This window comes from Aeromonas sp. QDB25, from assembly GCF_027707725.1.
GTDB classification, from domain to species: Bacteria; Pseudomonadota; Gammaproteobacteria; order Enterobacterales; family Aeromonadaceae; genus Aeromonas; species Aeromonas caviae.
The window spans coordinates 1-48183 of sequence record NZ_JAPCIZ010000031.1; the positions used below are offsets into that span (position 1 = coordinate 1).

Annotated in this window: 44 protein-coding genes and 4 tRNA genes; 18 read left to right on the top strand and 30 right to left on the bottom strand. The window is 62.4% G+C overall.

The window, feature by feature from the left end; genetic code table 11:
• Nucleotides 1–193: 193 nt before the first annotated feature.
• Together PG883_RS12350 and PG883_RS12355 are read right to left on the bottom strand one after the other, a co-directional pair.
• Nucleotides 194–571: a VOC family protein gene (locus tag PG883_RS12350; RefSeq protein WP_041212070.1), complete on the bottom strand. Its 378-nt coding sequence runs from the start codon at nt 569–571 to the stop codon at nt 194–196.
• A gap of 66 nt (nt 572–637) precedes the next feature.
• Complete coding sequence (locus PG883_RS12355) at nt 638–1342, bottom strand: helix-turn-helix transcriptional regulator (RefSeq protein ID WP_041212071.1); 705 nt, start codon at nt 1340–1342, stop codon at nt 638–640.
• Nucleotides 1343–1576: 234 nt separating this feature from the next.
• Here PG883_RS12355 and PG883_RS12360 point away from each other — a divergent pair, with 234 nt between their 5' ends.
• On the top strand, nt 1577–1990 hold the full coding sequence (locus tag PG883_RS12360) for an Hsp20 family protein (protein ID WP_010672291.1): 414 nt from the start codon (nt 1577–1579) through the stop codon (nt 1988–1990).
• Between the two features lie 92 nt (nt 1991–2082).
• Nucleotides 2083–2523: an Hsp20 family protein gene (locus tag PG883_RS12365; RefSeq protein ID WP_010672292.1), complete on the top strand. Its 441-nt coding sequence runs from the start codon at nt 2083–2085 to the stop codon at nt 2521–2523.
• A gap of 72 nt (nt 2524–2595) precedes the next feature.
• Here PG883_RS12365 and PG883_RS12370 read toward each other — a convergent pair whose 3' ends face one another.
• The gene (locus tag PG883_RS12370) at nt 2596–3846 is read right to left on the bottom strand and encodes a valine--pyruvate transaminase (protein WP_042864675.1); all 1251 of its coding nucleotides are present in this window, start codon (nt 3844–3846) and stop codon (nt 2596–2598) included.
• A gap of 283 nt (nt 3847–4129) precedes the next feature.
• On the opposite strand from PG883_RS12370, the gene PG883_RS12375 reads away from it, so the two are divergent.
• Nucleotides 4130–4363, top strand: coding sequence for a hypothetical protein (locus PG883_RS12375; protein WP_041214189.1), 234 nt, complete (start codon nt 4130–4132; stop codon nt 4361–4363).
• Here PG883_RS12375 and PG883_RS12380 read toward each other — a convergent pair.
• On the bottom strand, nt 4293–5117 hold the full coding sequence (locus tag PG883_RS12380) for an AraC family transcriptional regulator (RefSeq protein WP_128341606.1): 825 nt from the start codon (nt 5115–5117) through the stop codon (nt 4293–4295). The genes PG883_RS12375 and PG883_RS12380 overlap by 71 nt on opposite strands.
• A gap of 92 nt (nt 5118–5209) precedes the next feature.
• Here PG883_RS12380 and PG883_RS12385 point away from each other — a divergent pair, with 92 nt between their 5' ends.
• A complete protein-coding gene (locus PG883_RS12385; RefSeq protein ID WP_270807240.1) occupies nt 5210–6337 on the top strand; it encodes a multidrug effflux MFS transporter in 1128 nt (375 codons plus the stop codon).
• Nucleotides 6338–6433: 96 nt separating this feature from the next.
• Here PG883_RS12385 and PG883_RS12390 read toward each other — a convergent pair whose 3' ends face one another.
• From PG883_RS12390 to PG883_RS12435, 10 genes are all read right to left on the bottom strand, one after another.
• Complete coding sequence (locus tag PG883_RS12390) at nt 6434–7117, bottom strand: response regulator (protein WP_010672297.1); 684 nt, start codon at nt 7115–7117, stop codon at nt 6434–6436.
• A 38-nt stretch (nt 7118–7155) separates the two neighbouring features.
• Nucleotides 7156–9744, bottom strand: coding sequence for a sensor histidine kinase (locus PG883_RS12395; protein WP_270807241.1), 2589 nt, complete (start codon nt 9742–9744; stop codon nt 7156–7158).
• A 102-nt stretch (nt 9745–9846) separates the two neighbouring features.
• The gene (gene kdpC, locus PG883_RS12400; protein ID WP_270807242.1) at nt 9847–10374 is read right to left on the bottom strand and encodes a K(+)-transporting ATPase subunit C; all 528 of its coding nucleotides are present in this window, start codon (nt 10372–10374) and stop codon (nt 9847–9849) included.
• 60 nt (nt 10375–10434) lie between these two features.
• Nucleotides 10435–12492, bottom strand: coding sequence for a potassium-transporting ATPase subunit KdpB (gene kdpB / locus PG883_RS12405; protein WP_128341614.1), 2058 nt, complete (start codon nt 12490–12492; stop codon nt 10435–10437).
• A gap of 55 nt (nt 12493–12547) precedes the next feature.
• On the bottom strand, nt 12548–14230 hold the full coding sequence (kdpA, locus tag PG883_RS12410; protein ID WP_270807243.1) for a potassium-transporting ATPase subunit KdpA: 1683 nt from the start codon (nt 14228–14230) through the stop codon (nt 12548–12550).
• A 448-nt stretch (nt 14231–14678) separates the two neighbouring features.
• Nucleotides 14679–16028 (bottom strand): glutathione-disulfide reductase, encoded by a 1350-nt coding sequence (gene gorA, locus PG883_RS12415; protein WP_270807244.1) that lies wholly within the window; start codon nt 16026–16028, stop codon nt 14679–14681.
• Nucleotides 16029–16104: 76 nt separating this feature from the next.
• On the bottom strand, nt 16105–18063 hold the full coding sequence (locus PG883_RS12420; protein WP_010672308.1) for an ATP-binding protein: 1959 nt from the start codon (nt 18061–18063) through the stop codon (nt 16105–16107).
• Nucleotides 18064–18183: 120 nt separating this feature from the next.
• Nucleotides 18184–21264, bottom strand: a complete 3081-nt coding sequence (locus PG883_RS12425) for a multidrug efflux RND transporter permease subunit (RefSeq protein WP_270807245.1) — start codon at nt 21262–21264, stop codon at nt 18184–18186.
• A 15-nt stretch (nt 21265–21279) separates the two neighbouring features.
• A complete protein-coding gene (locus tag PG883_RS12430) occupies nt 21280–22386 on the bottom strand; it encodes an efflux RND transporter periplasmic adaptor subunit (protein WP_039040661.1) in 1107 nt (368 codons plus the stop codon).
• Nucleotides 22383–22973, bottom strand: a complete 591-nt coding sequence (locus tag PG883_RS12435) for a TetR/AcrR family transcriptional regulator (protein WP_042864666.1) — start codon at nt 22971–22973, stop codon at nt 22383–22385. The genes PG883_RS12430 and PG883_RS12435 overlap by 4 nt, the downstream gene beginning before the upstream one ends.
• 263 nt (nt 22974–23236) lie before the next feature.
• Between PG883_RS12435 and PG883_RS12440 the strand changes: the two genes are divergently transcribed.
• The 5 genes from PG883_RS12440 (at nt 23237) to PG883_RS12460 (ending at nt 24372) form a co-directional block, all read left to right on the top strand.
• Nucleotides 23237–23313 (top strand) — tRNA-Arg (locus PG883_RS12440).
• Between the two features lie 50 nt (nt 23314–23363).
• Nucleotides 23364–23439: transfer RNA gene (locus PG883_RS12445), tRNA-His, on the top strand.
• 20 nt (nt 23440–23459) lie between these two features.
• A tRNA-Leu gene (locus PG883_RS12450) sits at nt 23460–23545 on the top strand.
• Between the two features lie 60 nt (nt 23546–23605).
• A tRNA-Pro gene (locus PG883_RS12455) sits at nt 23606–23682 on the top strand.
• A 171-nt stretch (nt 23683–23853) separates the two neighbouring features.
• Nucleotides 23854–24372: an RICIN domain-containing protein gene (locus PG883_RS12460; protein ID WP_270807246.1), complete on the top strand. Its 519-nt coding sequence runs from the start codon at nt 23854–23856 to the stop codon at nt 24370–24372.
• Nucleotides 24373–24442: 70 nt separating this feature from the next.
• Here PG883_RS12460 and PG883_RS12465 read toward each other — a convergent pair whose 3' ends face one another.
• The 7 genes from PG883_RS12465 to PG883_RS12495 all read right to left on the bottom strand — a co-directional run bounded on the left by PG883_RS12465 (nt 24443) and on the right by PG883_RS12495 (nt 31822).
• Complete coding sequence (locus PG883_RS12465) at nt 24443–25246, bottom strand: Cof-type HAD-IIB family hydrolase (RefSeq protein ID WP_266142468.1); 804 nt, start codon at nt 25244–25246, stop codon at nt 24443–24445.
• Between the two features lie 103 nt (nt 25247–25349).
• Nucleotides 25350–26390, bottom strand: coding sequence for an alpha/beta fold hydrolase (locus PG883_RS12470; RefSeq protein WP_270807247.1), 1041 nt, complete (start codon nt 26388–26390; stop codon nt 25350–25352).
• On the bottom strand, nt 26380–27123 hold the full coding sequence (trmH, locus tag PG883_RS12475) for a tRNA (guanosine(18)-2'-O)-methyltransferase TrmH (RefSeq protein ID WP_164882621.1): 744 nt from the start codon (nt 27121–27123) through the stop codon (nt 26380–26382). Before trmH ends, PG883_RS12470 begins: the two co-directional genes overlap by 11 nt.
• Before the next feature lie 107 nt (nt 27124–27230).
• Nucleotides 27231–29348 (bottom strand): bifunctional GTP diphosphokinase/guanosine-3',5'-bis pyrophosphate 3'-pyrophosphohydrolase, encoded by a 2118-nt coding sequence (spoT, locus tag PG883_RS12480; RefSeq protein WP_039040667.1) that lies wholly within the window; start codon nt 29346–29348, stop codon nt 27231–27233.
• A gap of 135 nt (nt 29349–29483) precedes the next feature.
• Nucleotides 29484–29759 carry a DNA-directed RNA polymerase subunit omega gene (gene rpoZ / locus PG883_RS12485; RefSeq protein WP_005307060.1) on the bottom strand — a complete coding sequence of 92 codons (276 nt, stop codon included), beginning with the start codon at nt 29757–29759 and terminating at the stop codon, nt 29484–29486.
• A gap of 79 nt (nt 29760–29838) precedes the next feature.
• A complete protein-coding gene (gene gmk, locus PG883_RS12490) occupies nt 29839–30465 on the bottom strand; it encodes a guanylate kinase (RefSeq protein ID WP_270807248.1) in 627 nt (208 codons plus the stop codon).
• Between the two features lie 256 nt (nt 30466–30721).
• A complete protein-coding gene (locus tag PG883_RS12495) occupies nt 30722–31822 on the bottom strand; it encodes a glycosyltransferase family 9 protein (RefSeq protein ID WP_270807249.1) in 1101 nt (366 codons plus the stop codon).
• 138 nt (nt 31823–31960) lie between these two features.
• On the opposite strand from PG883_RS12495, the gene PG883_RS12500 reads away from it, so the two are divergent.
• Entirely contained in the window at nt 31961–32674 is a 714-nt protein-coding gene (locus PG883_RS12500) for a 3-deoxy-D-manno-octulosonic acid kinase (protein WP_010672321.1), read from the top strand.
• Nucleotides 32675–32832: 158 nt separating this feature from the next.
• Nucleotides 32833–33696 carry a GGDEF domain-containing protein gene (locus tag PG883_RS12505; protein ID WP_045522664.1) on the top strand — a complete coding sequence of 288 codons (864 nt, stop codon included), beginning with the start codon at nt 32833–32835 and terminating at the stop codon, nt 33694–33696.
• A gap of 63 nt (nt 33697–33759) precedes the next feature.
• Here the strand turns inward: PG883_RS12505 and PG883_RS12510 are convergent, their stop codons facing one another.
• A complete protein-coding gene (locus PG883_RS12510) occupies nt 33760–34614 on the bottom strand; it encodes a carboxylate/amino acid/amine transporter (protein ID WP_053287971.1) in 855 nt (284 codons plus the stop codon).
• 42 nt (nt 34615–34656) lie between these two features.
• On the opposite strand from PG883_RS12510, the gene PG883_RS12515 reads away from it, so the two are divergent.
• Nucleotides 34657–35127: a DUF6314 family protein gene (locus PG883_RS12515; RefSeq protein WP_270807254.1), complete on the top strand. Its 471-nt coding sequence runs from the start codon at nt 34657–34659 to the stop codon at nt 35125–35127.
• 105 nt (nt 35128–35232) lie between these two features.
• Here the strand turns inward: PG883_RS12515 and PG883_RS12520 are convergent, their stop codons facing one another.
• Nucleotides 35233–35394, bottom strand: coding sequence for a hypothetical protein (locus tag PG883_RS12520; protein WP_010672325.1), 162 nt, complete (start codon nt 35392–35394; stop codon nt 35233–35235).
• Nucleotides 35379–36278, bottom strand: a complete 900-nt coding sequence (locus PG883_RS12525; RefSeq protein ID WP_042882104.1) for a DMT family transporter — start codon at nt 36276–36278, stop codon at nt 35379–35381. The genes PG883_RS12520 and PG883_RS12525 overlap by 16 nt, the downstream gene beginning before the upstream one ends.
• Before the next feature lie 91 nt (nt 36279–36369).
• Between PG883_RS12525 and PG883_RS12530 the strand changes: the two genes are divergently transcribed.
• Nucleotides 36370–37344 carry a LysR family transcriptional regulator gene (locus PG883_RS12530; protein WP_270807250.1) on the top strand — a complete coding sequence of 325 codons (975 nt, stop codon included), beginning with the start codon at nt 36370–36372 and terminating at the stop codon, nt 37342–37344.
• Here PG883_RS12530 and trpS read toward each other — a convergent pair.
• Together trpS and PG883_RS12540 are read right to left on the bottom strand one after the other, a co-directional pair.
• Nucleotides 37323–38336: a tryptophan--tRNA ligase gene (gene trpS, locus PG883_RS12535; protein WP_128341635.1), complete on the bottom strand. Its 1014-nt coding sequence runs from the start codon at nt 38334–38336 to the stop codon at nt 37323–37325. The two genes, PG883_RS12530 and trpS, sit on opposite strands and share 22 nt — an antisense overlap.
• 191 nt (nt 38337–38527) lie before the next feature.
• Entirely contained in the window at nt 38528–38962 is a 435-nt protein-coding gene (locus tag PG883_RS12540) for a universal stress protein (protein ID WP_010672329.1), read from the bottom strand.
• 452 nt (nt 38963–39414) lie between these two features.
• On the opposite strand from PG883_RS12540, the gene fabV reads away from it, so the two are divergent.
• On the top strand, nt 39415–40602 hold the full coding sequence (gene fabV / locus PG883_RS12545; protein ID WP_039040675.1) for an enoyl-ACP reductase FabV: 1188 nt from the start codon (nt 39415–39417) through the stop codon (nt 40600–40602).
• Between the two features lie 17 nt (nt 40603–40619).
• Here the strand turns inward: fabV and PG883_RS12550 are convergent, their stop codons facing one another.
• Complete coding sequence (locus PG883_RS12550; protein WP_319883359.1) at nt 40620–42404, bottom strand: diguanylate cyclase domain-containing protein; 1785 nt, start codon at nt 42402–42404, stop codon at nt 40620–40622.
• A 209-nt stretch (nt 42405–42613) separates the two neighbouring features.
• On the opposite strand from PG883_RS12550, the gene ftnA reads away from it, so the two are divergent.
• Together ftnA and PG883_RS12560 are read left to right on the top strand one after the other, a co-directional pair.
• Nucleotides 42614–43138: a non-heme ferritin gene (gene ftnA, locus PG883_RS12555; RefSeq protein WP_010672333.1), complete on the top strand. Its 525-nt coding sequence runs from the start codon at nt 42614–42616 to the stop codon at nt 43136–43138.
• 162 nt (nt 43139–43300) lie between these two features.
• The gene (locus PG883_RS12560; protein WP_200163975.1) at nt 43301–44485 is read left to right on the top strand and encodes an NAD(P)/FAD-dependent oxidoreductase; all 1185 of its coding nucleotides are present in this window, start codon (nt 43301–43303) and stop codon (nt 44483–44485) included.
• A 225-nt stretch (nt 44486–44710) separates the two neighbouring features.
• Here PG883_RS12560 and PG883_RS12565 read toward each other — a convergent pair whose 3' ends face one another.
• The gene (locus PG883_RS12565) at nt 44711–45886 is read right to left on the bottom strand and encodes an MFS transporter (protein ID WP_270807252.1); all 1176 of its coding nucleotides are present in this window, start codon (nt 45884–45886) and stop codon (nt 44711–44713) included.
• Nucleotides 45887–46097: 211 nt separating this feature from the next.
• Here PG883_RS12565 and leuE point away from each other — a divergent pair, with 211 nt between their 5' ends.
• Nucleotides 46098–46736, top strand: coding sequence for a leucine efflux protein LeuE (gene leuE, locus PG883_RS12570; RefSeq protein ID WP_010672336.1), 639 nt, complete (start codon nt 46098–46100; stop codon nt 46734–46736).
• A gap of 34 nt (nt 46737–46770) precedes the next feature.
• Here leuE and PG883_RS12575 read toward each other — a convergent pair whose 3' ends face one another.
• Nucleotides 46771–47445, bottom strand: coding sequence for a fimbria/pilus periplasmic chaperone (locus PG883_RS12575; RefSeq protein WP_270807253.1), 675 nt, complete (start codon nt 47443–47445; stop codon nt 46771–46773).
• 14 nt (nt 47446–47459) lie between these two features.
• Entirely contained in the window at nt 47460–47903 is a 444-nt protein-coding gene (locus tag PG883_RS12580; protein ID WP_270807255.1) for a hypothetical protein, read from the bottom strand.
• A gap of 34 nt (nt 47904–47937) precedes the next feature.
• Here PG883_RS12580 and PG883_RS12585 point away from each other — a divergent pair.
• The coding region (locus PG883_RS12585) for an IS5/IS1182 family transposase (protein WP_032288177.1) at nt 47938–48183 on the top strand (246 nt) is incomplete at its 3' end.

The window sequence follows — 48183 nt, forward strand, 5'->3', positions numbered from 1 at the left end:
TGAGATAGTGAAGAACGACCTGACGTTTGAAGTCGGTCGAGTATTTTTGCTTTCCCATAGAAACGAAGAACACCTACTCGTTGGGTGTCCAACTTTCGGGGTTCACTTCACCTCGTGAGCGGCTTTTTGTTTTCTGGGGCAAGGAAAAGGGCGCGTTCCACGTGAAACATGACTCCGTCTTGATGGTGCCGGCTCAGCCCAGTTCGGGGGCCGGGCAGTAGAGGCGCAGACGATGGCCATCCGGATCGAGGGCCATGCAGGTGTAGCCAAACTCCATCCGGGTCGGTGCCTGGATCAGGGTGAGCCCGCGCGCCTGCCACTCGGCAGACTGTCTATCGACCGCGGCATCATCGGGGAGGGCGAAGGCCAGCTCCATGGCCCCGGCCGTTTGGGTCACGGCGGGCTCGACCGTGGCGCTGGACCAGAGGGCCAGTCTGGCGCCCGATTCGAACACGAACATGGCAAAGGTGGGGGACTCCTCCACCGGTGGGCGTCCGAACAGCTCGCGATAGAAGAGCGTGCTGTGAGCCGGGTTGGCAACGTAGAGGATGGTGAACTGGGGGATTAACATGGTGATGCTCCTTGCTGATGAGATGGCGCATCGGCGCCGACTCCGTCAGCATGGCGCTGCCTGCTGTCAGTTTCTGTCAGCAATGAATCTGGGCTGCGGGATCTGCTGGCTGTCGCGCCACTCCTTGAGCAGCCGCTCCCGACTGCCCGGATAAGGTTCCGCTTCCAGCCGCATCGCGCTGATCCTGTCTACCCGAAAGTGACGAAAGGCCTGGCGCAGCTCGCACCAGGCAACCAGTACCCGCACCTGATCGAAGTAACCGAGGGCACAGGGCCAGACGGTGCGCTCCGAACTCTCCTCCTTGAGATCCCGATAGCTCAGGCTCACCTTGCGCTGCTGGCGGATGGCGCTGCGCAGCGGAGCCTCGTCGACAGGGCAGTCACCGCGAGAGGTGCCGATCAGCAGGGCATTGGCATGCAGCTGTTGGCGGTAGTCGGCGGGCAGTACGGCCTCTATCTTGGCCAGCGCGCTGCTGGCGGCGGTGCTGAGTGCATGATCGGCATGGGCCGCCACCCAGCGTGAGCCCAGCACCAGCGCATCCAGCTCCTCTTCGCTGAACATCAGCGGCGGCAACATGAAGCCGGGGCGCAGCACATAGCCGATGCCCGCTTCCCCCTCGATGTGGGCGCCCTGTGCCTGCAGGGTAGCGATATCCCGATAGAGGGTGCGCAGGCTGATGCCAAGCTGGCTGGCCAGCTCGCTGCCGGTGATGGCGTAGCGGTGGCCGCGCAGCAGTTGCAGCAGGGCCAGCAGGCGTTCGGAACGGGACATGATATGGCTCCTCAAGATCTCCGCTCAGGGTGCCATGTTGTGACTGGGGGAGAAAGCTGAATGTGGAAAAGGCCTGCCACGGGCGGCGAGAAGATTTTTCGAGCAGAGCCCTTGAAAGCCGAAAGCGGGCCCCTATATAGATAACAAGGTCGGAACGCTCGACAGAGGTTTCGACCAGGCGCCCGTCCATCAGGAGGGCAAACAATCCGTTATCGCTCACAAGAGGGTAATACTATGCGTTCTATCGACTTTTCTCCGCTCTATCGTTCTGCCATCGGCTTCGATCGTCTGGCCACTCTCATCGAATCTGCGGCCAGCAATGGCAATGCCGGATATCCCCCCTACAACATCGAGCAGCTGGGTGACAGCGACTACCGCATCAGCATGGCGGTGGCGGGCTTTACCCAGGAAGAGCTGGAGCTGAGCTTCCAGGAAAATCTGCTGACGGTGAAGGGCAGCAAGCAGGCTGACACCGAGCGTAACTACCTCTACCAAGGCATTGCCGAACGCGGCTTCGAGCGTCGCTTCCAGCTGGCCGACTATGTGCGGGTTAAGGGGGCCGACCTGAAGAACGGTCTGCTGCACATCGACCTGGTGCGCGAAGTGCCCGAGGCGATGAAGCCCCGCAAGATCGAGATCAACGGCTGACAGCCTGACCTCGTTGCATTGCTGATGTTTCCCGGGTGCCGATGGCGGGCCCGCGGAGAGTAAACCCTGTTGCTTTATAGAAGGATAGGATCATGCGTAACCTCGATTTTTCTCATCTCTATTCCAATGCCGTCGGCTTCGAGCGGATGGCCCGCGAGCTGGAAGGCCTGTTCGATCAGAAGACCTCGGCCTACCCCCCGTACAACATCGAAAAGCGGGATCACGACAGCTACCTCATCACGGTTGCCGTGGCCGGTTTCGATCGCAATGAGCTGGAGCTGGAGACCGAAAACGGTACCCTCAAGGTGAAGGGGCGCAAGGTCGCCACCATGGGCGAGCGCCAATTCCTCCATCAGGGGATCGCCGAGCGGGACTTCGAGCTCGCCTTCAAGCTGAGCCAGCACGTGGAAGTGCAGGGGGCCAGGCTGGAGCACGGTCTGCTGACCATAGAGCTGGCCCGGGAGCTGCCGGAAGCGCTCAAGCCCCGCGCCATCCCCATCGGCAAACCCGATCAGCTGGCACTGCCCGGTTAAACAACATCGCTGACCACCTGATAGAAAAGAGGCCTGCATCCGCAGGCCTCTTTTTTCATGCCGAAGGGGGAATCAACCGGCGTAGAGGGCGTTGATCTCGTCGGCCAGGATGGCGATGCCACGACGCACCAGATCTTCGCTCTGGGCATAGTTGAGGCGGATGCACTCCTGGCTGTGGCGCCACTCGGGGTCGTCGATGCCGGGGAAGAAGTAGTGGCCGGGCACGATCAGCAGGTTCTTCGCCTTCAGTCGCTCATACAGCTCCTGGCAGTGGATCGGCAGGTCTTCGAACCAGAGCCAGAGGAAGAGGGCACCCTCCGGCTTGTGGATGTGGAAGCGCGGATCCGGAATGGCCTCGCGCAGCAGCTGGACCGCGAAGGTGGCTTTCTGCTGGTAGAAGGGTTTCACCACCTGTTCGCTCAGGGTGATGATGTCACCGCTCTCGATCATCGGAATGGTGATGGCCGGACCCAGGCTGCCCGGCGCCAGATTGATGATGCCGCTCAGGTTGGTGATGGCCCGGATGATCTTCTCGTCGGCGATGACGATGCCGCAACGGGTGCCCGGCAGGCCGAGCTTGGAGAGGCTCATGCAGAGGATGGTGTTGGCGTTCCAGAACGGCTTGGCGTCGCTGAAGATGATGCCGGGGAAGGGCACGCCGTAGGCATTGTCGATGAGCAGCGGGATCCCCTTGTCACGGGCGATCTGATCGAGGTGCTCGATCTCCTCGTCGGTGAGCACGTTGCCGGTGGGGTTGGTCGGCCGGGAGACACAGATCACCCCGATGTCGTCGCCCACCTGCAGGCTCTCGAAATCCACGTGGTATTTGAACTGGCCGTCGGGCAGCTTCTCGATGGTGGGCTTGTAGGCGACGAAATGATCGTCCGAGAGTGCCGAGTCGGCATAGCCGATGTATTCGGGGGCCAGGGGGAACAGCACCTTCTTCTTGCGACCGTCGGCGAACTCGCCGGCCAGCAGGTTGAACAGATAGAAGAAGGCGTTCTGGCTGCCGTTGGTCAGGGCGATGTTGCGGGCGGAGATCTCCCAGCCCAGCTCCTTGCTGAGCAGGGCGGCCAGCGCCTTGGTAAACCTGTCCTTGCCCTGGGGGCCATCGTAGTTGGCCATGGCCTTGATCAGTTCGCCGTTGTCGAGCAGGGTATTGGCCTCGGCCTGAAAGCGTTCCAGCATGGCGGGGATGGGGGCCGGATTGCCGCCTCCCAGCATGATGGCGTCGGGATTCAGCAGCCCTTGATTGAGGTCGTCCATGAGTTGGGTAATACCGGCGTGGCGAGTGAACTTCTCGCCGAACAAGGAGAATTCCATTCGGTGGCAAATCCAGAGTCAGTTAAGGGGGGAGCTAGCACCATAGCTCACTTCAAAAGCGGGTGTCGATCAAAAAAACGGGGCGTTTCACGTGGAACAGGGTTGCCATGATGGAGGTGGTAAAAAAAACCATTTATAGGTTTTAAAATAACCAACATTCGATTCAGGAAGGGGTGTGACAGCATCAAAAAATTATTTATATCAATAAAATCATGCTGTTACAAATCTGGCACAACTATTGGAATAGCTATCTGGTCATCTCAACCACACCGGAGCACGCCAGATGAAGATCCTGATCGCTACCCTGATTGCCAGCAGCCTGAGCCTGAATGCCATGGCCGCCGAGAACCCCAGACCCGAGCTGGACAGCGCCGCCCTGCAACAGGAGATGCTGGCCTTGCAGCAGCAGGCCTCCCATGATGTGGTGGCAGAGGCCATCCACAACCTCAAGCCGCTGGCCCTGGAGACCCTGGTGGTGGAGGCGAGTTCTGCCGATGCGACTCATCCCGAGAGTTGAGGTAGCGCAAGGGGGTCTGCCCCGTGTGCTGCCTGAAGAAGGCGATGAAGGCGCTGTCGCTGGCGAACTCCAGGGCAGCGGCCACCCGGCTGATGGGCTCGGCTTCGGCCAGCAGTTCCATGGCCCGCAGCAGTCGCCACTGCTGGCGCCAGGCCTGGTAGCTCATGCCGGTCTCTCGCATGAAGATGCGGCCTATGGTCTTGTCACTGGCACCCACCCGTTCGGCCAGCCGGTTGAGCCGATCGGGCAGGGTGTCACCCCGCTTTATCTCCTGCAGCCAGCCGGTCAGACGCCCGTCTGACGGCAGCGGCAACTGCCAGGATTCCCGCGGCGCTTGCGCCAGCTCTTCTTTCAATAATGCCAGTGTGCAGGTCTGCTCTGCTTCCGGCTTGTCCCAGGGCCAGAGCGCCATCCGCTCGATGATCTCCCGCAGCAGCGGGTTGACCGCCAGCACCGCCATCTCGGTCGGCAAGCCGGGCTCCGGCTGGAAGTAGAGGGAGCGATACGCCACCACCCCGCGCATCAGCACCCGATGGGGCAGCCCTGCCGGCAACCAGGCCGCCCGCGTCGGCGGCAGCAGGCAGACCTGATCGTCCAGCTCTATGGTCATGCAGCCGGCCTGGGCGAACAGCAGCTGGTGGCGCTGGTGCTGATGGCGGCCGGAGTCGTGCCAGCCGAGGGCGGCGGCAATACCGATGGCGCTGCCATCGTGCTGGTCCGGATCAAAGGGGTGATCGGGAAGAATAAAGGCCATGTGTCCGATTCTTGCTGTTTATAGTCCGCCTTATTGTAATCGGACATGTTATCCCTCTCTAGAATGGCGACCTCTTGTGAAGGAGGTGTGTCATGAACAACAGGTTGCCACCGCGCTGGCTGGTGGTCGGATTGATGATGTTTCCCCAGATGGTGGAGACCATCTACAGCCCGGTGCTGACCCATATCGCCACTGAGTTTCGGGTGAGCGAGGGGCAGGCGTCCCAGACCCTGTCGGTCTATTTTCTGGCGTTTGCGGCGGGCGTGGTCTGCTGGGGCAGGTTGTGCGATCTCATCGGGCGGCGTCCCGCCATGCTGGCGGGGCTGCTGACCTATGGCGCCGGCACCCTGCTGGCGTTGCTGGCCGCTCAATTTGAAACCCTGCTGCTGGCACGGGTCATCGCGGCCTTCGGTGCCGCCGTGGGTTCCGTGGTGACCCAGACCATGCTGCGCGACAGCTATCAGGGCCGCGATCTGGCGCGGGTCTTTTCGGTGATGGGCATCGCGCTCTCCTTCAGTCCGGTGCTGGGGCTGGTGAGCGGCGGCCAGCTGGCGAGCGGGTTCGGCTATCTCGGGGTATTCGGCGCCCTGCTGGTATTGGCAGTTGGATTGCTGCTGGTCACTTGCTGGCAACTGCCGGAAACCCGCCCGGCCATCACCCAGAGGGTCGCACTCTGGCCGCTGGCCTGCCGGATGGTGCGTGATACCGGCTTGTGGCGCAGCGCCGCCCTGGTGGCGCTGTTCAACACCATGCTGTTCGGCTACTACAGCCTGGCGCCGTTTCTGTTTGCCAGTCTGGGGCTGAGCGCGGGGGAATTTGGTTACTCCGGCATCGTGCTGGCGCTGGCGACCCTGGGGGGCAGCCTGCTCAACAAGCGCCTGCTGGGCCGTGGCTGGACGCCTGCCTCGTTAATACGGCTCGCCGCCGTGCTGGCGTTGGGTTCGGGTTGGCTGGTGTGGGCCAGTCAGGCATCGCTCTGGTTTCTGCTGCCCATGACGGGAGTGGTGATCGCGTTCGGGCTGGCTATCCCCAATGTGCTGAGCCAGGCGCTGCTGGCCTATCGGGAGGTGGCGGGCAGTGCCGGGGCCCTGTTCGGGCTTGGCTACTACCTGCTACTCAGCCTGGGGTTGGCGGTTGCAGCCAGCTTGCAGGATCTCGGACTGCTGCTCGGGGGATGCGGTCTGTTGGCACTCTGTTGTTGCTGGCGTCGTTCCACGTGAAACATCAGCTGCCGATAAAACGGTAGCCGATGCCGGCTTCAGTTTCGATCAGGGTGGGTTGCTGGGAATGTTGCCGCCCAGCTTCTTGCTGCAACATCAGCTGCCGATAAAGCGGTAGCCGATACCGGATTCGGTCTCGATCAGCGTGGGTTGCTGGGGGTTATCTCCCAGCTTCTTGCGCAGACTGGCGATGACGATGCGCAGGTAGTGAGTGTCCTCCTTGTGGCTTGGCCCCCAGATGTCGATGAGCAGCTGGGTCTGTTGCACCAGCTTGCCGGGGTGGCACACCAGGGCCTGCAACAGGGCGAACTCCTTGCGGGAGAGGGGGATCTCCTCGCCCTGCAGGGTCACCTTGTGGCTGCTGCTGTCCAGGGTCAGGCCACAGTGGGGGAAGTGTCGACACTCGCCGCTGGTGGCGCCGACTCGCTGGCGCAGCAGCACCCGGATACGGGCCATCATCTCCCCGACGCCGAACGGCTTGCTCATGTAGTCGTTGGCCCCCGCATCCAGCAGCCGCACCTTCTCCTGTTCTGAGTCCCGCGCCGAGAGCACCAGCACGGGATTGGCGTGGTGCTCGCGGATGGCGTGTAGGATTTGGATGCCATCACCGTCCGGCAGGCCCAGATCCAGGATCACCAGGTCGGGGTTGAGGTGGCGATACTGGGCCATCCCCTCGGTGACGCCGACCGCCTCACTCACCTGATGTCCTTCGGCGATCAGGCTGATCCGCAAAAAACGGCGGATGGCCGCCTCGTCGTCGATGACCAGTATGTGAGCCATTCAGCCTCCCGTTTGCTGATTGAAAAGGGCGGCGACCATCAGGCCGCCGGTGCGTTGAGGGCCAGCGGCAGGGAGATGCGCATGCAGGTGCCGTTGCCGTTGGGGCCGGCGAATGCCCAGATGCGGCCGCCGTGGACCTCTATCATAGCGCGGGAAATGGCGAGGCCAAGCCCGGTGCCGCGGCTGCCGCAGTCGCCGACCGGCTGGGTGTAGAACAGATTGAAGATCTTGTCCCGATCCGACTCGGCGATGCCGACCCCGATATCGATGATGTCGATGATGAGGTCGGGGTCCGCCAGCATCACCTTGAACTCGATGGGGGTGCCGGCCGGTGAGTAGCGGGAGGCGTTGTCGAGAATGTTGACCAGCACCTGCTCGATCAGGGCGCCGTGCACATAGAGCCGGGGGATCTGCTGATCGAAGTGCACCAGCAGCTTGTGCTGGCGCCAGGAGGAGTCGAGCCGGCGGCGGGCGCTTTCCACCAGGTCCGCCAGGTCGACCCAGTCACGTTTCAGCTGGAAGTCCGGTGAACCGATGCGGGTCATGTCCAGCAGGTTTTGCACATAGCCGTGCAGGCGGCGCGCCTCGTCCTGCACCGAGTGCAGCAGTTCGATGCGGTCCTCCGCACTTATCCGGTCCCCGTATTCCAGCAGGGTGCTGCCGGCCCCCATGATGGTGGCCAGCGGCGTCTTCAGGTCGTGGGAGACAGAGGAGAGCAGGGCGGCGCGCATCCGGTCGGTCTCCGCCTGCAACTGGCTGTCGGCCAGCCGCTCGTTGAGATCGATCCGCGCCAGGGCGGCGCGGATATCGGTGAGCAGGGCCTGTAGCTGGTGCTCGGCGGCGGAGGTGAGCGGGCTGGCCAGCCGGATGCCCAGCACCAGGTCATCCCCGAGGTGATGATACTGAGCCTCGGCGGCGTTGAGGGTGGCGGTATGGGCACCGGCGCTCTGCTTCTGGGCCAGGCACCAGTCAATGGCGGCCTTGTCGGTCTGGCCCGGCCCGGTCTGGGTATCACCGGCCCGGTACTGGTAATCCCCATCGAGTGCGAACACGGGCTGCCCAAGGGCGAGGGCGATGGCCTGGGTTCCCTGTCTCAGCACGTCCACCGGGCTGCTGGCGGTGGCCAGTCCCTGGCTCAGGGAGAGCAGGGCGTTACCCAGCTGCTGGGTCTCGCGCAGACTGACCAGTTGCTGACGCTGGCGGGAGGCGAGGCGCCCGGCCGCGATGCCGACGATGAGCAGCACGAACAGGGTGAGCAGGTCGCTGTGGCTGGCCACGCTCAGGGAGAAGTAGGGGAAGGTGAACAGCAGATTGTGGCCGACGAAGCCCAGCACCGCAGCCAGGATGGCGGGGACCAGGCTGGTGGTGAGCGCGGTGGCCAGTACCCCCAGCACGAACAGCATGGGCAGGGAGGCGGGGGGCAGCCAGTGGGAGAGGGCCCAGACCGCGGCCGAGGTCCCCCCCATGATGGCCACCGCGAGCAGGCTCTGGCGAAGCTCACCCGGGCCTGCCGTTGGCAGGGTCAGGCCGGGCTTGCGCTTCTCGGTATCCACCAGCGTGATCTCGAATCCCTGCGCCTGTTTGAGCAGGTGCTGTACCAGGGATCGGCGCCAGGGCGGATTGCGGGATTTGCCGAGCAGCAATTGGGAGACCTGCTGCTGTTCGGCGGTCTCCAGCAAGGCATCGGCCACGGCCGGGCTGGAGAGGGTCAGCACTCTGGCCCCCAGCTGGGAGGCGAGGGCCAGCGCCTGCTCCAGCTCAGGGGAGCGCTGCCCCCTGCTGTCGATGTGCACCACCAGCCAGGGCAGTTGCCTGCGCTGGGCGAAGCGGTGGCCGTAACGCACCAGGGCGGCGCCGTGCTCATCCCCGATGCAGACCATCAGTTTGCCCCGCAGCGGCAAGGTGGTCTTGCCGGCGGCCTGCCACTGCAACTGCAGGTCTCCCTCCACGTGGCTGGCGGCAGTCTGCATTGCCAGCTCCCGCAGAGCGGTCAGGTTGTTCAGAGAGAAAAAAGACTGCAGAGCGGCCTTGGCCTGGTGGGGCACATAGACCTTGCCCTCCTTGAGGCGGCCGAGCAGCTCCTTGGGGGGGAGGTCGATCAGCACCAGGCTGTCGGCCTCCAGCAGCACCTGATCCGGCAGGGTCTCCTTGACCCTGACCCCGGTCAGCTGCCACACCAGATCGTTGAGGCTCTCCAGGTGCTGCACGTTGAGGGTGGTGTAGACGTCGATGCCGGCGCCCAGCAGCTCCTCCACATCCTGCCAGCGCTTCTCGTGGCGGCTGCCGGGGGCGTTGCTGTGGGCCAGCTCGTCCACCACGGCGATGGCGGGCCTGCGGGCCAGCAGACCGTCCAGATCCATCTCCTCCAGCCGCTGCTGGCGGTGCAGGTGCAGTGTGCGTGGCAGGATGGCGAGCTTGTCGAGCAGGGCCAGGGTCTCCTGGCGGCCGTGGGTCTCCACCACCCCGATCAGGATGTCGACTCCCTCCCTGGCCTGCTCCCGCACCGCCTGCAGCATGGCGTAGGTCTTGCCGACGCCGGGGGCCGCGCCGAGAAACACCTTCAGCTTGCCCCTGTGCTCCTGCTCCAGGCTCGCCAGCAGGGCGTCTGCCCTCACTTCATCACGCATCCCCGTGCTCCCGTTGCATCGGCCGAACTGCGGCCGTGACCTCATTGCTCATGCTTGTCCCCGTTGTCGAAAGGGAGCCTTCCCGAACGGCAAGGAGCGCCCTCAGGCGCCCTTTTGATGATCGAGTTGCAGGTTCAACTGGAGAATGTTGACCACCTGCGGGCCAAGGATACCAGCTTGTGCCGCCGACTTGACCTGCTCCGTCAACTGAACGGGATCCAGCCCCCGTTGCTCGGCGACCCTATCCACCTGGGCCAGCGCTGCATCGAGGGGCAGATGGGGATCGAGGCCGGAGGCGGAGCGGGTCAGCAGGGCGGGGACCCTGGCTTCCGGCTGCGCCCTGGCCGCAGCTGCGGCAAACTCGGCCCGTAGCGGCGAGCTCATCCCCAGGTTGCTTCCGCCGCCACCTATGGTGGCGAAATCGCTGGCGGAGGGGCGGGAGTGGAAGTAGTCGGCCCGCTCGAATTTCTGGGCCAGCAGGGCGCTGCCGACCACCTGCTGCTTGGCGTTGGTGAGCAGGCTGCCGTTGGCCTGCCAGGGGAAGAGCAGCTGGGCCAGCCCGGTGACGGCCAGCGGATATGCCATCCCCAGCAGCAGGGTCAGGGTCAGCAGGGTTCTGATTGCGATCATGATGTGTTTGCTCCAAATGTGTTGGGTGGATGCGGGCCTGCCCCGCATCCGGTGATGCCGTTACACCAGCCCCAGGCCGGTGATGACCAGGTCGATCAGCTTGATACCTATGAAAGGCACTATCAGGCCGCCGACGCCGTAGATCAGCAGGTTGCGGCGCAGCAGGCTGGCCGCCGTTCCCTTCAGGCTGACCCCGCGCAGGGCCAGCGGCACCAGCGCGACGATGATCAGGGCGTTGAAGATGATGGCCGACAGGATGGCGCTCTCCGGGCTGCCCAGCTGCATCAGGTTCAGCGCCCCCAGCTGCGGATAGGCGGCGATGAACAGGGCCGGCAGGATGGCGAAGTACTTGGCCACGTCGTTGGCGATGGAGAAGGTGGTCAGGGCGCCGCGGGTCACCAGCAGCTGCTTGCCCACCAGCACCACGTCCAGCAGCTTGGTGGGGTTGGAGTCGAGATCCACCAGGTTGCCCGCCTCCTTGGCGGCCTGGGTCCCCTCGTTCATGGCCAGCCCCACGTCGGCCTGGGCCAGCGCCGGGGCGTCGTTGGCGCCGTCTCCGCACATGGCGACCAGCCGGCCGTCGGCCTGCTCCTGACGGATGTAGGCCAGCTTCTTCTCCGGCGTCGCCTCGGCGATGAAGTCGTCCACCCCAGCCTCGGCGGCGATGGCGGCGGCGGTCAGCGGGTTGTCACCGGTGATCATCACGGTGCGGATCCCCATGTGGCGCAGGATCTGGAAGCGGGCCTTGATGCCTGGCTTGATGATGTCCTTGAGGAACACCACCCCCAGCAGCTTCTCGTGGGTACAGACCAGTAGCGGCGTGCCGCCCTGGCGGGCGATGTTGTCCACCGATTTGAGGATGAGCTCCGGCACCGCCTTGCGATCGAGGGAGAGGTAGCGCAGCACCGCGTCCACCGCCCCCTTGCGATAGTGATGGCCGTTGCGATCCAGCCCGCTCAGCCGGGTCTCGGCGCTGAAGGGGATGATGATGTCGCTCTCCAGCTGGCTCGGTCTGGTGTGGCTCTTGCCCGCCAGGGTCAGGATGGATTTGCCTTCCGGCGTATTGTCACCGAGCGAGGCCAGCATGGCGGCCTGAGCCAGCAGGGAGGGATCCACGCCGGGTGCCGGGATCAGCTCGTCCGCCATCCGGTTGCCGAAGGTGATGGTGCCGGTCTTGTCCAGCAGCAGGGTGCGCACGTCGCCGGCGGCTTCCACCGCCCGGCCCGACTTGGCGATCACGTTGAGCTTCACCAGCCGGTCCATGCCGGCGATGCCGATGGCGGAGAGCAGACCGCCGATGGTGGTCGGGATCAGGGTGATGAACAGCGCCAGCAGATAGAGCCGGGGCACCTGGGTGCCGTTGTAGTCGAGGAACCAGGGCAGGGTGGCCACCACCAGCAGGAAGATCAGGGTCAGCCCTACCAGCAGGGCGTCCAGCGCCATCTCGTTGGGGGTCTTCTGCCGCTTGGCCCCTTCCACCAGGGCAATCATGCGATCCAGGGTACTTTCGCCCGGGTTGTTGGTGATGCGCACCCAGATCTCGTCGGAAACGACAGTGGTGTTGCCGGTCACGCCGCTGCGGTCGGTGCCCGACTCGCGGATGACGGGGGCGGATTCGCCGGTGATGGCTGCCTCGTTGACCGAGGCGATGCCGGCGACCACTTCGCCGTCGGCCGGGATCATCTCGCCGCTGCGCACCAGCACCAGATCGCCCTTGAGCAGACTGGTGGCCGGTACCCACTCGCCCTTGTCATCCTGCGGGCTGGTGACTCGACGTGCCTTTAACTGGCTCATGCCGGCCTTCAGGCTGTCGGCCCGCGCCTTGCCGCGCCCCTCTGCCAGGGTCTCGGCGAAGTTGGCAAACCAGAGGGTGAGCCAGAGCCAGGCGGTCAGCTGCCAGGCCAGCGAAGGAGCGACGCCGGAGAGCGGTTGTCCCAGCAGCGACTCCAGGGTCGCCATCACGGCCGCCAGCCAGAGGGTGAACAGGATGGGGCTGCCAAACAGCGCCCTGGGGTTGAAGCGATAGAGGGCTTCCACCATGGCCTGCAGGATCTGTGATTTCTGTTTCTTGCCCTTCACCTGAATGGTGTCGGTGCTCATTGAAGCGGACTTGCTCATTGGAAAGCTCCCTGCATCGAATAGTTGGTCACGCAGATCAGTGGGGTGTGCCGCATCAGAAGGCACCTCCCAGCAGGCTCAGGTGTTCCGCCACCGGGCCCAGCGCCAGCACCGGCAGGAAGGAGAGACCCCCCATCAGCAGCACGGTGACGATCAGCAGGGTGATGAAGAGCGGGCCGCTGACGGGGAAGTCCCCTTCGCTCGTCTCCTGGCGCGGGGCGCGGGCCAGCTGGCCGGCGATGGCCAGCACGGGGATGATGTAGCCGAAGCGGCCGAGCAGCATGGCCAGCCCGATGGCGATGCACTGCCAGCTGTCGGCGGCGGCAAAGCCGGCGAAGGCGGAGCCGTTGTTGCCGGCGGCCGAGGCGTAGGCATAGATCAGTCGTGACAGGCCATGGGGGCCATCGTGACCGATGACGGTGGCGGAGTTCGGCATCAGCAGGGTAATGCCGCCGATCACCAATACCCCGACCGGCATCACCAGCATGCTGGCGACCACCCACTTCATCTCGGTGATGCCGAGCCGTTTGCCCAGATAGGTTGGGGTGCGCCCCACCATCAGGCCGCACAGGAACACGGTCAGCAGCACGAACAGCATCATGCCGTAGATGCCGGCACCGACGCCGCCGAACACCACTTCACCCAGCAGCATGTTGATCATGCCGACCATGCCGCCGAGGGGGGTGAAGCTGTCGTGCATGGCGTTGACCGAGCCGTTGGAGGCGGCGGTGGTGGCCACTTCCCAGATGCTGGACAGCACGGGGCCGAAGCGACTCTCCTTGCCTTCCCTGTTGCCGGCTTCGCTGGTGAGGTGGGCGAGGGCGGGATCCGGTTTCAGCTCCTGGCCGATGGCGAGGCAGAGCCCCAGCACCAGTATGATGGTCATGGCGATGAGGATGGCGCGGCTGTGGGCCAGATCCTTCACGTAACGGCCCAGGGTGCAGACCATGGCGGCGGCCAGGGTCAGCAGGGCGACCATTTCCAGCCAGTTGGAGAGGGCGGTCGGGTTCTCGAACGGATGGGCCGAGTTGATGCCGAAGAAGCCGCCGCCGTTGGAGCCGAGCTGCTTGATGGCGATCTGGGAGGCGGCCGGGCCGAGCGGCAGCAGCTGCTCCTGACCTTCCAGGGCGTGGAACGGCAGGTAGGCCGACAGGCTCTGGGGCACCCCCTGCCAGACCAGCAGCAGCGCCAGGATCAGCGCCATCGGCAGCAGCACGTAGAGACAGAAGCGCACCAGATCCTGCCAGAAGTTGCCGAGGTGGGTGGTCTGCTGGCGGGCGATGCCGCGAAACAGGGCGATGGCGACGGCGGCGCCGGTGGCGGCGGAGACGAAGTTCTGGGTGGTGAGCCCCACCATCTGGCTGAAGTAGGAGAGGCTGGCTTCGCCGGAGTAGGCCTGCCAGTTGGTGTTGGTCATGAAGCTGACCGCGGTGTTGAAGGCGAGTTGCCAGTTCAGCCCGGGCAGTTGCTGCGGGTTGAGGGGCAGCAGCCCCTGCGCCATCAGGATCAGGAACAGCAGGCCGAAACCGGCGCCGTTGAAAGCCAGCAGGCTGAGGGCGTAGGACTTCCAGTCCTGCTCGCGCCCGTCCGTGCCGCAGCAGGCCAGGGTGGCGCGCTCAAGCGGGGCCAGCCAGCGACTCTTGCCTTCAAACACCCGATACAGGTAGTTGCCAAGCAGAGGCGCCGGCAGCAGCACCAGCAGCACGAACGCGACGGGATAAATGATCTCTTGCCACATATCCGGTTCCTCACTCATGAGTGCGCGCGAGGGCGCGCAGCAGATAGCCCGCGAGGGCGAGGACCAGCAGCAGATATAGCCAATTCATAACGACTCCGTTGAGGTAATTAGCGTCAGGGATCGATGCATATCCGTGTCGATCCCATGGGTCTCATTGACGCTGAAAGGGTATGTAAAACGGGCGTAAAGGCGCCATAAAGCCCAATTTGGCTGGCGTAAAATCGGCGTAAAGAAGGCGGGTTTTGTTGGCTGGTGGACGGGCAAGGCACAAAAAACCCGGCCTGGGCAGGGTTTTGGTAGCAAGTGGCGGAAGCTGACCCGATGGTGATGAGGTCAGCTTCAACCCCGCTTATCGCATGGTCACAAACTCTTCCGCGCTGGTCGGATGGTGAGTGGAAACACAGTTGTAGAAGCTGGTCTGATAATGACAGGCCAGCTTCAACCCCGCTTATCGCATGGTCACAAACTCTTCCGCACTGGTTGGATGAATGGCAACGCAGTTGTCGAAGTCCGCCTTGGTGGCGCCCATCTTCATGGCGACGCCGAAGCCTTGCAGAATTTCGTCCATGGCGAAGCCGATGCCGTGCAGGCCGACAACCTTCTCTTCCGGCCCGACGCAGACCAGTTTCATCCGGGTGGGCTGGCGATGCTGGGTCAGGGCCGAGTACATGGCGGTGAACTGGCTGCGGTAGACCTTCACCTGATCTTCCCCGTATTCGGCAACGGCTTCCGGCTCGGTCAGGCCGATGGTGCCGATGGGCGGGTGGCTGAACACCACGGTCGGCACCAGATCGTAGTTGAGGTGCTCGCCCGGCTTGTTGTTGAACAGCCGCTCCGAGAGGCGGCGGCCTGCCGCGACAGCCACCGGGGTGAGCTGGATGCGGCCGGTGTTGTCACCGACGGCATAAAGGTTGGCGACGTCGGTGTTCTGGAACTTGTCGGTGGGGATGAAGCCCTTCTCGTCCAGGGTGATGCCGGTGGCAGCCAGATTGAGGTTGTCGGTGGCGGGCACGCGACCGATGGCCCATATGAGGCAGTCCACGGTGAGGTGGCGACCATCTTCCAGTTGCAGGGTCAGGCTGTCGTCGGCGTTCTTGATGACGGCCTTGGGAATGGCGTGGGTGTGCAGCTTGGGCCCTTCCTGCGCCATGATCTCCACCAGGGTCTCGTGGATCATGGGGTCGAAGTTGCGCAGCGGCGCATGTTTGCGCACCACCAGATGGGTCTCGGAGCCAAGTGCCTGCATCACGCCTGCGATCTCCACGGCGATATAGCCGGCACCCACCACGGCAACCCGTTTGGGCTGGCTTTGCAGGTCGAAAAAGCCGTCGGAGTCGATACCCAGTTCGGCGCCCGGAATGGTCGGCACCTCGGGGCGGCCGCCGGTGGCAATCAGGATGTGATCGGCGCTGTAGTGCTCGCCGTTCACCTCGACGGTATGGCTGTCGACGAAGCGGGCGAAGCCCTTGATGACGGTGATCTGGTTCTTGCCCAGCACGTTCTGGTAGGACTGGTGAATGCGCCCGATATAGGCCTGACGGGATTCGACCAGCTTGGCCCAGCTGAAGTGGTTGAGCGTGGTGTCGAAGCCGTAGTCGGCGCCATATTTCAGGGCATCGGCGATCTGGCCTGCATACCACATGGCCTTCTTCGGTACGCAGCCGACGTTGACGCAGGTGCCACCCAGCTCTTTGGCTTCGATCAGGGCGACTTTCTTGCCGTACATGGCTGCCCGGTTGGCCGAGGCGATGCCGCCGCTGCCGCCACCGATGGCGATGTAGTCAAAATGCTGTGCCATTGCGAGGTTCTCCGCTCGTTAAGAATGCAGTCACAGCATGATGGGGACAAAGCGGCCGGCCCACAAGAGCCGGTGCTCAGTTCTGCTGGATGGGCAGGCGAATGTGGAACTGGGCGCCCTGGCCCGGTTCGCTGGCGCAGTGGATGCGGCCGCGCAGCAACTGGACCACCAGGTTGTAGATGATATGGGTGCCGAGCCCGCTGCCACCCTGGCCCCGCTTGGAGGTGACGAAGGGATCGAAGATGCGCGGCAGTATCTCCGGGGGGATGCCGCGGCCGTTGTCACTGTAGTCGATGACCAGCTCGTCTCCCTGCTGCGCTACCTGGATGGTGATCTTTCTGGGCCTGTCCCAGCCATCGAAACCGTGATGGATGGAGTTGAGGATCAGGTTGGAATAGATCTGGGTGAAGCTGCCCGGGAAGGAGTAGATGCTCAGCTTGGGATCGCACTGGATGTCCACCTCGCACTGGGCCTTCTTGAGCTTGTAACCGAGGGAGACCACCACCTGATGCAGGTTGTCGGCGAGGCTGAAGTTGTATCGGGCCTCGGAGGACTGATCCACTGCCACCTGCTTGAAGCTGGCGATGAGTTCTGAGGCGCGTCTCAGGTTGCCTTGCAGCAGTTGCATCGACTCGTCGAGATTCTGGGTGAATTCGTTGAGGTAGGTGCGGGAGAGCTGCTTGGCCTCGATATGCTGCTTGAAGTCGGCCACCCGCTCCTGCAGGTAGGAGGAGGCGGTGACGCTGATGCCGATGGGGGTGTTGATCTCGTGGGCCACGCCGGCAACAAGGGAACCGAGTGAGGCCATTTTCTCCGACTCCACCAGGGTCTGCTGGGCCTGCTTGAGATCGTCATAGGCCTTGCCCAGCTGGTCGTTGGCATCGCTCAGGCTGCGGGTGCGTTCCGCCACCTTGCCTTCCAGCTGCTCGTTGAACAGGGTGATCTCCCGCTCCACCTTTTTGAGGGGGGTGATGTCATAGCCAAAGCCGATCAGGTACTTGAGGTTGGGCCCCTCGTAGAAGGGAGCGAAGGTCCACTGCAGTACCAGCTCGTTGCCCTGCTGGTCGTGCATGGTGATCTCCCTGTCCTCCAGAGCGCCCTGATCGGCCAGGGTGGCGGCCAGCTCGTCACGCTGCTCCTTGCTGACGAAGAGATCCAGCCAGTTGTGCTGCAACAGCTCCTGGTGGTGATAGCCGGTGAGCAGGATGGCCGCCGGGTTGATGCTGGCGATGTTGAGATCCGGCTCCATGCAGCAGATGACCATGTTGGCGGAGTTGATCAGGGTGGCGGAGAAGTCCCGCTCCTGCTGGAGCTGATCGGCGGCCTGATGGCGGGCGGTGAACTCGTCGTTCAGCCGGGTGCGCATCTGGTTGAGGGTGGCGGCCAGGGTATCGAATTCGTCAGGGGACTTGCGGGGCAGGGGGCGACCTTCCAGGGTCAGCTCCACCGCGAGGCGATCCAGGCTCAGTTTCTGGGCATAGCTGACGATGCGGTTGATATGACGGATCACCAGATAGTAGATGATGACCAGGATGCAGAACGAGACGACCAGGGTCTTGATGGTCTGGCTGACCAGGATCAGCACGGATTTCTCGATGAGGCGCTGGTAGACCTGCTCCAGGGAGGCGGCGACGAACAGCTTGCCGACCACTTCCCCCTGATAGCTCAGGGTGAACTCGCGGGAGATGTCGTATTGGGGCTGCTCCACCCCCTGGGTGAGCAGAGGTACTTCCGAATTGCCCAGCATCTCCTTGACCATGACGAACTGCATGTTGGGCAGGTTCATGATGCCCTCGATCTGCACCTTCACCTGCTCTTCATCCAGATTCCAGAGACTGGCCGAGATGGGTTGCAGGAAGGAGGCCTCGATCTGGCCGATGCTGGCCTCGATGACGGTCACATCCTTGTTGTAGTCCCAGGCGAGCTGAAGCACGGTGATGAGCAGTGCCAGCACCGTACTGCAGATCAGAATGTAGGAAAGCAGACGATAAGAGAGTCCGTTAAGGCCGACGGCCTTGGAGAAGATTCCTGACATGGCGTCCTTGCGGTCTGGATTGAGTGCGGTTTAGTTTAACTGCTTCATGGACTTATGTCGTGTGTCATCCAATGGATAAAAATAAGGCCCCTTTCGGGGCCTTTTTTGTGTGGGCTGGGATCAGTGACCGCCCTTGGCTTTTGCCGGGATGGATTCGTCGAATTCCGGCAGCGGCTTGTGCTCGGATGCCAGGAAGGTGTAGATGACCGGCAGCACGAACAGGGTGAACAGGGTGCCGATGGCCAGACCCGCCACGATGACAATGCCGATGCTGAAGCGCTGTGCCGCCCCCGCACCCGAGGCATAGAGCAGCGGGATAAGGCCTGCGATCATCGCCGCCGTGGTCATCAGGATGGGGCGCAGACGGACCTTGGCAGCCTGCATTACGGCTTGCATCCGGTTCAGACCATGGAGCAGCTGCTCCTCCTTCGCCACCTCGCAGATCAGAATACCGTGCTTGGTAATCAGACCGACGAGGGTGATGAGACCGACCTGGGAGTAGATGTTCATGGTGGCCATGCCCCACGCCAGGGCGATCAGCGCGCCACTGATGGCCAGCGGCACCGACACCATGATGACCAGCGGGTCACGCACGGATTCGAACTGGATCGCCAGCACCAGGAAGATGATGGCCAGGGCCAGGGCGAAGGTGGCGTAGAGCGCATTTCCTTCGGTCACGAACTGGCGGGCTTCCCCCATGAAGTCGTAACGATAGCCTTGGGGCAGCTTCTCTTCCGCGGTCGCCTTGAACCAGTTGATCGCATCCCCCATGGCCACGCCAGGTGCCGGCACGGCGCCGATGGTGGCGGAGTTCAGCTGGTTGAAGTGGGGCAGGGCACGGGGCTCTCCCTTCACTTCAATCTTGATCAGGCTGCCCAGCGGGATCGACTTGCCGTCGGCGGCACGCACGTAGTACCCCTTGATGGACTCGGGGTTGAGACGGAACTTGCGCTCCACCTGCGGGATCACCTCGTAGGAGCGGCCATCCAGGTCGATACGGTTGACGTAACCGTCCGCCATCATGGTGCCCATGGTGACGCCGATGTCTTGCATGGTGATGCCGTAGGCACCTGCCTTGTCCTTGTCGATGCTGATCTTCATGGTGGCCGAGTCGTAGTTCAGATCGAGATCCGAATAAACGAACTGGCCGTTGGCCTGGGTTGCCGCCAGCATCTCACCCGCGATCAGGAACAGGCTCTCGAAGCTGTTCGGGGTGGTGATAACGAACTGGATGGGCAAACCGCTCGACGCCCCCGGCAGTTCCGGGAACTGGAAGGTGGTGATGGCCATCCCGGGGATGTCCTTCACCAGACCGGCGACCCGGTCCAGCACCTCTTTCTGGCTCGCTTCACGCTGGCTCCATGGCACCATGGAGGCGATACCGAACGCCTGATTGGAGTTGAACACCCCTGAGAAGACCTGGGAGTAAGCGATCTCCGGCTGGTCGTCCAGGACTTTGTTCACGTCCGCCATGGTGTTTTCGATGTAGTCCAGGTTGGCGTTGGAAGGGGCCGTCCCCAGCACCGCCATGACGCCTTTGTCCTCGGACGGGGCCAGCTCGCTCGGAATGAACTTGAACAGCAGCGGCAGGCTGGCGAACACGATGACGGCAAACAGGATGACCACGATGCGCTTTTGCATCACGGCATGGAGCATGGCGTCGTAGCGGGCCGTCATCCGGTCCAGCAGGTCGTGTACGGTACGCTCGAACTTGCCGGGCTCCTCGTTGGCCCTGAGCATCTTGGCGCACATCATGGGCGACAGGGTCAGGGCGATGATGCCCGAGACGAACACGGCGCCCGCCAGGGTCAGCGCGAACTCCTTGAACAGGGAGCCGGTGATGCCCCCCATCAGGGCGATGGGCGCATACACCGCCGCCAGGGTGACCGTCATGGCGATGACGGGCACGGCGATCTCCCGGGTACCTATGATGGCGGCCCGGAACGGCTCTTCCCCTTCCTTGATGTGACGATCGACGTTCTCCAGCACCACGATGGCGTCATCCACCACCAGACCGATGGCCAGCACCATCGCCAGCAGGGTCATGAGGTTTATGGAGAAGCCGAACATGTCCATCATCATCACCACGCCGATGAGGCTCAGGGGAATAGTGATGATGGGGATGATGACCGCCCGGAACGAACCGAGGAACAGGGTGATCACCACCAGTACGATGGCGGCCGCCTCCAGTATGGTCTTGATGACCTCGTGGATGGATTCGTTGATGGCGATGGTGGAGTCATACAGGACGTTCACCTGCATGGTGCTCGGCATGTTGCGTTTCAGGCTCGGCAGCAGCTCCAGCACATCGTGGGCGATGTTGATGGGGTTGGCTGTCGGGGCTGCGTTGATGGCCAGAACCACGGCCTCGCGGCCGTTGGCGCTGGCGCGATAGATGTCGTGGCTCTTCTCCAGGGAGACCTTGGCGATGTCGGAGAGACGGATCACCTTGCTGTCGCGGGTGGCGACCACCAGACGCTTGAGCTCTTCGATGTTGCCGACCTGGGTCTCGGCGTTGCCGTTGAACAGGGTGAAATAGCCGGTGGCCTGGCCGGTCGCGGACTGATAGTTGTTGCTGTTGAGCACCGTCATCACGTCGCTTGAGGTCAGGTCAAAGGCGGCCATCTTGGCCGGATCCAGCCACACCCGCAGGGCGAATTCGACCCCGCCATACAGATCCACCTTGGAGACCCCGCCCACGGTAAACAGCTGGGGCTTGATGACCCGCTCCAGGTAGTCGGTGATCTGGCTGGAGTTGAGCTCCGGGCTGGTGAAGCCCATGTAGAGCACCGCCGTGGTGGAGCCGGTGGAGGAGGTGACCGAAGGGTCTTCCGCCTCTTTGGGCAACTGGGAACGCACCGAGTTGACCTTGGCCAGGATGTCGGACAGCGCGGCGTTCGGATCGGTGTTGAGCTTCATGTACGCCGTCACCGTGGAACTGCCCAGCTGGCTCGAGGAGGTCATGAAGTCGATGTTGTCGGCCTGGGCGACCGCCTGCTCCAGAGGCTGGGTGATGAAGCCCTGGATCAGATCCGCACTGGCGCCATAGTAGCTGGTGTTGACCGTGATGACGGTATTGATCACCTCGGGGTATTCACGCACCTGCATCTTGAAGATGGCCTGGAAGCCCAGCAGGGCTATCAGGAAGCTGAGCGAGATCGCCAGCACAGGCCGTTTTATGAATATGTCAGTAAATCGCATCGCAGCTCTCCGCGCTTACAGCATCGGGGTTTGTGCCGGAACGGCAAGGGCATCGTTCTCGACCACGTGCACCTTGGTATCGTTGCTCAGGCGAACCTGACCCGACAGCACGATTTGATCGCCAGCCTTGATGCCGGACAGCACATGGACATCGTTGCCGCGACGCTCACCTGCCTTGACCACCACCTGCTTGGCGCGTTTCACGCCGTCAGCCTCGTGAATGACGTAGACGTTCTCGCCATAGAGGGTGAAGGAGATGGCGGACTGCGGGATCACGATCTGGTCTTTCACCGTGGGCAGTATGATGCTGGCGCGGGCGAACATGCCGGAACGGAGCTGGCCGTCGTTGTTCGGAATGTCTGCCTGCACCTGGATCAGGCCGCTCTGATAGTTGACCGCGGGCTCGATGGCCGTGATCTGGCCGTCAAACTGGGTCTGGGGATAGGCATCCACGTTGATCTTGATGGTCTGTCCCAGGGTGATTTTGGAGATGTCGGTCTGGGGCACGGTGAAGCGCAGGCGCATCACGCTGGTGTCTTCGAGGCGCACAATCTGGGTACCCGGTTCCAGATACTGGCCGAGGAAGACGTTGCGCAGGCCCACGGCACCGCTGAAGGGGGCTCGCACCTCACGACGGGCGATGGTGGCCTTCAGACTGTCGATGTCCGCCTCCAGGGAGCGGTAGCTTGCCTCGGCATCATCCAGCTGATCCCGGGAGATGGAGTTCTTCTGATAGAGGTTCTTGTAGCGCTCGAACTTGGCCCTGGCTGCCGGCAGCCTGGCCTGGGAGGAGTTCAGATTGGCTTTTTCCACACTGGAGTCCAGGCTCAGCAGCAGTTGATCCGCTTTGACATGTGCCCCCGATTCGAACCGGATGCTGTCGATGGTGCCTGACAGCTCGCTGGAGAGGGTGACCCCCTGGTTCGGCTCGATGAAGCCGATGGCTTCAATGGTGGGGACCCAGTCCTGCGCCTTGGTGACCATGGCGGTGACCGGGAACTCGGGCTCGGGCCGATTGGCCATGAACTCTGCAATCTTCTTCTGCTTGAACATATTGAAGCCGATGACACTGCCAAACAGGGCGAGTGCTATCAGCAACATGATGGCCATCCACTTTTTCATGAACAGGCTCCTGTGATGGAAACATTAGGGTTTAAAATGGCATTCCAGCTGGCCCGGATGACCGTCTCCAGCTGTTCCTGCGTCAATTCGAAATCGTGAACCCGGCGCTGCTGTGCCAGGTTGGCCACGCAATCCAGACTCAATGCTTGCAACACCAGAATGGGGAGATCGATGAAGAGTCCCTGTTGGCGTCCTTGCTCAAAGAAGCGCTCAAGTGGCGCCCACGTCGCCATTATGACCGGATCCCGCTCCAATTCAGCCCCCAATGGAGAACTTTCGTACTGCAATTTGCACTTGAGCGCATTGGGGTAGCTGGTGAAGATGGCATCGATGTTGAGCCAGAGGCGTCGATACTGCTCATAGGACACCTCTTCTATCTGCACACCTTCCATGACCAGGGGATGACACTTGAGGATAGTGTGCTGATAGAGCTGGCGGATCAGGTCATCCTTGTCGCTGAAATAGCGATAGATGGTGCCTGCCGCCACCTTGGCTTTCTTGGCGACCACGGCAATGGAAAGGCCGTAGAAGCCCTGCTCGCCGAGGATCTCGTGAGCTGCTTCGAAAATGCGTTCTTTCTTATCCATGGTTATCAGAGGTCAACGACTGAATGAACGTTCATTCATTCTAGGTGGGCGCAAAGGCAAGTCAAGCATTGCCCATCATCTCTGACCCTATGGGGTGAGGGATTCAAAAAGTAGTGGGGAATTGCTGGATCCAGCCTGAACAAAACAAAAATAGTTGAAAAGGGTCGGAAGTGATTGAAAAACAGGCACTTGATTCTTTGTGTCAAAAAAAGAGTAGACAAGGTCGGCATCATCATCAATAATGCGCCCCGTTCGACAGCGTAGCGCCCGTAGCTCAGCTGGATAGAGCGCTGCCCTCCGGAGGCAGAGGTCACAGGTTCGAATCCTGTCGGGCGCACCATCAAAAGTGCGCCGGTTAAACGGGCGTGTTGAAGAACGAAAACAGCTGTGGTGGCTGTAGCTCAGTTGGTAGAGTCCCGGATTGTGATTCCGGTTGTCGTGGGTTCGAGCCCCATCAGCCACCCCATTTTACAGCTTGTCAGGTACGCGAAGGTGGCGGAATTGGTAGACGCGCTAGCTTCAGGTGTTAGTGCCCCCCGGGTGTGAGGGTTCGAGTCCCTCTCTTCGCACCATACTTGCTGTATGACGAGGATGACCAGATGGTCATCTTTGTGTTTTTGGAATACCCCCCTCGGTGATTAGCGCAGCCCGGTAGCGCATCTGGTTTGGGACCAGAGGGTCAAAGGTTCGAATCCTTTATCACCGACCACATTTGAAAACCCCGCTCAGGCGGGGTTTTTGCTTTTTGGCGTTTCTCTTCCGTTTTTTCCTGTCACGTCTTTTTACACTTCTTCAGGCGCCTGTTCGCCACGAGTTCGCTATGCTGGGGCCCGGAGCCGCGAGACAGGGGACGCTCGGGCACGGACCAGATACAAGGCCTATGCATCACCATATCACTTCTCTTCAACTCTCCGTGCTGGCCATGGCCGCACTGCTGCTGGGTGGCTGCGCCCTGCAGCCGAAACCGGAAGATCTTCTGATGGGCGCCGCCCCCAAGCCAAAGGCCGAACTCGAGGCCACCTTGGTGACCAGTGGTGGCTTCTGCGTGACCCTGAGCGAGCAGGGCCGTCTGCTGACTCAGCCCTGCGATCAGCACTCGAACCAGTCATTCAGCTGGGATGTCGGTGCCCTGCAACTGGCCGGGGATTGCCTGGTCGCCAAAGGGGAGGATGGTCTGGGGATGGAGGCGTGCCGGGAGGAGAGCCATCAATGGTTGTGGCAGGGGGATCGTCTGTTCAATCGGCAGGTGTCACTGTGCCTGGATGTGGCGGGTCGCCGTCACAAGCCGGCCGTCCCCCTGCGCCTCGCCGAATGCTATGGCGGCGCCAACCAGAGCTTTGAGTGGACGCCATCCGGCACGCTGTTGAACCGTCTGGTGCGCCCGGCACTGACGTGGTGACAAGAGGGCGAGAAGCAAAAAGGGTGGCCCATGTGGCCACCCTTTTTCTATCCGCGACGGGGGTACCGTATCAGCGGGTCTGGGAGGCGAACAGTTTCTCCAGATAGACGGCGACGCCATCTTCATCGGAAGTGAGGGTCTGTTCGTGCTCTGGCAGGGCCTGTTTGAGGCGATCGTGGGCGTTGCCCATGACCACGCCACGGCCCACCATGCTCAGCATCTCGAAGTCGTTCATGCCATCGCCGAAGGCCACGGCCTGGGACATCTCCAGCCCGTGCTGCTCCAGCACGGCGCGCACGGCATTGCCCTTGTGCACGCCGGCGTGCATCACCTCGAGGCAGTCAGGCAGGGAGAAGGTGACGTTGATCCGATCACCATATTGCTGGTTGAGGTGCGCCTCTATCTTCAGCAGCTTGTCGTGGTCGCCGATGTAGAACACCTTGTTGATCCTGTCCTTCGGGTGGTTGGCCAGATCCGCCAGGCGGTAGCTGAAGCCGGAGTCGTGATGGAACTGCAGCAACCAGGGCAGCTCCTCTTCCACCAGCCACTCGTCGCCGTAGTAGACGTTGATGTGGATGGACGGATCGCGTTCCATGGCGATCAGCTCGGCCGCCACCGTGCTCGGCAGCGCCTGGTTGTAGACCAGTTGATCCTGCTTGTCGTGTACCACGGCGCCGTTGGAGGTAATGAGGTAGATATCCAGCCCCAGCGCATCGCGGATGCTGCGCACATCCACATGGTGACGGCCGGTGGCGACCACGAACTTGACGCCCTGATCGACCAGACGGTGCAGGGTATCCCGGGTGCGGGAGGAGATCTGGTGCTGCCCGTTGAGCAGGGTACCATCGAGATCGGACACAACTACCTTGAACATCATTACCTCGACTTCAATTGAACGCCGGGGGAGTGTACCCCAGCGTCTGCCGTCACCCCATTTATTTAGGGATCCAAAAAATAACCAGCCCCTTCTGGTTGCGTCAGTAGCGCGCGAAGAAGGCCAGGGTTGCATTGAGCGCGGCCTGACGCTGGGGATCCGCCTCGATGAAGAGCTCGTGCCAGGCCCCGTCGATGCGCAGCGGCTTGCCCCCTTCACATTGGGCCTTGGCGCAGAAGGCCTCCTGGGCGGCGTTGTCCACCACGCTGTCCTCGCCGGCCTGCAGCAGCAGCAGCGGCGTCTTGACGGCGCCGGCGTCGGCTACGGCCGCGTCCGATCCTGTGATGGCCTGATGGATCCAGTGGGCGGTGGCGCCCCCCAGCCTGACCTGGGGATGCTGTTCGTAGATCTGGCGGAAGGCCTGATAACGCGCCGTGCTGTGGGTCAGCTCGTTGTCGGCAAAGCCGTGATCCTCATAGGGTCCCTGACCCGGGCCGTAGGGGGGCTCGCCCACCCAGCCGCCGACCGTGCCGATGGTGGCCGCCAACCCCTTGGCCAGCCACTTGGGCAGGCCGCCGAGGTTGATGCCCATCATGGGGGAGGAGAGCACCGCCGCCTGGATGTCGTTCGGCCAGCGTTCCAGATAGCGGGCCGAGATGGCCCCCCCCATGGAGTGGGCCAGCAGGAACAGCTTGGCGGGTTGGTCCTGGGCGATCACTTCGTCATGAAACTGTTTGAGATCGGCGACATAGTCGTCGAACTGGTCGACATATCCCTTCTCTTTGTCGGCCAGCATGCGGTCTGACATTCCCTGGCCGCGATGATCGATGAGGTAGAGGCTGTAACCCTGGCGCCAGAGATCCCAGGCCAGCTCCTGATACTTGAGGTAGCTCTCGACCCGGCCGTTGACGATGAGGATGGCGCGATCGATCTTGGGCTGGCGCAGGGCGGCATAGCGGAGGGTGACCCCGTCCTTGCCCTTGAACTCCCCCTCGACGGCATGCTGGCGCCAGAAGTCGGGCAGGGTCTGCTGATAGAGGGCGGGGACGTCGGCTTCAGTAGTCAGCTGGTAAGGATTGCTCACGGCAAGGGCTCCGGCAGAAAACAGGGTCAGGGCCAGCAGGGGCAGGTGGTTAAGCTTCATCAGTGTACTCTTCCGAAGGATCATCCGATTGCTGGGCGGCCCAGCCCTTGCGGGTCAGCTGCATCTGCTGCCACCAGCGTTCGTCCGCCAGGATCTCGCCGGCCGGACCGAGCTGGGGGTAGGGCATCTCTTTCTCCTTGCAGAGCTGGGCATAGACGGGATAGCCCCCCTCGAACAAGATGGTGTTCTGTTCTTCAGGTGTGAGCGGGCAGCCGCGCTGATAGCAGCCGGCCAGTTCGCGCTGGCGCTGGGCCTCGTAGAGGATGGCGGCGGCGGCCACCGAGACGTTGAGGGACTGCACCATACCTACCATGGGGATGACGATATGGTGATCGGCCAGGGCCAGCGCCTCTTCGCCGATGCCGTGCTTCTCCTGGCCCACCAGGATGGCGGTGGGTCTGGTGTAGTCGATGGCGCGAAAGTCCACCGAGCTGTCGGAGAGGTGGGTCGCCAGGATCTGCATGCCGGAAGCTTTGAGTTCGGTCACGGCACTGCCGATGTCCGGGTGCAGCTTCACGTCCACCCAGTTCTGGCTGCCGCGGGCGGTGCCTTTGCGCTTGTGGATCCAGCTCTTGGGCCAGACCGCATGCACCCGGTGGATGCCGATGGCATCGGCGGTGCGCACGATGGCGGCCAGGTTGTGAGGTTTATGAACCTCTTCCATGCAGACGGTCAGGTCGAGCTGGCGCTGGGCCAGCATGTCGGAAATGCGTTTGAAGCGTTCAGGAGTCATGTCGGTTTCTATGTCGTGAGGCCGGTGCATGCAACAAGGCTGGTGGCCTGCGGCATGGGGCCCTGGGTATCTCTTGAAAAGCAGCAGGCGGCTTGCGCCGCCTGTGTTCAGTTTTTCTGTCGGCTCACCCTGAGCACGTTGGGCATGACCCGGATCTTGCGCATGATGTTGGCGAGGTGGATCCGGCTCTTGGTGGTGATGAGCAGGGTGACCACATAGACCCGGCCATCCTTCTCCTCGGTGCTGATGGCGTGGATGTTGGCGCCGGTGGCGGCAATCACGTTGGCCAGCTCCGCCAGGGCGCCCTGGTGATTGACGATCTCGATGCTGATGCCGGTGCGGAATTCCTGCTCCTGCTCCTTGTCCACCTCCCACTGCACCGGCAGGTATTTGTCCGGTTCGCGGCTGTAGCCCTTGATGTTGCGGCAGGACTCCTGGTGGATCACCAGTCCCTTGCCCGGGCTGATGTGGGCGATGATGGCATCCCCAGGAATGGGGCGGCAGCAGTTGGCGAAGGTGACCAGCATGCCGTCGGCGCCCTTGATCGGCATCTTTTTACTGGTGGATTTGGGCTGCTCTTCCGGCGGCAGCTCATCCCCGAGCATGCGGCGGGCCACCATGACGCTCATGGCGTTGCCAAGGCCCACGTCGGCCAGCAGCCCCTGCAGGTTCTCGTGTTTGGTATCGGCCAGCACCTGCTTGACGCGGGCTTCCGGGATGTCTTCGATGTTCTTGGCGCCGAGGGCATGGTTGAGCAGGCGGCGGCCCAGCACCACGGACTCTTCGGTGCGCAGGTTCTTGAGGAACTGACGTATCTTGGAGCGCGCCTTGGTGGTCACCACGAAGTTGAGCCAGGCCGCGTTCGGGCGGGCGCCGGGGGCCGTGATGATCTCCACCGTCTGACCGGAGTGCAGCGGGCTGCTGAGCGGATAGGGGTGGCGGTCGACCCGGGAACCGACGCAGGCGTGACCGATGTCGGTGTGCACCGTGTAGGCGAAGTCCACCGGGGTGGCGCCGGCGGGCAGCTCCATGATGCGGCCCTCCGGTGTGAAGACGTAGATCTCGTCGGGGAAGAGGTCGGTCTTGACTCCCTCGATGAACTCGAAGGAGCTGCCGGCGCTCTGTTGCAGCTCCAGCAGGCTCTGCATCCAGCGCTGGGCGCGGATCTGGGCCGTGGTGCCCGAGCTGTCCCCATCCTGCTTGTAGGCCCAGTGGGCGGCGACGCCCTTGTCGGCCATCTGGTCCATGAACTCGGTGCGGATCTGCACCTCCACCGGTACCCCGTGGGGCCCCACCAAGGAGGTGTGCAGGGACTGGTAGCCGTTGGTCTTGGGGATGGCGATGTAGTCCTTGAAGCGACCGGGGCGAGGCTTGTAGAGGCTGTGCATCTGCCCAAGCACCCGGTAGCAGGTGTCTATGTCTTTCACTCTCACTCTGAAAGCATAGATATCCATCACTTCGTGGAATTGCAGTTCTTTCTTCTCCATCTTGTTGTAGATGGAGAACAGGTTCTTCTCGCGTCCGCTCACTTGGGCATCGATGCCGGCTTCCCGCAGACGCCCCTCAATCTCGCTCTGGATGGAGTCGATGATCTCACGCCGGTTGCCACGGGCGCGGCGCACCGATTCCCGCAGTACCCGGGAGCGCATGGGGTAGAGCGCCTCGAAACCGAGCTCTTCCAGCTCGTTCTTCATGGTGTGAATACCGAGGCGGTTGGCGATGGGGGCGAAAATCTCGAGGGTTTCCCGGGCGATGCGGCGGCGCTTGTCCGGTCGCAAGGAGCCGAGGGTACGCATGTTGTGAGTGCGGTCGGCCAGCTTGATCAGGATGACCCGGATGTCCTGGGTCATGGCCATCATCATCTTGCGGAAGTTCTCGACCTGGGCTTCCTTGCGATCGCGGAACTTCAGCTTGTCGAGCTTGGAGACACCGGAGACCAGCTCGGCGACGGCGTTGCCAAACTGCTCGGCAAGATCGTCCTTGGTGACAGGGGTATCTTCGATGACGTCGTGCAGCACGGCAGCCATCAGGGTCTCGTGATCGAGGCGCATGTCGCCCAGGATGCGGGCCACGGCAACGGGATGAGTGATGTAGGGTTCACCACTGGAACGCATCTGTCCCTGGTGAGCATCACGGGCTACCACATAGGCTTGCCTGAGCTTCTCAACCTGCTCGGGTGGCAGGTAGGAACTGGCTATTTCTTTAAGATTTTCAAATAAATACAAGACAGTCCCCGCAGCGGTTAAACGGCAATCCGTGAAATTGAGGGTATGCCCTCGAGTTTGCGAGGTTTTCGAGCGGTTGTAAATGGGGAGAACAGCCGGCACCCGGGCGGGCGCCGACTATGGGAGGCGACTGACTTAGCCGCGACCTTCTGCGATGGCGGCAACGGCAGCCAGCTCGGCGGCTTCCTGCTCTTGCTGCTCGTAGCGGTCCTGAGTATCCATCACCTGGTTGTTGACCAGACCCAGTTCGATCTCGCGCAGGGCGATCACGGTCGGCTTGTCGTTCTCTTCGTCGACCAGGGGATCCTTGCCTTGTACCGCGATTTGACGAGCGCGGCGCGCGGCGACCAGCACCAGGTCAAAACGGTTACCTACCTGTTTTACAGCATCTTCTACAGTAACGCGGGCCATGCGGGACTCCAGTGTTTGGGCTTTCTGTGATTGAAAAAGCGGTGTTTAAAAATGACGCAAAAGTTTACTTGTTTTTGGCTTACTCTGCCAGTAGCTGTTTCAGCAAGTTTTGCTGGGCCTGCTGTTGCTGACGCATTACCAGGCGCTGGCACTCGATGACGGCCCTGAGCTGGAACAGTGCCAGCTCAAAGTCTTCATTGATGATGACATAATCATACTCGTCATAGTGCACCATTTCGGCAATGGCTTTCTCCATCCGGCCCTTGATCACCTCGGCGCTGTCCTGGCCGCGGCCGATCAGGCGGCGCTCCAGCTCCTCGCGGCTGGGAGGCAGGATGAAGATGGACTTGGTCGGCATCTGTTCGCGGATCTGGCGGGCGCCCTGCCAGTCGATGTCGAGGAAGACGTCGATGCCCTGCGCCAGGCAGGCCTCGATGGCGGCGCGGGAAGTGCCGTAGTAGTTGCCGAAGACTTCTGCCCACTCCAGAAAGTCACCGCGCTCGATCAGCGCCTTGAACTCTTCCACCTTGACGAAGTGGTAGTGCACCCCGTGCTCTTCACCGGGACGGGTGGCGCGGGTGGTATGGGAGACCGACAGCTGCATCTTGCCGGCGGCGTTGTGCTGGGTCAGCAAGGCATTGAGCAGGCTGGACTTACCGGCCCCGCTCGGGGAAGAGATGATATAGAGAGTGCCTTGTTGCGCCATGTCTGTACCTTTAAGCGATGATCCGCGCTTTGGTTGTAGCAGAGGCCGCCGTCTTGTGCCCGATAAGGGAGACGGTTGCTCGCAATGCGCGGAGGAATCAGAGTCAGGAGGATGTAAAGGCGGCGAATGTTAGCAGATGGGGGCGGATAAAAAAACGGCCGGAATCATATTCCAGCCGATCAAAATATCCGTAGCTTGCTGTGCGGGCGTTACCCGCATAGAGGGCCATTCTGCCCACGGAGCCGGGGCCGGGCCATCAGATTATCCCTGCGCCAGGGCTCGGAATTTCCGAGTTGCCCTGGGTCGGTAGAAGATGCTTGTCGGTACAGAGGCGGTCGAAGGCGGCGATGACCCGCTCGCGGCTTATCTTGGCCATGGCGTCCGGATCCTTGAGGCGGGTGCGCCAGCCGAGCTCGGCCAGCGGCTTGCCGGTCTCCTGCTCAATCAGTTCCTGATAGACGCTGACCAGATAATCCCGGCACAGATAGGGGCCGGTACGGGCGGGGTTGTGGTGGGCGTAGAGGCCGATCACGGGTGTCCCCACCAAGGTGGCCATGTGGGCCGGGCCGGTATCCGGGGCCAGCACCAGGCTCGCCTCGCCAATCAGCGCCAGCAATTGCTTGAGGCTGGTCTGCCCCACCAAATCTGCCGGCTTGCTCTGGCTGAGGCGCTGGATCTCGGCGGCGAGATCCCGCTCCAGCCTGGCCGGTCCGCCGCACAGATAGACCTGAAAGCCCTTGTCTGCGGCGTGATCCGCCAGCGCGGCATAGCCGGCGGCAGTCCAATTCTTGAATGCCTTGCTGGCAGCGGCGCAGATGAGCAGGGTCGGCTTGCCGCCAATTTTCTCCTTCGCCCAGGTCTGGTGCTTGGCGCTGATGGGCAGTTGCCAGTCCGGGGTCAGATCCTTTATCCCGAGCTCTTTGGCGAAGGCGAGAAAGCCGTCCAGGACGTGGGGGGAGGCGGGTGAGGGGACCCGATGGTTGGTGAACAGCCACTGACCGTCGCTGGCGCGCTCCCGATCAAACCCGAGTTTGACCTTGGCCTTGATGCCGAGGGTGGCGATGCTGGCGCGCATGGCGGCCTGCAGGTGGAGCAGGGCATCAAACCTGCGCCCCTTGAGGGTCTGCCAGAGATCGCCATAGCCTCGCCACCCCTTGCTCTTGTCGAAGGGAATGACCTCGACCCCCGGCAGATCGGCGAACAGGGTCGCCTCAATCTTGCCGGTGATCCAGGTGATGCGGGTCTGGGGCCACTCCCGCTGGATGACGCGCACCAGCGCCAGCGCGTGGCAGCAATCTCCGATGGCAGAGAGCCGCAGGATGCAGATGGAGGAGGGCGGCGTTTGGAACAGCGGCATGATGTGGCGCAACGATGGCAAAATGGATGGATGGCATTATGCAAACTCCCCTGTGGATTGTAAAATTGCGCCGGTTGCCCGACCGGCACGGCTTTCTGAATGGATGCCCTGCACCCACTATCGACCGGAATTCTCATCATGCTGACACACACCACCCACAACCAGGTCTGCTGGTATGCCGACGGAGTCTTCCGCGATCCTTCCCCTGCCTTGTTCGATCCTGTCTGGTGGCAGACCCATCGCCAGGTGGTGGGTTCTTCCATCGGTCGCGGGGTGACCTGGTTCGTGAAGGATGAATCCCGTCACTTGGTGCTGCGTCACTACTACCGTGGCGGCATGGTGGGCAAGCTGGTGCGTGACCGGTTCTGGTTTGAAGGGGTGGAGAGCAGCCGGGCCATGGCTGAATATCGTCTGCTGGCGACCCTGAGTGAACAGGGGCTGCCGGTGCCGCGCCCCTTTGCGGCCCGCATGGTCAAGCAGGGGCCCTTCTATCGGGCCGACATCCTGATCGAGCGCATTCGCGGCGCCAAGGATCTGGTGGCCCTGCTCAAGCAGGGGCCGATCGCCGGTGAGGTGTGGCACAAGATAGGCAAAACGGTGCGCCAGTTGCACGATGCAGGGGTCTATCATGCGGATCTCAACAGCCACAACCTGCTGCTCGACAAGGAGGGCAAGGTGTGGGTGATCGACTTCGACAAAGGAGCCATCCGCTCCCCCGGCAACTGGCAGCAGGCCAACCTGGAGCGGTTGCTGCGCTCCTTCAACAAGGAGTCGCAACTGCACACCAGCTTCCACTTCGTGCCGGAGAACTGGCAAGCGCTGATGGCAGGCTATCAGGGCAAGGTGGCGTGACGTCGGGCTTCACTTCGTAGCAAGCCCTGATGGCGGACCACCAGAGGCGAGAGGTGCGAGGCCAGCGATGCTGGCGCGGTTGCTCGGCGCCAGCACCAATGTTACTTATTGAGTGTGATTGCTTGGACAGATATTCAGATCCGGTTTCGAGGCGCGTGATGGAAAGGTATGAGACTCCCGGGGTTGAGGTCACCACTCCCCTTGAGGTGACGCTGATGGCACAGGCCATGGCGATGTTGGAGGCCGGGATCTGGACCTGGTCGGCCGGGCAGGGTCTGAAGCGGGACCCTTCCTGTCTGCAACTGCTGGGTCTGGAGGGGGGCGAGCTGGGAGATCTCGGCTGGCTGGATCGGGTACATCCGGATGATGCTCCCCGTCTGGCAGAGGCCCTGGAGGCCTGTCAGCAAGGGCGCAGCAACGGGCTTCGACTCGAGTACCGCATCCTGCACCATCAGGGCCATTACATCCGGCTGGAGGAGCGGGTCCGTCGCGACGAAGGGGGTCAACTGCTGGGGGTGGTTCGCCATCTGGATGCCGCCATGGCGCCCCTGGAGGATCGCCACGACACGGATCCCCTCACCGGCCTCGAGAGCCGCAGCCACTTCGAGCTGTTGCTGGATGAACGGCTGGCCAGCGAGAGCGGCAGTTTCTGTCTGCTGCAGTTCAGCGTGGATCACCGCAGCAAGATCCTGCAGTTGTTCGGGGAGGCGGCCTGCGACGCCATGCTGGCCAAGCTGGCCCGCATCGTGCGCCGCGAGCTGCGCCGGGAAGATCCCTTCGCCCGTTGGGACGAAGACGGCTTCATCCTGATGCTCTCCCAGACCGATCGGCTGAGTGGCCTGGAGATTGCCGAGCGGCTGCGTCTCGAGATCGCCGACGCCAGCCTGCTGCCCCAGCGCCCGGTGACCGTGAGCATCGGCTTGGTGCAGAGCCAGAGTGCCGAGCAGCTCGATCACCTGCTGGCCCGGTTGGCCTCCTGCCACGGTCAGGCGAAGCGGGAACACAACGCCGTGGTCGGCTGACGGCCAGTCACTGTCCGCGTACCCATTGACGCCGATGGACCCATCAGCGTCAATGGTTTTCAGTCAGCGCTCACTGACCTGCTGACGCTGGCAGACCCAGAGAGAAGCCAGCATCAGCAGGGCGCCCAGACCGAGCCTGAGCAGGTCGGTATCCTTTCCCCAGAGCACCAGATTGACCAGCAGACCCGCGGGGATCAAGGCGTTGTTCATGATGGCCAGCACGCCGCTGCTGACCAGGGTCGCCCCCTTGTTCCACAGGAAGTAGCCGAGCCCGGATGCCCCGACCCCCAGCCAGAAGAGGATGCCCCATTGCAGGGAGCTGGCGGGATATTGAGGTTTGCCCAGCAGCCACCAGGCGGGCAGGGCGATCACCAGGGCGCCCAGATAGAAGCAGCCGAACACCGCCAGCTGGGGCGGCTGCTCAGCCTCCCGGGCCAGCAGCACCTTGTAGCCTACCTGGCCCAGGGCGAAGCAGACGTTGGCGCCCTGCACCACCAGGAATCCCAGTACATAGTTTTCGGTCAGGCCGTCGAAACGGATGACGGCCGCCCCCAGCACCGCCAGCAGGGCCCCCCACAGATAGACAGGCTTGAAGCGCCCTTCCAGCAGGTCGTGGATCAGGGTGACATAGATGGGGGTGAAGATGGTGAACACCAGCACTTCCGGTACTGTCAATAGCAGGAAGGAGTGGTAGTAGAAGAGATACATGATGCCGAGCTGGATGGCACCGAGGGCCATCAGCTTGGCCACCAGATCGGGGCGCAGCCAGCGACGGCGCAGGAAGGGCAGAAACACCAGGCTGGCGAGCACGATGCGGGTCAGTACCGAGAAGTAGGCATCCACCTGACCGGCAAGGTAGACCCCGATCAGGCTGAAGGAGAAGGACCAGAGCAGGGTAACCCCTATCAAGTAGTTCATGTGATTGAATTGTCGTCAGTTGTCAATTTGGAGGGCGCTATGATGGCCGAGTTGGAAGGCGCGATCCAGCGTTTATGGGAAGGGTTGTCACAGATCGGAGCATTTGCCTTCGAGGCGAGCAACGGGGCCGGATCCGCCACCGACTGGTGCGGTCGCGGGGAGGGGGCCGTGGTGGTGACCGATCACCATGGGGGGTGGCTGTATGCCGAGACGGGTCGCTACACCACGCCCCATGGCCGGGAGCTGACCATGCACAACCGCTTCTGGTGGCAGCGCACCGCACGGGGGATCATGCTCTCCCACCTGCGCTACGAGCAGCCGGTGATGCTGTTCGAGCTGTTGCCCCGGGGGGACGGGCACTGGGTCACGGCCGAGCCTCACCGGTGCGGGCAGGATCACTACAGCGCCGAGCTGACCGAAACCGGCGAGGGTTTCCTGCTCACCTGGCAGATAACGGGGCCGCGCAAGAACGAGTGGTTGAGTTATCGCTACGGACCAGAGGCGCAGAGATAAAAAAACCGGCGCAGGGCGCCGGTAGAGGGGACAAATCGGAGGTTTTGTTAAAACGGTCCCAAAAACAGGAGAGATACACTCTCGTCACACACGCAGAGAGGGTCTTCAGGCATTCAGTGCATAGTTCAGCATGGCTTGCAGCTTGCTGTCGAAGAACCAGGGCAGCAGCACCATCAGCAGACCCAGCACCCCGGCCAGCCGGTGGCGATACTGCCAGCCGGCTATCAGTACCAGACCGCCGCAGAGGGTGGTCAGGATGCCTGACATAGGGCAGCCTCCCGCTGTTGGCGGCGCTGCTGTGCCCACTGGTTGAGGGCGACCGAACCCAGGATCAGGGCCAGCGCCACGCCCGTGGTGGACTGGATCTGCTCGCCGAGGAACAGGGCTCCCAGCATGACGCCGAACAGCGGCACCAGGTAGTTGCTGAAGGAGGCGAAGGTCGGGCCCGCCTTCTGGATCAGCGCCATGTAGAGGAAGTAGACCAGGCCGGTACAGAAGATCCCCAGCATGGCGACGGCGCCCATGGCCTGCTGGCTCGGCAGGGTGAGGGTGCTCAGGTCGGCCACGAAGGGCGCGGCCAGCAGCAGCTGGATGGCCGAGGAGATCAGGATGTTGCGGGCCACGACCACAGGATGGTCCTTGGCGAAGCGCTTGATCATCAGCAGGCCGATGGCGAAGCAGCTGGCACCGAACAGGATGGCCATGGCACCGAGCAGGCCGGCATTCATGCCGCTGGTCAGCTTGGGCCAGAACAGTACCAGCACGCCGACGAAGCCGATGATCACGGAGACGAGGCCGCCCTTGGTGATTCTTTCACCAGAAATAAACAAGGGAGCCGCCAGAATGGTCACAAAGGGGATACAACCCATGACCACGGCCGCGATGGCGCTGTCCACATACTGTTGTCCCCAGGCCACCATGATGAAGGGGATGGTGGCGTCGAGCAGGGCGATCAGCATATAGGTTCGCCAGGGTGTGTGTTCACTCTTGAGGCGCATGAACAGGCAGAGTAGACCCAGGGTCAGGCTGCCGCACAGGGCGCGTCCGGCGGCCACCATGATGGGGGGCAGTTCAGCCACGGCCTGGTGCATGAAAATGAACTGGGAGCCCCACAACAGGCCGATCGCCAGCAACAACAGATAGCTACGCATTTGAATCTCCGATGTAATTCGCCTGCGCATTCTATGCAATCTGCTACTATGCCAAAAATGAATTGTCGTCATTCAACTATGGCCAATATCGATGGAACTGCCCCTCTCCCGCCTCGACCTCAACCTGCTCACCGTGTTCGACATGCTGATGCAGGAGCGCAACGTCACTCGCGCCGCCGAACGGCTGCACCTCTCCCAGTCCACCGTCAGCCATGCGCTGGGGCGCTTGCGCCAGGCGCTGGATGACCCCCTGTTCGTGATGAGCCGGCGCGAGATGATGCCGACCGAACGGGCCAAGGCGCTGGCGAGCCCGGTGCGCCAGGCGCTGGCCATGCTGGAGCAGGGGCTGCGTCAGGCCAAGGGATTCGACCCGGCAAGTGCCCGGCGGATCTTTCGTATCGCCACCCCGGGCTCGGTGGAGCACGGCCTGGTGCCGGTGCTGGTGGAGTGGATGGTGCAGCAGGCTCCCCACTGCCGACTGGAAGTGTGCGAGCTGGCGGACAGCGACTACGAGCGGGAGTTGGAGAAGGGGGAACTGGATCTGGTGATCGGGTTTGCCGGTGCCAACCACCTCTCGCCCCGGTTGTGGCGCGAGGAGTGGTTCAGCAATCCGCTGGTCTGTTTGTCGCCCCTCGGCAGCGCCCTGCCCGACATGCTGGGGTCGGGAGAACTGGTCAGCCGCCCCCATATCCACACCTCCAGCTGGGGCCACAGCCAGGCCATGGTGGATCTCTGGCTGGCCCGTTTCGGGGTGGAGCGGGACCTGGGGGTCAGGCTGCCGAGCTTTATGGCGGTACCGCCGCTGATGGCGACCGGCCGCTACCTGGTGGTGGTGCCCGAGATGATCGGGCGCCACTTCTGTCGCCACTATCCGTTGCGCTTGCACCAGCTGGAACCCGCCATCCCCATCGTCTACCTGATGGCGGGCCACCCGCTCAGTGCCCATGACGAGGCGATCGGCTGGTTCAAGGGGTTGTTGCACCGGCTGGCGAGGGAGCGCTACGGCGCGGATGCGCTCGGCCATCCCGCGCCGCAGGGGGCAGATCACGCCAATCCGGAGAAGTAGTCCAGCCCCATCGCACCCTTCACCTCGGCCAGCACCTCGTCGGTGAGGGCCCGGGCCTGCTGGGTGCCCTGCTGCAACAGGCGCAGCAGCTGGCGCTTGTCGGCGATGGCTGCCTCGCGCCGCTCCCGCATCGGAGCGAGCAGGGTCTGCAGGCAGTCGTTGAGTACCTGCTTGCAGCGCATGTCCCCCAGACCACCGCGCTGGTAATGGGCCTTCATCTCGGCCACCAGTGCCTTGTCGGGGTGGAAGGCATCCAGATAGGCGAACACCGTATTGCCCTCCACCTGACCCGGATCGCTCACCTTGAGGTGATTGGGGTCGGTATACATGGCGAACACCGCCTGCTTGATCTCGCCGCTCGACATGCCGAGTTCGATGGTGTTGCCAAGGGACTTGGACATCTTGGCCTTGCCGTCGATGCCGGGCAGGCGGCCGGTGTCGCTCAGGATGGGCTGGCACTCGGTCAGCACCTCTTTGCCAACCAGAGTGTTGAAGCGGCGCACTATCTCGTTGGTCTGCTCCAGCATGGGCAGCTGATCCTCGCCCACCGGCACATGGGTGGCACGAAAGGCGGTGATGTCGGCGGCCTGGCTGACCGGATAGACGAGGAAGCCGGCGGGCAGGCTGCGCTCGAACCCTTTCTGCTGGATCTCGGCCTTCACCGTGGGGTTGCGCTCCAGCCGGGCGACGCTGACCAGGTTGAGGTAGTAGGTCGTGAGTTCGGCGAGGGCGGGCAGGGCGCTCTGCAGGCAGAAGGTGGTCTTGGCCGGGTCGAGGCCGGCGGCCAGGTAGTCGGCCATTACCTCCAGTACGTGATCGGTCACCTTGGCCGGGTTGTGGCCGTTGTCGGTCAGCGCCTGCAGATCGGCGATCATGACGAACTGGCGGTAATGGTGCTGGGCGGCCACGCGCTGGCGCAGGGAGCCGACGTAGTGGCCGATGTGCAGTTTGCCGGTGGGGCGGTCGCCGGTCAGGATCACGGGGTTGTGCATGTCACTCTCTCCAGTGGGGTGAGCCGGGAGGCGACAAAGGGATGAAAACAATGACCGCCTCTCGGCGGTCACGGTGTTTTCTTTGGGAAATTCTACATAGAAAAGCAGTGCCGCCTGTTTAGAAGCGGCACCACCAGTAGTTGTGATTGAATGAGGTCATATTCATGGCAAATCACACTACGCCTGTTCAATCACTTCTGCAAGGGCACGACCAGCATGTCGCAGGGCACGGTATTCATCAGCTGGCGTGCGCTCGAGGTGAGCAGGCTCCAGAAGCTCTGGCGATGGCCGCACACCAGCAGGTCGATCTGGTAGTCCTTGACCGCCTGGTTAACCCGCTCGCTCAGATCGCCGCAGATGACCAGCTTCTTCTCGATGGGGTAGTCCACCGAGGCGAGGAAGGCTTCCAGCTTCTCCTTCGCTTCGGCGATCACCTGGTCCTGCACGTTGTCGATGTCGATGTCGATCATCTCGGTGTAGAGATCCTTGAGGTCCACATCCACATGGATCACCGACAGCTTGGCGCCGTTGGAGCGGGCCCGGTCGACCGCCTTCTCGATCACCTTGCGGTTGTCTTCCGACAGGTCGATCGCGGCCAGTACGTGTTTGTAATAGGTTCCATTCATGGGAGTTCTCCTCACTGATCCTGGGTCCACTATACCAATGTCTGCTGAAACTAAAACGGCATCGTCGCCACAGTTTCAGGATTTGCCTGACCCCGAACCGGAAGGCGTAGAGGTGCAGGTGGCCGGGGAGTGCATATTTTGAACAGGAGTTTGACGCCGGTCACAGGCGTGCTATTGCCCCCGAGAAGGTGGGGAAATAGGATGTGCCCGTGCTTCGCAATGAACACAAAACAACAAAAAGCATCTGAATACCGCTTTGGGGAGCCTCGCGCTCCCTTTTGTTTTTCTGCCCTCTTCCAGTCCATATCCCGTCCGACATCAAGGTAATCCCGCCCCCCTTGGTTATGCTGTAGCCAGTTCCCTTGGCAAAACGACCAGGGCTCCTCACCTGCAACCGGGTGACGCTGTCATGGCCGTTTCTCATGTCCCACCGATGCACCGGAGAGTCCTTCATGATCATTCATCCCCAGATCCAGGGTTGTGTTGCCCGCAATTGCCACCCCATGGGTTGTCGCGCCGCCGTGCTGCAACAGATCGAACAGGTGCGGGCGGCGGGGCCGTTCAACGGGCCGAAACGGGTGCTGGTGCTGGGGGCATCGTCCGGTTTCGGGCTGGCGTCCCGGATCGCGCTCACCTTCGGTGCCGGGGCCGATACCCTGGGCGTCTCGTTCGAGCGGGGTCCCTCCGACAAGGGGCTCGGCAGTGCTGGCTGGTACAACAACATCTGGTTTCGTCAGGCGGCGGAGCAAGCCGGTCGCATCGCCGTCAACCTGATCGGAGATGCCTTCTCCGACACCATGCGCCAGCAGGCCATCGACGTCATCCGCCAGCGACTCGGGCAGGTGGATCTGGTGGTCTATTCGCTGGCGAGCGGAGTCAGGGTGATGCCGGATGGCACACAGGTACGCTCGGTGCTCAAGACCACAGGCCAGCCGCTGCAAGGCTGGGGGCTGGATCTGGAGCACGATGCGCTGGTGCAGCAGTCGCTGGTGCCAGCCACCCCGGAGGAGATCCGCGACACCGTCACCGTGATGGGGGGCGAGGACTGGCAGCGCTGGATGCAGGCATTGCAGCAGGCGGATTGCCTGGCCCCCGGCGCCCGGACCGTTGCCTACTCCTATATCGGCCCCGAGTCCACCTATCCCCTCTATCGGGACGGCACCATCGGCTATGCCAAGGAGCACCTGCACGCCACCGCCGAGACCATCAACCTGCAACTTGCCGGGATTGGCGGTCATGCCTGGGTGTCGGTCTGCAAGGCGCTGGTGACCAAGGCGAGCGTGTTTATTCCGGTGCTGCCTGTCTATCTGGGCCTGTTGATGGGGGTGATGAAGGAGCGTGGTGTCCACGAGGGCTGCATCGAGCAGATGCAGCGGCTGTTTGCCGACAAGATGTACGGGCCCAGAGGGGTCGTCGCCGATGGCAACCGGCTGATCCGGATGGATGACCACGAGCTTGAGCCAGCGGTGCAGGCCGCCGTCTCGGCACTCTGGCCCAAGGTGACGCCGGAGAACTTCCGCACCCTGGGGGATTTTGCCGGGTTGCGCCAGGAGTTCATGCAGCTCAACGGCTTCGAGCTGCCGGGGGTGGATTACGGTGCGCCGGTGAACGTGGCGTCACTCACTGAGCTGACGCCCTGACACCCGCACGAGGGGCATCAGGCGACGTTGCAGGCCAGTTCAGGGGAAAGGTGGGGAGACTGGGCCAGCACGGTCTGGTTGCGCCCCTGGCGTTTCGCCTGATACATGGCCATGTCGGCCCGATGGATGAGCTGGCTCAGGCTGTCATCCTGCGTCGAGCGTTCCGCCACTCCGATGCTGATGGTCATGTGGGGGGCGGCCAGGTAGGCGATCCGGCTTCTCAGCTGCTCCGCCAGCCGCCAGCAGGTGGCCCCGTCCTGGGTCATGGCCACCAGAAATTCTTCCCCGCCCCAGCGCCCGATCAATTGCTGGTCCGGTGCCCAGTTCTTGAGCTCCCTGGCCAACTGCCGGATAGCCTGATCCCCCGCCTGGTGACCATGCTTGTCGTTGATCTGCTTGAAGTGATCGATGTCGATGATGAGCAGGGTCAGGGGCGTTTCGTGCAGCCACTGTTGACCCAGTCTCTCCAGCAGGGCGCGTCGGTTGGGCAGCCCGGTCAGCTGATCGAAGGTGGCTAGCTTGTAGAGGTGGCGCGAGCTGCGGTGGAGCCTGCGGGTGGTGAGCCCGAGCAGGATCAGGGCGACGGCCAGCAGCACCAGCAGCAGCAATTGGTAGTAGCGGGCACTCTGCTGGTAGAGCAGTTGCTGGCGCTTGTTCTCGTTCTCCTGCTGCAGCGCGCGATTGCTGGCCTCGCTGCGAGCCAGATCCATCTCGACCTGGAAGGCGGCCGCGTGCTGGCTCAGGGTCTGGTTGAAGTGCTGCTTGTAGTACTGCATGTAGCGGGTCATGGCCCCGTAGGCCTCGGGGTAGCGGCCCAGATCGGCCAGTAACCTGGCCTGCATCGCCCGACCATCCATGGAGAGAGGGGCGGTGTGCTCCATCAGCAGTTGCAGGGCCAGCTGCTTCTCGCCACGACCCAGCAGGGTTCTTGCCCTGATCTCGGTCAGACGGGAGGCCGCCTGCGGGCTATCCAGCCTGTCATAGATGGCTTGTGCCTCCTCCAGGCTGCGCCAGGCTGAGTGCCAGTCCGCCCGTGCGTTGAACACCATGGCCTGGTAGCCGAGGACGATGGCACGATAGTGGGGTGACAGGCTCGGCGTGGCCAGCAGGGTATCGAGCAACTGGCTGGCTCTGGCAGGCTGGCCCATGTCGATGTAGAGCCTGGCCATGTTGGCCCGGATGATGGCCTGGCTGTTGGGTTCGTTGAGCTGCACCATCTGGCCGAGGGCATCCTGATAATAGGTCTCGGCCTCACGGTAGAGATTGAGGTCCGCATAGAGATTGCCGAGGGTCATCAGCAGACGGCCGCACTGCAAGGTGGAGAGGACGGAACCCGGCTCTTTCTGCTTGAGGTGATAGGCGGTCTTGAGCTCGAGGATCGCCTCTTTCATCTGCTGGGTACGGTAGAGGGCGAGCCCGTTGAGGGCATGCCACTCCGAGACCTGCCTGGGGTGATGCCGGACCGCTGGCCAGAGCTGGGTGAGCAGCTCGAGCGCCTGATCCGGCGTATCGGCATCCAGGGTCAGGGCAATCTGCTGCAACCGGAAGTCGAGCAGGCGCAGGGTCTCCTGCTGGGCATTGGCCAGACCGCGGGCGCGGGCATTGTCGCGCTGTGCCTGGGGATAGCGGCCAAGGGCTGCCTGGGCCAGGGACCTGGCGTAGAACAGTTCCATATCCTGCTGGGGACTGGCGTCGAGGCGCTGCAGATAGCCGACGGGATCGCGCACCGCCTGCAATTCAGCCTCTTTCAGCAAGGAGGGAGCTGCCTGTAACTGGGTCATCCAGAGCAGCGCCAGTGCCATTATGAATCTCATTGAATCCTTTCCCCGACCAATGGCGCCATCATAATGGCTGATGTCACCTACACCATGTTTCTTTGCTTCTCTATAACCGTATGGGGGAGAGGATGAGGTGAAAAGTCGTCGCAACTGCGGGGTGCGTCGGTTGTCTCTGGTTGCGTCAGGATGCAACAGTGGCGACAATCGTGGGCAAATCACAGTGGAGAATCATCATGTTGGCCAAAGCCATGATCGAGAAGTTGAACGAGCAGATTAATCTTGAATTCTATTCCTCCAACCTCTACCTGCAGATGAGCGCCTGGTGCGAGGACAAGGGCTTCGAGGGGGCCGCCACCTTCCTGCGCCAGCATGCGGTCGAGGAGCGCCAGCACATGGAGCGCCTGTTCACCTACGTGAGCGAGACCGGCGCCATGCCGGTACTGGGGGCCATCGAAGCGCCTCCCCACGAATTCAAGTCCCTGGGTGACATCTTCCGCACCACCCTGGAGCACGAGTATCACATCACCAAGTGCATCAACGGTCTGGCCCACGTCGCCTTCACCACCCAGGATTACTCCACCTTCAACTTCCTGCAGTGGTACGTGGCCGAGCAGCACGAAGAGGAGAAGCTGTTCAAGAGCATCGTCGACCGTCTGAGCCTGGTGGGCGAGGATGGCAAGGGCCTCTATTTCATCGACAAGGAGCTGGCCGAGCTGGCCAAGGGCGCCCCGGCCAGCATCATGGACGGCAACGCCTGATAGTCGTGGACACTTAGTGTTCAGTCAGTACAATGACGGCCCCTTGTAAAGGGGCCGTTTTCTATTTGCAGGTGTCCTTGTACCGCTGTGCTGGTGTCTGCCGGGTACAATGACGGTCCTTTAAGGTAAAGGGGCCGTTTTTCTTTTGATGGGTGAGTGACGATGAAACAGGTGGATGTGGTGGTGATCGGTGCCGGGGCGGCCGGATTGATGTGTGCGGCCCAGGCTGGCTACCGGGGTCGCTCCGTGCTGGTGCTCGACAACGCCAAGAAGCCGGGCCGCAAGATCCTCATCAGCGGCGGCGGTCGCTGCAACTTCACCAATCATCAGGCGGGTCCCCATGCCTTCCTTTCGGCCAACCCCCACTTCTGCAAATCGGCGCTGGCGCGCTATACCCAGCAGGATTTCATCGATCTGGTGGACAGGCACGGCCTGAACTACCACGAGAAGACCCTGGGCCAGCTCTTCTGCGACGACAGCGCCAAGGATATCGTCGACATCCTGCTGACCGAGTGCGACTGGGCTGGCGTGACCCTGCAGTTCCAGACCGAGATCCTCACCGTCAGCAAGACAGATGAAGGCTTCGTGCTCGACACCAGCAAGGGGGAGATCGCCTGCTCGTCGCTGGTGGTCGCCACCGGCGGTCTCTCCATGCCGAAACTCGGTGCCACCCCTTACGGCTTCAAGCTGGCGGAGCAGTTCGGCCTCACCGTGTTGCCGACTCGCGCCGGGCTGGTGCCCTTTACCCTGCATCAGGCCGACAAGGAGGCCTTCGCCGATCTGGCGGGGGTCAGCCTGCCGGTGGCGGTGACCGCCGAGGACGGCACCCGCTTCAAGGAGGCCATGCTGTTCACCCATCGCGGCCTCTCCGGCCCCGCCATCCTGCAGATCTCCTCTTTTTGGCTGGCGGGGGAGAAGATCCACATCAACCTGCTGCCGGACCTCGACATTCCAGAGACCCTCAAGACCTGGGCCCAGGCCCATCCTGCCCAGGAGCTGAAAACCGTGCTGGGGCGCGAGCTGCCCAAGCGTTTCGTCGACAAGCTGGTGGAGCTGGGATGGCTGGTGAGCAAGCCGATGCGCCAGTACAACGAACGGGAGCTGGAGGTGGTGGCCACCCTGCTGGGGGATTGGCAGATCCTGCCCAACGGCACCGAAGGGTATCGCACCGCCGAAGTGACCCTGGGGGGAGTGGATACCAACGCGCTCTCCTCCAAGACCATGGAGGCGCGCACCGTGCCCGGCCTCTACTTCATCGGCGAAGTGGTGGACGTGACCGGCTGGCTCGGTGGTTACAACTTCCAGTGGGCCTGGTCGTCGGGCTGGGTGGCAGGCCAGTACTGCTGAGGGATGCCGCATCCATGCTGTGAATGGTCCCGTCAGCGGCCTCTCGGGTGACAACTTCCAGTGGGCCCGGTCGTCGGGCTGGGGGAGAGGCCGTACTGCTGACAAAGAGGCTCGGCGGATGAGTCCGAGCGGATCGGGCCGTGTCAGACGGCCCGAGTGATGGAACCAGACGCGGCCTGCTCAGGCCGCGTTTTTTATGGTCGGTCGCTGGCTGCCGGTTGGCCTCTAGCCTCTCCTGATATTGGGCAGGAAGGCGGTCAGCAGGCCAATAAGGGGCAGATAGGCGCAGACCTGATAGACGGTTTCGATGCTGGTGGCATCGGCCAATTTGCCCAGCAGGGCGGCCCCTATCCCTCCCATACCGAAGGCGAAGCCGAAGAAGAGGCCGGAAATGGTGCCGACCTTGCCGGGTACCAGATCCTGGGCGTAGACCAGGATGGCGGAGAAGGCCGACGCCAGGATGAGGCCGATGACGATCGACAGCACCGAGGTCCAGAACAGGTCGACGTGGGGCAGCAGCAGGGTGAAGGGAGCGACGCCGAGCGGCCCGCCGAGCACCGTCCCCGCCGCGACGGCAAACAGGAAGGCGAACAGATAGAGCTGGGCGCTCTCCAGCGACAGGTGGAACTTGTCCATCAGGTAGAAGGTGTAATAGCTGCTCAGGCTGGCCATGTAGAAGAACTTGGAGAACATCAGCAGACCGAGGATAGCCAGTGACCAGCCAATCTGGCGGCGGCTCAGGCCGGTGCCAGCATGGGCCCTCATCCGCCGATGGAAGCTGGCGGCATGGTGGCTGGACCAGCGGCCGACGAAGCTGAGCACGATGACCCCGATGAGTGCGAACAACGAGAACCAGGCCGCACTGCCCTGTCCCTTCGGCACGATGATGAGCGCCGCGAGCAGGGGGCCGATGGCCGATCCCAGATTGCCGCCGATCTGGAACAGAGACTGGGCCAGACCAGGCTGGTTGCCGGCCGCCATGCGGGCGACCCGGGAAGATTCAGGGTGGAAGACGGAGGAGCCCATGCCGATCAGCATGGCCGACAACAGCACGGCGCCAAAGCTGCCTGCCTGCGACAGGTAGAGCAGCCCCACCAGCGTGAAGCCCATGCCCAGAGGCAGGGAGTAGGGCATGGGTCTGCGGTCGGTATAGAGGCCGATCAGGGGTTGCAGCAGCGAGGCCGTGAACTGGTAGGTGAGGGTGATGAGACCTATCTGGGTGAACGACAGATCGAGCCCCAGCTTCAGGAGGGGATAGATGGCCAGCAGTACCGACTGCATCATGTCGTTCAACAGGTGCGAGAAGCTGATGGCGGCGATCACCGGATAAGCGGTGGTAGTCGGGTTGTCCACCGCGGGCGGGGCGGTGATCGGGGTGTCGGTACTCAAGGTCTTGTCCATGGCTGGGGGATCACTCCCTCTACCATGCCCTATCCCGGCGTATCTGGACATAACCAAAGTGGGCGAACTCTCGGATTGCGTTCGCGTGGCGCGCAGGCCGTTCATGCTGACGGCGTGTGGATGGCTGGTCAGATCTTGTTCTTGGCGCGGGGCGGATTAGTATAGAAGGCCTGCCGCCGTTATCCGGCTCATCACCCGCCATGGAGGGAACATGTTCGAAAGCCTGGGTGTCATCAACGTCTGGACCTATCTGGTCGGTCTCTTCTTCATCATCATCGCCCCGGGCCCGAACTCCCTCTACGTGCTGCGAACCGGTGCCGTGCGCGGCATAGGCCCGGGTTATCGCGCCGCCCTCGGCGTCTTCGTCGGCGATGCCATCCTCATTTTCTGCGCCTATCTGGGGATCGCGTCCCTCATTCGCACTACCCCATTGCTGTTTACCCTGGTGCGCTATCTGGGCGCCATCTACCTGCTTTATCTGGGGGTGAAGATCCTGCACGCGAACTTCATCGCCAAAAAGGCGGGACCGGCGTCCGAGATGGATCCCGGTGAGCGCTATTTTACCAAGGCCCTCACCCTGAGCCTCACCAATCCCAAAGCGATCCTGTTCTACGTCTCTTTCTTCGTGCAGTTCATCGACTTCAGCTATGCCCACACCTGGATCTCCTACCTGGTGCTGGCTGGCATGCTGGAAGCGATGAGCTTCGTCTACCTGACCCTGCTGATCTTCGGCGGTACCCTGATGGCCCGCTTTTTCCGTCAGCGCCAGACGGCGGCCCGTCTCGGCAACGGCCTTATCGGCCTCTTCTTCATGGGGTTTGCGGCCAGGCTGGCGACGCTCTCCTCCTGACCCTGGGGATTGCTGACCGTCCGGTGTCGGGCACCTAGTCTGGCCAGCAATCCTTGCCCACCGGGATGAAGCGGGACTGGTAGATGATGAGCTTCTGGTTGCCCGGCTGATTGATCCCGGGATTGTGGTAGGTCTCCCCGGGCAGCAGGTACTTGCTGTCCGCCTCGCTGTCCGCCTGCTGGCAGCCCCGTTTCACCATGAACTCGAAATAGGTGTTGCCGGTATTGGTGATGGCGCTCTGTACCGGGTCCAGCTGGTATGCAAAACGTGACTGACGCGGGCGCACCACCAGGATGGACTGCAGGGCCAGCTTCACCTCGACGGTTCCCCGGTGCTGCGTCTGGCTGCCTTCATCCACCTGGGCTGCTGGTGACTCGGTGAAGGTGATGCGGTAGTAACGCTCATGGTCATCGGCGGGCCCCTTGTAGTAGAACTTGACGTTCTGGGCATGTCTGGCGTGCAGGGTGAAGCGCCTGGGGGCAAACAGCAGCTCACCGGGGACGCTGGGCAGTGTCCTGCCTCTAGCCGTGGGGTCGCTGATTTTTTCCATCTGTATGTCGTACAGCTTGGGTGAAGCACTGTTGTTGGTCAGGGTTCTGGTAATGAACTCCTGCTCTGGCGCCATGGCAAGAGTCATGGCGCCGATGTCGAGGGCGGCGACCTGTGAGGCCAGCAAGCCGCCCAGCAAGGGCCAAAGTAGACGATGCATGTTGTACTCCATGGTCAGCGCCAGGTCCCCTTGATGGTGATGGTGCCGCTTTGTTCCACCTCGCCTTCCCACATCTCGTCGCCCATGGTGCGCTGCACCATGGGATCGGTCAGGTCGAATTCCAGCGCCAGCTTGTAAAACCGGGTGATGCCCTGGCCGTTGACGGGATCATTCCACTCCTGTGGTGGTTGATTGTCCTGTATTCCGAGGGTGCGAATATCCACCGGTGTGCGATCGCAGCGAATGGCGTGCCGTGAACCCGCGCCATGAGCCACCGAATCGAATACCAGCCTGGTAGGGATGGGGACGGCCTGTTCAGGAGCTGAGGAGCCTGCCGGATAGAAAGTGCAATATCCCCGATAGGGCGAACCTCTGTCCTGTGAAATAGAAATTTCCAGCATATCGGCACTGATGGGGCCGCTATGGAAGGTGCGAACAAGTCCCTGATATGAGATCATGTTTGTCATCTGGAGCCATGAAAAAGGGTTCATCATGAGTCATCAGCTCACCTTCGCCGACAGTGAATTCAGCAGTAAGCGCCGTCAGACCAGAAAAGAGATTTTCTTGTCCCGCATGGAGCAGATTCTGCCATGGCAAAACATGGTGGAAGTCATCGAGCCGTTTTATCCCAAGGCTGGTAATGGCCGGCGACCTTATCCGCTGGAAACCATGCTACGCATTCACTGCATGCAGCATTGGTACAACCTGAGCGATGGCGCGATGGAAGATGCTCTGTAC

Coding starts and splice junctions, on each gene's coding strand:
- PG883_RS12350 (WP_041212070.1), bottom strand. CDS start 571: ATGTTAATCCCCCAGTTCACCATCCTCTACGTTGCCAACCCGGCTCAC.
- PG883_RS12355 (WP_041212071.1), bottom strand. CDS start 1,342: ATGTCCCGTTCCGAACGCCTGCTGGCCCTGCTGCAACTGCTGCGCGGC.
- PG883_RS12360 (WP_010672291.1), top strand. CDS start 1,577: ATGCGTTCTATCGACTTTTCTCCGCTCTATCGTTCTGCCATCGGCTTC.
- PG883_RS12365 (WP_010672292.1), top strand. CDS start 2,083: ATGCGTAACCTCGATTTTTCTCATCTCTATTCCAATGCCGTCGGCTTC.
- PG883_RS12370 (WP_042864675.1), bottom strand. CDS start 3,846: ATGGAATTCTCCTTGTTCGGCGAGAAGTTCACTCGCCACGCCGGTATT.
- PG883_RS12375 (WP_041214189.1), top strand. CDS start 4,130: ATGAAGATCCTGATCGCTACCCTGATTGCCAGCAGCCTGAGCCTGAAT.
- PG883_RS12380 (WP_128341606.1), bottom strand. CDS start 5,117: ATGGCCTTTATTCTTCCCGATCACCCCTTTGATCCGGACCAGCACGAT.
- PG883_RS12385 (WP_270807240.1), top strand. CDS start 5,210: ATGAACAACAGGTTGCCACCGCGCTGGCTGGTGGTCGGATTGATGATG.
- PG883_RS12390 (WP_010672297.1), bottom strand. CDS start 7,117: ATGGCTCACATACTGGTCATCGACGACGAGGCGGCCATCCGCCGTTTT.
- PG883_RS12395 (WP_270807241.1), bottom strand. CDS start 9,744: ATGCGTGATGAAGTGAGGGCAGACGCCCTGCTGGCGAGCCTGGAGCAG.
- kdpC (WP_270807242.1), bottom strand. CDS start 10,374: ATGATCGCAATCAGAACCCTGCTGACCCTGACCCTGCTGCTGGGGATG.
- kdpB (WP_128341614.1), bottom strand. CDS start 12,492: ATGAGCAAGTCCGCTTCAATGAGCACCGACACCATTCAGGTGAAGGGC.
- kdpA (WP_270807243.1), bottom strand. CDS start 14,230: ATGTGGCAAGAGATCATTTATCCCGTCGCGTTCGTGCTGCTGGTGCTG.
- gorA (WP_270807244.1), bottom strand. CDS start 16,028: ATGGCACAGCATTTTGACTACATCGCCATCGGTGGCGGCAGCGGCGGC.
- PG883_RS12420 (WP_010672308.1), bottom strand. CDS start 18,063: ATGTCAGGAATCTTCTCCAAGGCCGTCGGCCTTAACGGACTCTCTTAT.
- PG883_RS12425 (WP_270807245.1), bottom strand. CDS start 21,264: ATGCGATTTACTGACATATTCATAAAACGGCCTGTGCTGGCGATCTCG.
- PG883_RS12430 (WP_039040661.1), bottom strand. CDS start 22,386: ATGAAAAAGTGGATGGCCATCATGTTGCTGATAGCACTCGCCCTGTTT.
- PG883_RS12435 (WP_042864666.1), bottom strand. CDS start 22,973: ATGGATAAGAAAGAACGCATTTTCGAAGCAGCTCACGAGATCCTCGGC.
- PG883_RS12460 (WP_270807246.1), top strand. CDS start 23,854: ATGCATCACCATATCACTTCTCTTCAACTCTCCGTGCTGGCCATGGCC.
- PG883_RS12465 (WP_266142468.1), bottom strand. CDS start 25,246: ATGTTCAAGGTAGTTGTGTCCGATCTCGATGGTACCCTGCTCAACGGG.
- PG883_RS12470 (WP_270807247.1), bottom strand. CDS start 26,390: ATGAAGCTTAACCACCTGCCCCTGCTGGCCCTGACCCTGTTTTCTGCC.
- trmH (WP_164882621.1), bottom strand. CDS start 27,123: ATGACTCCTGAACGCTTCAAACGCATTTCCGACATGCTGGCCCAGCGC.
- rpoZ (WP_005307060.1), bottom strand. CDS start 29,759: ATGGCCCGCGTTACTGTAGAAGATGCTGTAAAACAGGTAGGTAACCGT.
- gmk (WP_270807248.1), bottom strand. CDS start 30,465: ATGGCGCAACAAGGCACTCTCTATATCATCTCTTCCCCGAGCGGGGCC.
- PG883_RS12495 (WP_270807249.1), bottom strand. CDS start 31,822: ATGCCGCTGTTCCAAACGCCGCCCTCCTCCATCTGCATCCTGCGGCTC.
- PG883_RS12500 (WP_010672321.1), top strand. CDS start 31,961: ATGCTGACACACACCACCCACAACCAGGTCTGCTGGTATGCCGACGGA.
- PG883_RS12505 (WP_045522664.1), top strand. CDS start 32,833: ATGGAAAGGTATGAGACTCCCGGGGTTGAGGTCACCACTCCCCTTGAG.
- PG883_RS12510 (WP_053287971.1), bottom strand. CDS start 34,614: ATGAACTACTTGATAGGGGTTACCCTGCTCTGGTCCTTCTCCTTCAGC.
- PG883_RS12515 (WP_270807254.1), top strand. CDS start 34,657: ATGGCCGAGTTGGAAGGCGCGATCCAGCGTTTATGGGAAGGGTTGTCA.
- PG883_RS12520 (WP_010672325.1), bottom strand. CDS start 35,394: ATGTCAGGCATCCTGACCACCCTCTGCGGCGGTCTGGTACTGATAGCC.
- PG883_RS12525 (WP_042882104.1), bottom strand. CDS start 36,278: ATGCGTAGCTATCTGTTGTTGCTGGCGATCGGCCTGTTGTGGGGCTCC.
- PG883_RS12530 (WP_270807250.1), top strand. CDS start 36,370: ATGGAACTGCCCCTCTCCCGCCTCGACCTCAACCTGCTCACCGTGTTC.
- trpS (WP_128341635.1), bottom strand. CDS start 38,336: ATGCACAACCCCGTGATCCTGACCGGCGACCGCCCCACCGGCAAACTG.
- PG883_RS12540 (WP_010672329.1), bottom strand. CDS start 38,962: ATGAATGGAACCTATTACAAACACGTACTGGCCGCGATCGACCTGTCG.
- fabV (WP_039040675.1), top strand. CDS start 39,415: ATGATCATTCATCCCCAGATCCAGGGTTGTGTTGCCCGCAATTGCCAC.
- PG883_RS12550 (WP_319883359.1), bottom strand. CDS start 42,404: ATGGCACTGGCGCTGCTCTGGATGACCCAGTTACAGGCAGCTCCCTCC.
- ftnA (WP_010672333.1), top strand. CDS start 42,614: ATGTTGGCCAAAGCCATGATCGAGAAGTTGAACGAGCAGATTAATCTT.
- PG883_RS12560 (WP_200163975.1), top strand. CDS start 43,301: ATGAAACAGGTGGATGTGGTGGTGATCGGTGCCGGGGCGGCCGGATTG.
- PG883_RS12565 (WP_270807252.1), bottom strand. CDS start 45,886: ATGGACAAGACCTTGAGTACCGACACCCCGATCACCGCCCCGCCCGCG.
- leuE (WP_010672336.1), top strand. CDS start 46,098: ATGTTCGAAAGCCTGGGTGTCATCAACGTCTGGACCTATCTGGTCGGT.
- PG883_RS12575 (WP_270807253.1), bottom strand. CDS start 47,445: ATGCATCGTCTACTTTGGCCCTTGCTGGGCGGCTTGCTGGCCTCACAG.
- PG883_RS12580 (WP_270807255.1), bottom strand. CDS start 47,903: ATGATCTCATATCAGGGACTTGTTCGCACCTTCCATAGCGGCCCCATC.